A 57,671-nucleotide genomic window follows, 5' to 3' on the forward strand; every position below is an offset into this window, starting at 1 on the left:
CGGCGCCTTCGAAATCGCATTCCCAGGCCGCATCACGTCTACAATGGTCTTATAGGGGCAAAAGGATGGTTACACAGACATCCTGACAGGCTCCCGCGGCCCCATCACGGCCAGGATCCCGTCCTCCCACGACGCCCGCAGCATCGGCCCGACCCTGCCCCGCGGCAGCCGGAGCACACCGATCGGCAACCCGACATCCGCCGGCTGCAACCGTCGGCCGATCAGGCCGGGCCGAAGCGTCCGGGCCCGCGCTTCTGCGCCGGCGGGGGCGAGCCCGGCCACCTCACCGACCCGGGCCAGCGACGGCAGCGGATCGTCGGTGCGGCCGCGATGCGCCGCCCACCACAGCGCGCTTCCCACCAGCGGAGCGGCTATGCCGGTTACGAGTGCGGCGAAGAGCACGGCGACCAGCAGCCGGTCGAGACCCGGATACGCGACCTCCCAGCGGCCGTGCAGGACCGCGACGACGAAGTCCTGCCCGAACGGAGGCCCGGCCGGACGCCCGCTCAGCCGCGCGGCCAGGAAACCGGCCGCCCACGCCAGCCAGGTCAGCACGATCGCCGCCCAGAACGTGCCGAGGATGACGAACGGAGTGAGCGGCATGGTGCCCACGGACGAGTTCGGGGTGACCGGGCGTGGGCTGCTCATCGGCGTACCGCCGTGTCGGTGTCGTAGAGGTCCGGTTCGTCGCCGACGAGCCGCATCCCGACCGGTAGACCCGGGCCTTCGCCGGTTTTGATCAGATACTTGCCCCGGCCGGGGTGTACCCGTCCGGGAACTAGTGCTTCGGGCGCGGCCCAGGAGGAGACCAGCCCGCGTTCTGCTGCGGACAGGCGGACCACCGCGCTGATCCGGTCCAGCTCACGGCCCGGCAACGCCGCCAGGATCTTGATCGCGGACCGTTCGAAGAAACCGCGCGCCTTGGCCCGGTCCTCGTCGGTGGGGAGCGCGTCGAGGTCGTCGAGACTGTGGGTGATCATGAGGGTTCCCATGCCCAGCGGCCTCGATAACCGGGTGAGGGCGTCGGCGTGGTCGACGAGGCCGGGTGCGCCGCGCAGCGCCCGCCAGAGTTCGTCCATCACGCCGAAGAACTGCCGTCGGGGTGCGAGCCCGTGCGCGGCGAGCGCCGCGGAGGCGTCCACGACGGCGAACGCGTACGCCCAGGTGCACAGCATCGCGATCGCGACGAGCTGATCGCCGGCTGCGGAGGTCTGGGAGATGTCGACGCTGACGGCGGGCGCGTCGAGGTCGATCGGGGTGCTGGTCGGCCCGTCGAGAACGCCACGCAGCGACCCGTCACACAGCAGCGTCAGCGTCGCGACGAGGTCCGCGGCCTGCCGATCGTGGTCGGCGCCGAGCCTCACCTCGTCCGGGCCTTGGCGGAGCACGGCCAGGACGTCCGGGACGGTCGGCTGCCGGGTCAGACGCGCGTCGAGCAGGTCGACGGACCGACCGAGGAGCACCTCCTCCGTGTTCGTGATCCGACCGCCGCGGATGAGCGTGGCAAGGGCGAGCAGCAGCGCGAGCCGTCGGCCGCGGACTTCCAGGCGCAGCCGGTCCGCTTCCCGCTGCGGCAATCGGTCCAGGGCGGTGCCGAGCGGTCCGGCGTCGAGTGGGTTGATCCGGTCCAGGCCGCGGCCGACCCGGATGACCTGCCCGCCCAGCCGGTGCACGAGCGGGGTGTAGTCCGGTTTCGTGTCGCCGAGGATCAGCACCCGCGTGCCGAACCCAGCCATCCCGGTGATCAGCCGTTTCGCCAGGGCACTCTTCCCAGCGCCGGGCTGGCCGAGCAGGAACATGCCCGGGTTCGTCACCAGCCCGGCGCGCAGCCATTCCAGCGGGTCGAGGCATACGGTCTCGCCGAACAGCAGGTGCTGGCCGATCGGCACGCCCAGCTGCGGCGCACCGGACCCGGCCACGAACGGGTACAAGCCCGCCAGCTGGAGCGTTGTGCCCTGGAACTCGGCGCCCGCGTCCACATGCGCGGCCCGCCCGGCACCAGGAGCGCGCCAGCCCCACGACGGGGCGGTCATCGCGGCCACTGCGTCGCCAGTTGCGGCGGGCAGATCCCGCACGGCAACGTCACCGCGAACCCGGCCGCCTGCCCCGCCCACATCCTGCGCAGCCGGATCCGCGCCGACTCCGCCCGCGCCTCCACCTCCGCGATCGCGTCGGCGAGCTGATCCCGGTCGGTGACGGTGACGGTCGCGAACATCGACAGCAGACCGACACCCGCCCCGGCGGCCTCCTCCTGGGCAGTGCGCAACGCCCGCGCCCGGTCGGCGCGCTCGCGGGCGTTCTCGTCCCGGCGGGACACCGCCCGCATCGCGTCCCGGAACACGGCCGCGTTAACCTCCTGCTCCACCAACCGAGCCGCGTCACCAGCCGGGACCGGCCGATAGATCAAAGACACCCGCAGCGGGTACGGGCCGGGAGCGAGCAACCGGGCCAAGACCTCCGCATGGACCTCGGTCCGTGGTGCCTCGTGCCAGGCCCAGGAGACCGACCAGCCGCTGTCGTGGCGGTAGCAGCCGTACTCCTCGTCGGCAGCGACCGGCCCGGCCGTACCCCAATCCAGATCTTCGGGTTTGTCGGTGAGGTCGTCGAGCAGGGCCGACGGGTCGTAAGCGGCCCGGACGGTGGCCGCGAGACGGTGCGCGTCGGCGCGGCCAAGGACTGTCAGCCCACACGCGGCGAGGGAGTCCTCCAAGCCGGTCAGGAGACGGTCGGTGTCAGCGAGCGCGTCGTCGGTGGTTTGTGGACGTGGGCGGGTGCGGGCCGGGTCGACGGTGACCGACACGTGCGTCTCTACGTCGGCGTCCCGGTCGGCCGCGTCATCGACGAGCTGTTGCAGCAGCAGGCGCGCGGACGGGGGAGCGTCGGGTGCGGTCCGCCCGCCAATGTAGCCGGCCAGGCGGCGGCCAGAGCTCGGGCCGGTGCGCACAGTCACGACGATCCAGCGCACCGACGGCTGGTAGCCGAGGCCGGACAGCCAGCTGCCCCAGTTCGCCACCCACGTCTCGGCCTGCTCCGCATCGGCGAGCCAAGTCGAGGACGCGGCGACCCGCAGCGTCGCCGTCAACGTCCCCGACCGACGATGCCGGACCACCCCGAACATGCCGCCGCCCGCGGCGGGAGCGGCGAGGAGATCGGTGGGGGCGAGCACACCGGGCAGCTGCCAGGCATGTGGGTGAGCGGCCATCACACCGGACCGGTAAGCGGTGAAACCGCGCGTGATCGCCCACGCCCAGCGGATCCGGCGCGCGAGGCCGGCGCCGAGCAGTACACCGTCCCAGCGCAGCACCGTCACCGCAATCAGCAGCCCGGCCGGGACCAGCACGGCCAGCAGCAGCGTGCCGCTGACCGCGCCGGCCGCGGCGACGGTGGTGATGGCGGCGACGACGGTGAGTGACTGTGCGGGGCCGAGGCCGAGCAGGCCCATGCCCCGGCTGCGCCGCCAGCCGCCGTACCGCCGGCGCTCCTGTCCGATCGGCATGTCACTCGCCCTCGGTGCTGGCGGCGGTGGTATCGGCTGCGGCACCGGCGGCACTCGCCACGCCCCGGGCGGCCGTCCCGGCGGCGACCGTAGTCCCGATCACGACCGGGGCGGCGGGACCGGCCGCTGCGGTTGTCCCGGCTGCGGTTCCGGCGGACTGTCCCGTCCCGGCCGTGGTTCCCGATCGTGTCCCGGCGGTCGTTCCCGCCGATGTCCCGGTGCCCCCCGGTGGCGTCCCGGTGTTTCCCGATCCTGGCCCGCCGCCGGTGAACGTCGGCGGACGCACGGGTCCCGGCCCGTTCCCCGGCGGAGGAGGATTCCCGTCGGGGCGCGGGGGCCCGTTGTCGTACCGGGAATGGCTGCTGCCAGGGCCGCCGGACAGATCGCGCAGCGACGCGGCCGCGTGCAGGCCGGCCGCGCCCGCCGACAGCGCGCTGGCGAAACCGCCACCGCCGGATTGCGTGGAGCCGACCGTCCAGGTAAACAGCCGCAGCAGCGCAGGCAGCGCGATCAACGCAACGATCATCAGAGCGACGCCCATCAGCAGGACACGGGGATCGTCGGCGGTGTCGTCGCCTTGCAGCCAGATCGCGGAGGCGTACACCAGGGCGGCGGCCGGTTTGTAGAAGATCAACGCGAGCTGCCAGGCGAGGACCTTGCGCAGCCAGCCGCTCGTCGCCCCGGTGAAACTCCCGGCCGCGGCGAGCGGCATCGCGGGCGCGAGCAGCAGCACGCACACGTCCCGGAACGGCATCAGGACCGCCTGGATCAGCGCGCACACCGTCGCGATCCCGGCGACCACGATCACCAGCAGCACCGGCAGACCGCTGGTGCCGGACTGCGGGACGACCAGGATCGACAGCCGGCGCGCGAAACTCTGATCGCCGACGCTGCCCAGGGCGGACAGCAGCACGAACGACGTGAACCGGTCCGCGCCGTGCAGCAGCAGATTCGTCCCGAACAGGCCCGCCGCCGACCACAACGCGGTGTTCCACAACCCTCGCAACACGTTCACCAACGGGGCCGGCTTCCGGGTCAGGATCAGCAGCAGGCTGTTCCACAACACCCCGCCCACCGCCACCATCGCGGTCAGCGGCAGCAGCAGACCACGCAGATTCGCGACCGCCTCGATCGGCGCGTCACCAGGACCGGTTGCACCATCCGGGAACAGCTTCAGCGAGGGCACCAGCACCCACCAGCTCGCCGACAGATCGATCAGGAATTGTTCGGCCGTCACGATCGACCGCGCGAACTGGCCGAACAGCCCATCCGTGGCGGCGGACATCAGGCAGCCGGTGTCCCACGGCGCGCACACGCTGCTCACCGTGCTCACCGCTCCGCCGGGAACCAGGTGAACGCGGCCGTGTCCGCTACCGTGCGGGCGTCGTCGCCCCACAGGCCGTCGGACGGGGCCACGATCCGCCAGTCACCGCCGATCCACCGGGTCCGTACCGTCAATTCGATCAGGACCGGCTGCCAGGTGCCGGGGCCCTCGATCAGCAGCCGGACCTCGGCGTCGATACCGGATAGCGTCACCTGGTAGCCGCGGGCGACCGCGTAGAGCGTGCCCGCCGGCTCGCCGTAGGGCAGACCGAGCCGAGAACGCGCCTGCTCGTACTCCTCGCCGAGATTCCGCGCCAGCGTGGCAGCATCAGCACCGACCACCTGATCTCGCACCGTCGGCTCGAATACCCGCGGCCCGGCCTGTGGTGATAGACGCAACGTTACGTGCGCCGCCGCGAGAACGGCGCCGAGCTTCGAGAACGCGAACCCGCGCGCCCGACCTGCAGAAACGTCCGCCGGGCCTCCCGACGCGGAGACAGGCAGGCGGGCACCCGCTACCGACACCCAGCGCAGATCACCCGTAGTCGGCGAGACAGCGGCGGACGCCGGGGGAGCGGCGGCCGATCCCGTCTCGCCGGGAATCGGGATCACCATCCCGGACTCCGCCGGCTGCGGCCCGCTGTCGTCCTGCTGATCGTGCATTCCCGCCAGGCCGGCCACCGCCGCGACGATCGACACCACGATCGCCGCGCCCGAAGCCGTCACCATCGCCGTACGGCGGCGGGCTTGTGTCCCGATCTCGTCCCGCATGGCCGGCTACCTGACCACTACGCCGACGATGGTCGCTCCGACCGCCGCCAGCGTCAGTCCGCCCAGCACCCACGGGATCCCCGCCGCGCCGTCCACGGCGGTCGCGGACCGGTTCCGTCGGCCCAGGATCATCATTCCGCCGCAGATGAACATGCCCAGCACACCCGCGACGACCAGGACCCACTTGCCCCACGCCAGGAACGTCTCCGCCACCGGCGCCAGACCTGGAATCGGTACCGGTGTCGGATCCGGCACCAACGGCGTCGGCACCGGAGCGGCCTCCAGCACGGCCATAGCCCAATCCATCAACATCAGCCACCTCCACGCTCCACCACCTGGCACAGACACGCAGGTGGGATGGCGGAAACCTCCATCGATGGAGTTAGCGGCTGCGTAGACACGTCGACCAGATCCAGGCCAACCGGGTCGAGTTACCGGTCAGCAGGTAGCCGCTGGAGGCCCGGACGTGTCGCCAGATGGATCGACAGGGTGTAGCTGTGCGGACCTCGGTACAGAACGGTCATGGCGTAACGCCGAGCGCGACAGCTGGGCTTCAGGAATCGGCGCGGCGCAGGCAGCCCGGGCGATCTGCGCAGATTTTCATCATGTGCACAGGACAGGTGCTTCATACGGATGGATGCCGTTCCGTCCGGGGCGGTGCGGCAGACTTCCCGGCATGCTGGCCGCGGACACGCACCTGTGCATCGACTACGGCACCGCCACCACCACCGCGCTGCTGTCCACCCCGGACGGCCGATCGCTCCCGATCGTCGTCGACGGCGCCACGACCCTCACCAGCGGAGTGTGGTTCGACAACACCACCAGCCGCCTGCTCACCGGTAGCCCCGCTCTGGAGGCCGCCCGGAAACACCCAGAAGGGTGGCTGGCCGAACCGCTCCGGCACATCGGCGACGAGACGATCGAGCTGGCGGGCGTCGCCCTCGACCCGATCGAGATGGTCGCCGCCGTCCTCGGCGGGATCGCGACTCACGCTTCCTCGCTCGCCGGAATGCCGATCGGCAGGCTCACGCTGGTCGTGCCGTGCTGGTGGGGACCCCGCCGCCGTCAGCAACTACGACTCGCGGCTACCAAGACCGGTCTCCCCGCGCCCCGGCTCGTCGCCGATGTTATCGCGGTCGCCACCCACTGGATGGCGTGGTCGGCCTCGCCGGTCAGTACCGGAGCCTGCGCGCTGATCATCAACGCGGGAGCGAGCGGAATCGCCGTCGCCGCCGTTCGGCGTGCTCGACGACGGCGTACAGCTCCTTGCTCACCACACCGTGTCCGGCTCGTCTGCCGCAGAAATCGACGTGGCCCTGGCCGAACACCTCATCACCTCGACCCCGGGTGCTGGCCGGCACCTGTGGGAACAGCTGACCACGCCTCACCACGCTGCCGACCGGCACCAACTGCTCGAAGCGGTCCGGATTGGCAAGGAGAGCCTCGGTCAGCAGCTGGCACGGGCTGCGATCGCGCTACCCGCCCCACATCCGCCGACGGTTCTTGACCGCGACATCTTGGACACCGTGCTGACTGGGGTCCGTCGGAGACTGTCGGAAGCCGTGACCCAAGTCCTCGCCGCCGCGGATATGCACCGAGAAGACCTCACAGCAGTGCTCATCACCGGAGGCCAAGCGTCACTTCCGGGAATCGTCGACACCGTTCGGAACACTGCGGGTCATACGCCGATCAGGGTGTCCCGCCCGGACGCCGCAGCGGACGGCGCTCTACGCATCGCCGGCACGCCCGCCGCTCCACTGGCGGCTACCGCAGGTGCGCAGGTGCCACCGCTGCGGATCTGTTCTGGCTGGCCTGCACTGGTCCCGCCCGGGTTGCTGGCCGTGGCCGCCATGGTCATGCTCGCGCAGACCCTCGACAACAGCGGGGTGAGTGAGTTCCCGGGCGGCGGGGTCGCATACTTCCTGCGGCTGCCGCAACTGGGCATCAGCGGCTTCCTCATCGCGCTCGCCTGCTGGAGCACCGGCATAGCGGTTACCGGCCTGCAGTACGCCGCACCGCGCACACCCAGCGAGCAGGCACTCTATGCCCGGAACTCCCGACGGGCACTGTTCACCGCCGCAGCATCAGGCCTGGCCTTGGCGACCGGCTTCGGCATGTACGTCAGCGCCTACATGAACCTCTACACGGACACGTTCGCCTGGTGGCCGATTCTCTTCGCCCTCCCCATCGTCATCCTCACCACCACGGCAGGCCTGGCCATTACTCGCGTCCCGCCCGGCGGCATACCCCTGTGGATCCGCGGTTACCGCACACCCGCCATCCCATCGCTCATCGCCGCCACCGGCATCCTCATCACCGGAGCAGCCACCCGCGGCGTACCAGACGTCTACGCGCTCAGCCCGCTCGCCAGCGCTTCCGCACGCCTCGGCATGCTGATCCTCGGCGCAGGCATCGGCCTCACCATCGTCCATGGCCACGTCAGCCGGGTCATCGCCGCCACCGTATTCGGCCTCAGTTTCGCCGTCCTCTTCACGTGGCGAACCCTCAATCACTACCACTGGATCTTCGCCGCTGCCCCGCCTGGTGGGTCCTGACCGCAATGTTCCACGCGATCCGCAGCCTCTCACCCGCCCTCAACGAACGTGCGCAGCGATTTTTCCGGTGAAAGGCCGAGCAACTTGGTGCTGGTGCTGGCCTACTGCTCCTACGTACGCAGGCGGACCCGCTCACCAGACCCCGGACCCGAGCTCATCCGCTCGGCGCACATTCCGCCGCTGCTGCGCCACCGCCTTCCGCGCTAGCACCCGCCCCGCGACCCGAGCGTCCCGAACGCGCGGACACGGAGCGGACGGCACCACCGCCCGCGGTCGAGGACACGCCGGAGCCGGCGCAGGCCGCGGCGGAGTCCGATGAGACTGATCTGTTCGACCTGGTGCTTCCGGTCACCGCCACGCTCGCGACGTCCGGGCTGCTCGCGGCGCTGCTGCTCATCCAGCTGCGCCGGCAGCGCCAGCACCGCCGTCTGCCTGCGGCGCCACAACCACAGACCGAGACGACGGTACGCGCGGCAGCCCGGCCCGCCGACGTCGAGCGCCTCGACCACGCCCTCCGCGCCCTCACCCACCTGCTCCGCGACACTCCCACAGAAGACCTGCCGGACATCATCGCCGTCTGGATTAGCTCGGACGCCTTGCATCTGATCCTCACTACTCCCGCCGGCGCAGCACCATCACCATTCATCACGGACCCGGCCGGCACCCGATGGCTGCTCGCCGCCGAAGCCGTACTGCCGGCCGTCGACGGCGACGAAGTCGCGCCGCTGCAGACGCTGGTCACCGTCGCCTCACACCCGCAAGGCCACCACCTGCTCATCGACCTCGAACGCGTCGGCACCCTGTCGCTCACCGGCGACCCGCGGCAGGCCGCGGACATGCTGCGCTACCTCGCCACCGAACTCGCCACCAGCACCTGGTCTGACGACACCGACATCATCGTGACCGGTCTGGACTCGGCAGACGTCGAACACCTCATTGCTCTCGGCGGTCACCGCCTCCGCACGGCATCCGCGACCCAGGCGCATACGCTCATGCAGCACCGGACTGCCACCTCCTCGGCAGACCGACTCGCCGCACGGATCTCGCACGCCCACGACGCACAGCCAGCTCCGCTCGTCATCCTCGCCGCTGGCCCTGACACTGCGACCGCTGTGGGACTCCCTGGACACGCGCTCCACGATGCGGAAGCCATCGCCGCTACCTCCCGCGCCGACATTCGATTCATGCTTCGGGTCGACGCTGACGGCACCGTCGACCTGGACTGGCTCGACCCGACCGGGCTCTACGCCACCGGCCTACCTGCCGACCAACTCGCCAACCTCGCGCGACTGTTCCGCAGCGCACAATCCCGCCAGCCGACTGTATCCGCGCCCGTTGACGAGCCGGTACCGGCCGCGACGGAGGAATGGGCCGACGGCACCGATGCCCACGGGCACCTTCTGCCCGCCCCGGGCGTCGTCGCTCCCGCCGCAGAACCGGCCGACACCACACGGCCGAAGCCCGCACCCACGGCAGCGACCGGCACTCGCCGGCGCCGGGCACCAGAAGACGATGCCGCACTCGACGCGGATCTTGCGGATTGGCACAACCCAGCGACCACCCGCCTGCGAATCGCGATTCTCGGCCCAGTCGATGTCCAAGCGGTCGGCCCGCCACCCGACGAACGACTCCGGTTCCACCGCGAGATCGTCGTCTACCTCGCATCCCGCGGACGACACGGCGCCACCGGCGAACAACTCGACGCCGCCCTCTGGCCCGAGACTATCGTCAGCCCACGAAGCCGCCGCGTCGCCATGAGCCGCACCCGCCGCTGGCTGGGCGAAGCACCCGACGGCCAGCCCTGGCTCCCACCGAACAACAGCATCGACCGCACCTAACCACCTCCACGACGGCTACCTATTCGACTTGAACCTCTTACGACGCCTGCGGACCCGTGCCGAAACGAACGGGCCGGATGGCGCTGAGGACCTCCGTCGCGCGCTCGAACTCGTTCGCGGCCAGCCACTCGCGGGCGCCGACCTCACCCACTCCACCCGCTACCGCACCCCGTACGCCTGGCTGCCGGACAGCGCCATCCAGCCCCACCACCTCGTCTCCGCGATCGTCGACACCACCCACCAGCACGTCGCCCTCTGCCTCGAAACCGGCGACCTCGCCAGCGCCCGCTGGGCCGTCGACATCGCCTGGCAAGCAGACCAGCAACGCGCCGAAGGCCACCCCTGGCTCGACGCCATCCGCATCGCATACCAAGCGGGACACTACGTGGAGGTCCGCACCCTGCTCGACGACCTCGTCCAAGCCCGAGACGCCGAAGTACCGGAAGACCTCAGCGCCGCGACGTACCGCGAGATCATCACCCTGATGCCGGACATCGTCGGATCGCGCTGATTCGGCGTCGCGCACGACGAAAACCCGGTCTCAAAACGACACCATCGGAGTATGGCGATCTAGTGACATGAGCGAGGATGATCGCCGCGTGCACGCGACGATCGCGCTTGTCGATGACCAGGTCCAGGAGCTGTCCTCGCTTTACGCCTGGCTCCAGTCGGACGATGAATTCCGGGGCCGGGTCACGGCGATTGCCAAAGACCTGCGGCCAGGCGAGATGGGTGGGGCGACTGATGCGCTGGTGGTCGCGCTGGGCGCCGGTGGGGCGATCAGTGTCCTTGTCTCCGCGGTCAGCGGCTGGCTTACGGCCCGGCGTACCAGGCTCAGCATCGAGATCACCGATGCTGGTCGCAGTCGACGGGTGGAAATCGACGCGGCCAATGCCGGAGTGGCGGCGCGGCTGTTGCGGGAGGCATTCGAGGTGACGGGCGGTCAGCCATGACCACGCGCCTGCCGGATCGGCGTCGGTCCAGCGTCCTGCTGGTGGGAGCGGCCCGGTTCGCTAGCGATGCGATCACCGATCTGCCGTCCGTGGCGAACAACGTCATGGTGCTGGCCGAGGCCTTGACCGATTCCTCTACTGGGATCGTGGACTCCAGCCGCTGTCGTCGGCTGATCGACCCGCGCACGCAGGACGAGGTCGGTGTCGCGCTCGACGACGCAGTCAACGATGCCGCAGACACCTTGATCGTCTACTACGCCGGGCACGGTCTGCTCACCCCGCGCGGCGTACTTCACCTCGCGGTCGCCAACACCGATCCGGCCCGTGTGACGTATTCGGCCGTGCCGATTGACTGGATCCGTCTTGCTCTGGCGGACAGTCCGGCGAAGAACCGGATCCTGATCCTCGACTGCTGCTTCTCCGGGCACGCGGCGGCCGCGATGACCTCCGTTCCCTCCGCGGTGACCGCCGCGATCGACATCAGCGGCACCTACACCGTCACCTCCGCGCCAGCGACCTCGACGTCGATCGCGCCGCCCGGTGAGCGCTTCACGGCGTTCTCCGGCGAACTCCTCAGGGTGCTGCGCAATGGCATTCCGGGCGCCGGTGACCTGCTCTCGATGCGTGACATCTATACGGCGCTCGTCCGAGGGCTGCACTCCCGCGGCATGCCGAAGCCGCAACACCTCGGCACCGGGCTCTCCGACCACATCGCGCTCGGCCTGAACCCGGCCGGCAGACCTTCAGCCCGCCGTGAGCCGCCTCCGCCGCCGTCGGCCGTGCGCGCAGAGCAGAGCGACGTGGACCTGCAGGCACTTGAGAAGCGGTTTCATGACGCCCTTGTTGCCGGCTACCGGGCCATGAAGCGCGAGCTGAACTACAACGCGACCATCTACATCCGCATGATCTCCACGTCGGGCGGGCTCGGTGCCGCACGCCAGCTCATCCATGCGACCTCGGTGTCCAGTGGGTTTACCACGCTCTGGGAGAAGGGCCGCCTCGACCTGACCGTCGAGGCCTTCGTGCTGCGGGAGCCGTGGTCGGCCCTCTTCACCGACGAGGAACTGCGGATCGCCCGCGACCGGCTCGCCGAGTACGGCTACCACCCGGATTGACTGGAGACCGGCGACATGCGGTCGCCGGGCTGCCGAGGACGGCCGACTCACCTGTCATGGCGCCGCCGCGCAGCCCACCGACGCGCTGATCTCACACCAGCGCGGCATCGCTCCAACGGCAGATGGGCGACCAGAGCCTTCACCGTGCCCTTCGCGACTGGGGCAGGAGATCCTCGGCAAGCCTGATTTCCGCTGATCAGAGGACGCTTCTCTACTGCGCGCCAACCCTTAGTCAGCCATACGGAGGCCGAGGTTAGAGTTCGATCACGCGACCGCTCTGCAGGAACTCCTGAACGACCAGGACAGGGCTCTTCAGGTCCTTGAACGGGCTGGTCTTGGCGATCGAAAAAGTCGTCAGAAGATTCGCGGTGCTCGTCGAAGGTTTTGTCAAGCGCGGTGAGGAGGAATTTCCGCTGGACCTGGATTATTTCTAGTTGGCTCTCCTTGCGTGCACGGATCACGTTGTCACTCGCCTGCAGATCTCATCGGCATTCCATCTGGCAGCGGGGCGTGCGTCCCAACCCGCGATGTCGTATGCTGTGTCTCGGTCGATCAGCTCCTGCTCGTTGAGAGATCCCAGTACCATGATGGCCGTCTTGTAAATAGGCCAGGCCAGTTCGGCCAGCCAGCCCTCGTTACCGAGTTCGTATCCGATCAAGGGCGCAGCGATTCCTCGTCCGGACAGCGCCGCTACCAAGTTATCCAGCACGGGGTCGCTGAGGTCGGCGTAGCGCAGCACGTCCTGCCAGCCCGGGTCGGTCGGCTGAGAGTTTTGGACGGCCGGGATGCTTGCGAGCATCTCGATGATCTCGTCGGCGTCTAGCCTGACATTGTTAAGGGGGCTCTGGGCGACGGCGAGTAACGCTGTGAAGGTCTGCCGGGCGGCCTTGTGCTCGCCGGTGTCAAGTTGTAGCTGCCCAATTTGCCGACGCAACCTTAACGCACGATTATCGGTGTCTCCGTGCGTCACCAAGTAGTCGGCGAACAGGCTTTCGAGGCGCTCCAGCGCGACGCGGCGCCGGTCGGTGAGGGCAGCGCATATCGCTGCCTTGTATCGGCAGTTGAACTCGACTTCAGACATCGTTGCCTCGCCGGGCAACATCTCGCCGAGCACTTGAAAGATTGGTTCGGCATCAGCATAATCAGCGGCTTCGAACAGCAGCCCGGCGAGTTCGTAGCGAGCGCTCATTGTTTCGGCATTGACGTTGTCCACAGACCGTCGCGCTGGCAACTCGGCCCGCGCTAGCACGTCAGCCGCCTCGGCAGGGTGGTTGTGCTGGATGAGCACACGAGTATCGGCGTTAGCGCGCCTGGGATTCTCCTGAGCCTCTCCCGGGTACGCGGCCGCCGGCTGCTCCCGCTCAGTTGTCTTCGCGAATACGCGGTGCAGGACACCGGCGTACATCCGGGCAGGGCTGGACATCGAGGGCAGGTCGAGGGCTCCGGGGAGTGGCCCGAGATCAACGGAGAGGGGCAGGAGCTGCCGATAGGCCTCTTCGGCGCTTGCCGGCCGGTCCTCCGGCTTTTTCTCCAAGAGACTTAGCACCAACTGATCCAGCTCGGCGGGCACCTCGGGGCGTTGGCTTCGTGGCGCGGGCGGGGGTGCGTTGACTTGCTGGATCATCAGCGCGAATGGGGTCGCGCCGCTAAACAGGGGCGTGCCAGTGAGCATTTCGTAGAGGGTGCAGCCGAGTGCGTAAAGGTCGATCGCGGGCCCGCATTCGTTGGATTGCATCTGTTCGGGTGTCATGCAGGCGGGTGTGCCGAGGAGGACGCCCATCTGGGTGATGCGGGAAATATCGGCGGCCGATGGCGCGACCGCGAAGCCGAAGTCGAGTACTTTGACCGACCCGTAGGGCTCGAGCATGACGTTGCGTGGTTGTAAGTCGCGGTGGACCAGGCCCGCGCCGTGCGCGGCCGCGAGTACGGAGCAGATCTGGGCACCGATTGCCGCAACCCAGCCGATCGGCAGCGTGCCGAGGTGCTGCGCAGCGACCAGGTCGGCGATGGTGAGGCCGTGGATACGCTGCATGACCATGTACGGGGTCTCGCCGTCGTAGCCCACGTCGTAGATCGCGGGCACGCCTGGATGCTCGAGACAGGCGATGATCGTGGACTCGCGTTCGAAGCGGCGCCGGATGTGCTCCTCGTCGTCATCCCCAGATGGGACTCGGAGAAATTTGACCACCACTTCTCGGTTGAGCCGGTTGTCGTGACCGAGCCACACCTCTCCCATGCCCTCTTGAGAGAGCGGGCGTTTCCGCAGTTCGTAGCGCCTGTCAACCAGGCGGAGACCGGACATGTGCCCTCCTTGCACCCGCATGAGCATATTGGGGCTGTTAACAGTGCTTCGCATCGCATCGTCCACTTCGTTGTGCATCGCACGGCATAGCGACCGCTGCTGCCAGTGTGGGCCTGCTCTCGCGCCCTCTTATAACGCGACGACATGTGCCAGGCAGAAGTTCTCCTGCCTTTGAACTAGCGACCGACAAAACACTCGCGGGAGTGCAGAAGCTGCCGGTTCTGCCCCTGACCGTTTACTGTGTGTGCCCTGGGAGGTGCGCAGATGAACTACCTGGAGTGGAACAGCAGGCTGTTCGAGGATGTGATCGACCGTGGCGACCCGAATCGGGGCCTCTACCTGTACGTCGACAGGGACCTGCTCGCCAAGTTGTCCGGCCTCAGCCCGGAACAGGCCGTCGAGGATTTTTGCCGGGCCTTCCAGGTTGGGATCGGCGACTTTCCTTTCCGTCGTGGCGCGGAATCCGCAACGACGTGGCGGCGTCGAGGCTTCCCTGGGAACCCCCCGTTTGTGTCCGACCTCGCCATGACGGTGCTCGCGGTCACCGAAGACCCGATTGGCAAGGGCGTCTACGCCCGTCAGAACGCCTTGCTCGGACTGCCTCCCCTCAAGATCGGGCCGAACGGCTACGACATTCACGTCCCCGAGATGTGGCGAGCTTGGAACCGTTGGCTTGACGGGCCCGGCTCCGTCCATGGCCGCCCAACCGCGGAGTCTCACTCGAAATGGTCACTGCAGGGGTGGTCGCGTAGCCAAGCGCTGATTCGCTCTCACGACCGGCTCCAGATCGAAGGCTATCTCGCTTCTCATGGTGCGTCGTTCGAGGCCTTCTGTACCTGGCTGGTCCTGCACCACCCCCGTTTCCTAGACCGCTTCCGGGAGGAGCCAGCACTAGCAATCCTGCGGGCTGTCTTCGAGGAGGAAGCCGTCCGTCTGATGAAGGTCGGGCCACGTTCGCGGTCGCGGCCGTGTGCGAGCCACAGGCAGGGCCTGCTGAGTTTCGACGAGTTCACCGGCACGTTCGCCGGCGTGGTAATGGTCGACAGCGGTTGGGTCGGGCGTGAGGTCGATTGTGGTAGCGGCAGACGAGTCCTCATCGAAGATCATGAATCATTGGTCGAGGTGCGGACCGCCATCGCCGAGTTGGTGCTGCTTGCCGAAGGAGTCCAGCACCAGCTTGCGGACGACCTCGTACTGCGCTTCGGCGGTGAAAGTCTGTATGTGATGCGTGAAGATGCCCGCGCGGATGCGATGCTGCAGGTCCGTAGCGTTATCCATCCCATCACCGCCGATCTCCTTGTCCGCCCGGACCAGGTCTTGCGTATCACCGGGGTCCTGAAGGCGGCGGGCATCTCCGCCAAGCAGTCACCGGCCGGGTTCGGTAACTGGGTATGGTTCCGCACCGTCGCGTTGTCCCCGGACCAGCCAGCCGTGCTTGAGCAGCTCAACCTGGGCCGCGCGGTCGGCGGCGAGCGCACTAGCTTTTTCCACGGTGGGCAGCAGGTGCGAAACGGCCTCTATCTCGTCGGAGGCGAGCCGGATATCTACTTTTCTGGCGACGAGCCGGTTACTGAGGTCGCCATTGCCGGCGAGCGGTATCCGGTATCGGTGGACGATCAGCGACTCGCCCTGTCCGAACTCGCGCTTCCCCCGGGTCGGTACCAGATTGAATCGCCCTGCGGCGCGCTGCTGGTACGAACCGAGGATTTTGTGCAGCACCTCCCCGTGTGCAGCGACATCTTTCGGCCTGTCATGAGACTGCCCCACGGCTATGCCGTCAAGTCAGCCGAGCGGCGTAGCTCAGCTGGGACTAGCCTGGCCGGTGCCTCCCTCGAGGGCATTGATACGCGCGAGCCACTCGTGATTAGCAAGCGGCCGGGTACCGAGCTGCTTCTAATCACTGAATCCGGCGAGGTTAGCGAGGTCAATCCGGCTTTGCCTCACTGGCTCGCCGACACCGGGCTGCGGCCCAATGCTGTAGATGTCCTGGCCGCCATTCGCGGCACGACATCACCGATCGCCTGCGTCCTGGTCCGCAGCCGGACTACTGAGCGCGTCCAGGCCATCGCGGTGCCGGCTGACGCGCCCCGGTTCGATGGGAAGGTGAAGTGTCATCTGCGGCCGGACTTGGTCGGGTCCCTAGTTACCGGTTTCCGCAGCTGGTCATGGGTGGGCCAGCGGCATCCTCGTATCAACAAGATCATGAGCGAGGTGATGTCGTCACCGACCCGGGTCGCGCCTGCGCCACCCCGTTTTAACCCCGCACCGGAGATTGCCCGAACCACCGTCGCCGGGCGCCTGATCGCGGAGAACCCGTACGATGACGTGCTGACCTGGCTCTCTGAGCGGGAGCACGGCTCGGCCCCGGTGGGCGCGTTTGCCGAGACCTGGGCCTGGCTGTGCCGCCGATACCAGCTCCCGAACCTCGCGTACTACTGGCGCCGGACGCTCAAAACCCTGGAAGACCTCGGCCATATTGAGCGGCATTACGACACGGCCACGATCGGTGTCGCTCCCGCCGTCCTGGTCGCGCTCCCGGCCTCCTCCGGTCTCTATCTGTTCGCCGGTGCGCGCCCGCAGCGGCTGCTGGAACGACTCGATAACCCGGACGATGACGACCCGGTCGTTTCCGAGGCTGCCTCGAATTGGCAGCTCCACCGGCGCACGCCGGTGGATGCTCAGGGCCGTCCGAGCGGTCCGCAGGCTCTCTACCTGGAGTGGGACCCCGCGTTTCGGGACATTGTCCGGGGCGGCCTGCGAGCACTCGGTGTGACGATGCACGGGCTGGTCGCAGACGCACTCCTTACCATGCAGCCGGCGATTTCCGATCTTGACTCCGTCGGCACCCGCCTGACCATGTCGCCCGGCACTGAGATCCACCAGCGCTCTCCTACCGTGCTCGGTCACGAGTGGAGGAGGGCTTCCGATGACACACGTCCCGGCTTCTATTCATACAAACTTCGTATCGGCCGGATGTTCGCGTTCCGTGCCGAGACGGGGACGCCACTCGTCAAGGTTGAGTTCTCGGTGGGGGAGTGGCTTTTGCGCGCGATCGAAGGCAGGACCGACCTGCTGTACGCGGACGAGAGCATGCGGCGTCGCCTTGCCGTTCCGGAGAACGCGCCGCTCCCCCGCACGCTGGCGAGGGCGCTGGTGATGCGTACCGGACTACCTCCTCGGACCAGCTCGATCGGACCCAGCCCCACGAACTATCAGATCTACGAGAACGTCGACAGCACAACTACCGGCATCGTGGCTCAGCTGCTCAATCAGAAGCCGGTCACGAGGTCCATCACGATGGCACAACAGGGGTGACGCATCACATGAATTCATCGGCCCTGACTCTTGACGGGCTTCAGGATTACCTGGAACAGGCGTTCCTGAGGTACTACGAGACAGCCTACGAGCTGCGTGATACCGCATTGGAAGGTGAGCGTAGGCGCCTGCTCACTCAGCGAGGAACGGTCTTTGCTGACCCTTATGTCGAGCTGATGCCGTCATATCCCGCCGCCGACGAGACGATGGGCGAGATCCTCTTCGACCTCGGCTTGCCAGAAGCGGCCTCACTGCTACAGCCCGGCCTGCTGCCGCGCGGGGTCCACCGGCCGTACGACCACCAAGAGAAGGCGCTGCGGGAGTCGTTGCAGCGCGGGCGGAACGTCATCGTCGGTACTGGCACCGGCTCCGGGAAGACAGAGTCGTTCCTGCTGCCGGTGATTGCTCGGCTCGTAAAGGAGTCGAAGAGCTGGGTGACGCCCGCGGACGTTCGGGCCGACACCCCCTGGTGGCGCTCCAGCGGCGAATTCAAGCCGCAGCGTGAGAACGAGCAGGGCCGGATGCCCGGAATCCGGGCGTTATTGCTCTACCCGATGAATGCGTTGGTTGAAGACCAGTTGGTCCGTCTGCGCACGGCCCTGGACTCGCCAGTGGCACGTGCCTGGCTCGAGAAGTATCGACCAGGTCATCGCTTCTACTTCGGTCGATACACCGGCCGTACTTCGCTTCCCGGCACGCGGGAGAGCGCTACCGCGGACAAGGTTAAGCGGCTCGCGAAGCTGATGAGAGCGGCGGAGCAGCGGCAGCAACGCCTGGTGGAAGGCATCGCCGAAGGTACTATCGAGGACAAATGGCGGTACTTCCTGCCGGCGCTCGACGGCGCCGAGATGCGGTCGCGCTGGGACATGCAGCACGCCGTACCCGATATCCTGATCACGAACTACAGCATGCTCTCGATCGCGCTGTCGCGTTCCGACGAGGCACCCATGATCGAGGCGACTCGTCATTGGCTCGCGGCGTCACCGGCGAACAAGTTCACGCTAGTCGTCGATGAGTTGCACATGTATCGCGGCACGTCCGGTACCGAGGTCGCGTATCTGCTACGCCGACTTATGGGGGTGCTTGGCTTGGATGAGCGCCCGGACCAGCTCAAGATCATCGGAACGTCGGCCAGCATCCAGGACGACTCAGAGGGGCGAGCCTTTCTCGGCGAGTTTTTCGGTCGCGCCGACAGTTCCTCCTTCACTTTTATTAAGGCCAAGCTTGAGGAACACCAGGGCGCCGACGACCTGCGCGCGCTGACCGCACCGCTATTGGCCAAGACGCTCACCGCCGACGAGTTGCCCACCGACGGAACGCTGCCGCGAGCGCTGCAGCGAGCAATGACCGAGAACGACGAACTTCGGCCACGCGCGCTATCCAAGGTTGCGAGCAGGCTGTTCCCCGACATCGATGCTCAGCAGGCCCGCACTGCCTTCGACGTGTTAACGGCATTGCTCGAGACCCAGCAGTCGCCAGCGGTTCGGTTCCGTGGGCACCTATTTGCCCGTACCTTGCAAGGGCTCTGGGCCTGCTCCGACCCGGCATGCCCGAAGGTTGCGGCGGGGGAGAAATCCCCGCAGCGCAGAATCGGCAAGCTGTATGCCGCTCAGCGTTTCACCTGTGAATGCGGCGCCCGAGTGCTGGAGCTACTGTACTGTGAATCCTGCGGCGAGAGCATGCTGGGCGGCTACGTCGCTAAGGCCTCCGGTAGGGACTTCCTTGTTTCCTCAATCGCTGCGCTGGACCGACTGCCAGACCGGGCTCCGACCGGTCGGGACGCCCAGGACTACAGAGTTTACTGGCCGACCGATCGTAAGCCCGTGGTCGACAAGAAATGGCAACGCACCGGCACCCGAACCAGCAAGGACGCTAAGGCCCCGCGTTACGCCATGGAGTTTGTAAAGGCACAGTACTCGCCCGGCACAGGTCTGATCGAACGCAAGTTGACCCAGCCGTCGACCGGATATATCTACGTTCTTAGTGCCGCAGGCGCGGAAGATCGGATGCCGGCCTTCCCCACCAAGTGCCCGTCGTGCGGCGACGATCGGGAAAGGACAACCAGGAGCGACCGTGTCGAGGACCAGCGCCGGTCCGGATCGTCGATCCGTACCCAAGGTGTCGGTTTCAATCGAGCCAATCAGGTTCTCACCGGCGCGCTTAAACGTTGGCTGAAGTCGCGGCTGGTCACCTTCTCCGACAGTAGGCAGGGCGCGGCTCGCGTTTCGGCCGACCTGGAACTGGCCCATTACCTCGACCTTGTTCGCGCGCTTTTGGTCAAGTCGGTGCAGGGCAAGTCTGCCGATGGTCGGCTTCTGCAGAAGCTGCTCGACGGGGAGAAGTCTCCCGAGACGACCGCGGCACTCGAGCGTTTGCAAGCCGTCAATAAGGATGCCGCCGCGGCGATCTTGAAGAAGCTGGTCGGCCTCGGCCTAGACGCCGGTGATGAGCAGGCTCTTGCTGGCGCGCTGGAGGCGCTCAGCGGTCGGCCTAGCCTCGTCGATATGGTTAGCGATCTGCAGCCACGTCTGCTCGAGCTCGGTGTCAACCCAGGAGGGCCTGCACCGTCGTTGAACAAGGTGTTGTCCACCGAACAGTCGTGGACTCGTCTGTTCAACTGGGACGGCCCCTCGGTACGAGAGCGTGGCACGACCCTCGACGCCGACGAGCAGGAACTGCTTACCGAAATTCAGCGCGCTCTCGGCGCTCAGGTGGTCAAGACGGTCTTTGCCGGAGGCGATCGCGACTTCGAGGCCCTGGGCCTGGGGCACGTCGTGCCGGCCGCGCCGATGACGCTCGGCTCGTTGGAAGCTTCGGTCGCTCATGAGTTCGCCAGCTCCGCGTTACGGATGCTGGGTCGGAGGCGGCGTACCCCGTGGACAAGCAAGTACGCCGAGCGTGACTGGCCTAAGCACCTGGTCAACTACGCGGAGAAGGTGGTCGAGCTGAACCCTTGCGGACTAGACGGGGAAGGCTTGGTGGAGACATTCGCTCGCAGGCTAAATGCGGGCGAGCAGTCCGGATATCGTATCGACCCGGCCGAGATGCGCCTGGCTTTGACCAGTGAACCGGCGATCTGGCGATGCGGAACCTGCCGGACCAAGCACCTGCACCGCAGTGCCGGCATCTGCATCACCTGCCTTGCCCGTCTGCCCGAGCAACCGGAGGTCACGCAGGGCGGCCGGGAGGATTACTACGCCTGGCTGATCAGGGAGGACGGGGGCTTCCGCCTGCATTGCGAGGAGCTGACCGGGCAGACCGACCCGCTGGAGTCGCAGGCGCGGCAGGCACGGTTCCAAGATGTCTTTTTGGCCGGCACCGAGGTCCCCAAGGTCGACGGGATCGACATCCTGTCGGTCACCACAACAATGGAAGCCGGTGTCGACATTGGGGCCCTCAAAGGCGTCGTGATGGCGAACATGCCGCCCCAGCGGTTCAACTACCAGCAGCGGGTCGGCCGGGCGGGCCGGCGTGGCGAGCACCTCGCCGTCGCACTCACCGTCTGCCGGGGTGCCCGCAGCCACGACGAGCACTACTTCGCCCACCCGGGCTCGATCACTGGGGACGAACCTCCGCAGCCCTTCCTGGATATGCGTTCTGAGCCGATCCTCAAGCGGGCGTTCACCGCCGAGGTCTTGACCCGGGTCTTTCGCACTGTATCGAAGCAGGTCACATTCGACAGCGGCCGCAGCGTCCATGGCCAGTTCGGCACAGTCTCCGACTGGCTCGACCTTCCAGATCTCAGTAGCGCCGTGCGCGATGTTCTCGTCACCAACCGTGAAACATGGCGCTCCATCGCCGTCGGCCTACTGGTGGCGACTCAACTGAAGCCAGAGAAAGCGGACAGCCTCGCGGACTGGGCCACTCACACGCTGGCCGAGGAGATCACCGACGCAGCTCACAAGGCACGAGTCCAAGCGCTGTCGCAGACATTGGCGCAAGCCGGTCTACTCCCGATGTTCGGCTTCCCCACCCAGGTCCGGATGCTCTACACCGAGCGGCCGCGAGGTGCCGGAGAGCCCAAGACCCTGGACAGGGATGCCGGGATCGCCCTGTCAGAGTTCGCGCCTGGTGCGGAGGTAGTCAAGGACAAGTCAATCCACATTGCCGTCGGGGTGGCCAGCTACGTACAGTCCGCCAACGGCTTCTGGAGCCTGAGCCCCGAGGATCCGTTAGGCCCGCAGCCGCAGGCGCACGCCGGAGTTTGTCAGCAGTGTCTCGGCATCACCACGGCGGACACGCCGGTCTGCCCCTACTGTTCAGCCGGCGCTCCGAGCTTCGCACAGGTTGCGATCGCCGAGCCGATCGGCTATCGCACCTCCTATCTTCCCCGTGACTACGAGCAGATGGGCGAGATGACCGCCCGGGCGGCCCAGCCGCGGCTGGTCATGGGCGAGTATGACGAGAAGGGGTATGCCAACGCCTGGATCCGCTCGGCGACCGGGAAGATTATGTCGGTCAACACCAACGACAACGAGCTCTATCGGTTCACTGCGGCGACCGCCACCGGCCAAGGCAAGACGTGGCAAGCTGACGGGCTCATCGAGGCCAGCATGCTTACTGAGCGAGAGCGACAGAAGCGGGCGCGATTGACCAGCTATACCGCAGAGGGCTCGGCGCGAGAACCGGTCGCGCTCGCCGCACAGCGACACACGGATGTGCTCGTCGTAGGCCTCGCCAGCACGCCATCCGGCCTGACGATCGATCCACAGGAGCCGGCCGGCCGAGGCACCTGGGCTTCGCTCGGCTACCTACTGCGCGACGCCGCCGTGAAGTGGTTGGATATCGGCCCGGCCGAGATTCAGGTTGGTGTGCATCCACGCCAGCATGAGGGCCGACTGACCGCGGAGCTGTTCATTGCCGACAGCCTTGAGAACGGTGCTGGCTACGCAACCCGGCTTGCCGACAAGGTCGATGACCTCTTCTCGGAGGCGGAGTCGTTCGCGAACGAACTTACTGCGCACAACAACGGCGTGCCATGCGACTCCAGCTGCCATAGCTGCCTGCGTGACTACGGCAACCGGGCATGGCATCCACTACTCGACTGGCGCCTCGCCGTGGACCTGCTGGACCTGCTGCAGGGCCGACCGCTTGAGGTGAGTCGGCAGCGCGAGCGAGACCTGCGGGCAGCACGGCGGTTCGCGGTGGACTTCAAGTTCTCGTTGGTGGAGGACGAGGTTCCAATGATCGTCGCTCCGCGAGGCAGACTGGCGATCCTGCACCCGTTCGAAGATCGCTCCGGCAGCTCGGCTAACGCCCGGGTTATGGCTTTGCGTGATCAGGATAGTGAGGTCAAGCTCGTCAGCTCATTCGAGTTGATTCGCCGTCCGGGTGCCCTGATGGCGGAGCTGATGGGTCGATAGGGATCGTTGGGTGCGTCACGAATGGCGCACCCAACTGTGCCCGTTTGGCCGTTATCAAGCGATTGCCGAATTGTCCGGATCCTCGTACTCCCACAACCAGCGCATTTCGCCAGGAATCGCCCGGCATCGACATTTGCGTCCTCGTCTCAGTGCGCTTTGCATGCGACTTTTGCTGATGTGATCTGAAAGGTCCGGACTTCGTCACCAAGTCGGGAGGCGGTGGAGTCCGGGAGGAGCGGTAATTGGTAAAGAAGCCGGTATGGCCATCGTCGCCCAGCGGTGGCGTCACTGAACGATGCGGCGTTAAACCCCGGCAACGACTCACCGCTCTCGCGATCGCCGTACGGGTCAGGGCGGCAGTTCTTGCATAACCGCGTTTGGTGTCTATGGTTGGTTGGATGACACTTCGCGCGGCCTCGGGCCTTTGCCAGTGCCGGGGTGTGCCTTCTTGATTCCGAGCTGCGAGCGGTACTGCTCGGGTACTGGGACTGGAGGAATCGGCGGAGGAATCGCGCCCCTGATTCGCTCGCGAAGCAACTTAGGCCGTGCTTCGTCAACCTCATGCGCGTTATTAAGAACAGCCAGCAGGGTTCGCCCGACCACTTCGGCGAGCAGCGGAGGAGTGGCATTTCCAGCCTGCTTGATTTGTTGCCGGTAGGGACCGGCGAGCTTCCATTCGTCTGGGAAACTCTGCAGCCGAAGGCACTCGCGAGCGGTGAGTGGCCGATTGTCCCAATGGAACGGGCCGGTCGACGGTCCGGGGCTTGCCGCGAGCGTCCAGGCCGGCAGGTCCTTGGCCAGCTTGAGCAAAAATGACCAGTATCGTGTTCGATAGCCAAATAGCTCCTCGCCGCCACCCCGGGCGGTCAAATACTGGTAGTTTTTGCCCTCAGGGATTGACGGCAACAGTGCGGCATAGCTGCCTTGATTAGGTGGTAGGTCGATTACCTCCCTCAGGTCTCCGATTGCATCCCAGGCTCGAATGGGCGCGTGTGCATGGGTTGGGGCCGGCGGATCGATCGGCTTGCCGTCGCGAGTCGCAATGCCGATCACGCGGTTCCGGCGTTGCGGTACGCCGTAGTCAGCCGAGTCGATGATCTGCGCATGCAGCTCGTACGCCGTGCCGTGCTTCGCGTTGATCTCGGCGAGACGATCGCAGATGAATGGTAAGGCCGAGATCTCGCCACGGAGGAAGCCAGCTACATTCTCGATGAGTAGCGCTCTGGGCTGGAACGCGTCAACCAGATCGAGCATCGCGACCACAGTCTGCGCGCGATCATCCTCCATGCCTCGACGGCCGGTATTGGCCCATTGAGCTGCCACGGAGAACGGCTGGCATGGGGGTCCGCCGGCGATCAAATCTAGCTCGCCGACTTTCAGGTCTAGGCTTTTTGGCTTGATCGTGTCGGCCGCGATGGTGACGTCACGACATTCTAACTGTCGCCATTTGGGACGATTAGCTTTCAGCGTATCGGCGCAGAAGGGGTCGATCTCCAGGCATGCCTTCGTCTCGAAGCCGGCAGCTTCCAGACCAAGATCTAGGCCCCCTGCCCCGGAGAAGAGCGAGAGAACCGTGCCTTGGTGACCTTGCACCGTCAACCATCCTTCGGAGGAGATATCTGTGGGGATGCCGATCGCCCGCGCACTGGTGGCCAGGGCGCGAGCATCAACATCGTTCGGTCGGAGCATTGCAGTCTAGAGGTTGCGGGGGCCGCTGCTGCGGTGTGGTGGGCGGGTCCACCGCGTGTCTGTGGTTGTGGGGATCGCGTCTGCGACGCAGAGCCGGTACCGAAGGTCTTCTTTCTTGCGAGCTACTTCGGCGCGTTTGTGGACCCGACGTGATTGCAGTATTACCAAGTGCGTGGAGGGGGCTGAAGAATAGGCACGTGGCCTACCGCCGGTGAACCACCGCCAGCTCGTCTCGTGCACGCGTCGCGGCCACGTAGACCAGGGAACGGGCGCGTAGCTCCGCGTCGCGGCGTTCGCTGTCGTCCAGGCGCTGTAGGCGTTCCTTCTCCGCTGCGGACTGAAAGCCGACGTCGGCGAGCACGACCTTGGCGAACTCCATGCCCTTGGCGCGATGCATGGTCATCACCAGGACGCGGCCGTCGGCCGGGCGGTCACGGTCGACCGCGCGGGCGGGGACGCTTCGCTCGGTCAGGGCGTTGACCACCCGTTCCCGCTGAAGCTTGTCGTGCACGAGCACCGCGATCGTCTCGGGTCGGGCGCCCGCAGCGAGCCATGCCTTGATGCGGGCGGCGATGATGTCGAGCTCGGCGATCAGGGAGCCGGCATTGTCCACGGCCGGTTCCGGGCCGGAGCGGGCGGATCGATAGCCGGTCGCCTCGGCCTGTTCCTCGAGGTCGACGAAGTCGCCGCCCTCGAGGATCGCCATCGCGTAGCGCAGGTTCTGCGCGGTGGTGCGGTAGTTGAGGGTGAGCCGCTGGGAGCGGCCGACGATACGGATGCCGTACCGGCCCAGGACGATCCGGTTGCCGTAGATGCGCTGGTGCGAGTCCTCGGCGATGAACAGGTCGTCGGGGCGCTCACCGGCCAGCGCGCGGATCATCTGCCAGTGCACGGGGGAGAGATCCTGCCCCTCGTCGACTAGAACGTGGTCGGCCTTGCCACCGACCGCGGCGAGGTGTGCGGCGGCGACCGCGGCCGCCTCGGCGAAGTCGAGCGTGCCGTCGATCCGGCTCTGCGCACGGTAGGCCGCGATCAACACCCACACCGCATCGCGTTTGGGCCGGTCGAGCGCGACACCGCGCCCTGGCCGTCGTACCCGCCGATATTGCTCTTCGTTCTTGACCTGGTTCGTGAGCACGACGAGCGCGTACTCCGTGCTGAGGAACGTCTCGTTGGCGATCTCCGCAGGCAGCGGCGTACCGGACGATTCGACGATCTCACGCCAGCGCCCGCTCGGCGTCCGTCCGGTGGGCGCGGACCGGGCGTCGCCCAACACGGCCTGGACCGCATCTGTGATCGCGCTACCCGCGGAGCGGATCACGGCGGCGGCGAGGGCATCCACACCGGCGACGTGCACACCGGGCCCACCCAGCGCAGCAACCTGTGGCACGGCGGGATCGAGCTGGGCGAGCCCGTCCTTCAGCGAGTCGGCGAGATTAGTGGTGAACGTGGTGAGCACGATCCGGGCAGCCGGGTTTCGTCGTGCCAGCGCGCGGGCTCGATGGATGAGCACGACGGTCTTGCCGGTACCGGCACCGCCGGAGAGCCGAAACGGACCGGTGTAGGAGCGCGACACATACCGGCGCTGCTCCGGGTGGAGGAAGACTCGCCAGGAACCGAAGTCGTCCTCCTCGATGACCCGGCGCAGTTCCTCCTGTCCCTCGATGAAGGCGAACTGCGACTGCGCGCCCGGCTTCTTCAGCGACGTGAGGAGGTCGGCGTCCTCGTCGCCTGTCGGTTCCGGCGTTTCGAGCTGGAGCCGGTCGGCGATCGTGTCGATCGAGTCCTGACCGGTCAGGTCGACCAGAAGCAGGCCGAGCCAGCCCTCATGACGTTGCGCCAGCTCCAGCACCGCGTCCTCATCCGCGGCAGTGAGCGCCTGCTCCGCCACGTCCGCGGGAATGCCGAGCCGGTCCACCAGGTCGCCGAGCGTCCGGCCGAGCCGCGGCAGAATCGGCTCAACAGCTAGAGGCCTCGGGGGTACGGGTGGGCGCGGCGGTTCGGTCTCCTCGATCTGCGGCAGGCCGTTGATCGGATTGACCTTCAGACGCACGCGGTGCGCGACGGTGAGAGCGTCGTCGTGCGGCCACACGCCGTGGACCACGTAGTGGCTGCCGCCCTCACCATCGAGGCGGAACATCACCGCGCGCCAGAACTGATCCACCCGGCCGGTGCGCACTCGGGAGTCGGCCGCGTTCGCGATCGGCTCGACGTGCAAGCCCGGCGTGGTGTCGTCCTCCGACAGCTTCTGCAAGAACGTCATCGCCTTGGCCTTGACCGAGCCGTCGATCTTGAATGGCCACTTGGTCATGATGATGGTCGGCATCAGTGCTCCAGAAGTTCGGTCGGGCCGGTCAACGCCGCGATGATGGTCACCAGCTCAGCCTCCACCACGACCCAGCCCGCGGCGGTCAGGTCGTGGCGGTCTTCGTTGGGCATGTCGTAGAACGACGCCGCTACGTGCTGTTCCGGCCAGGACAGATCCATCGGGATGCCTCCCGGGCCTTCGGCGCCGACGACCGGCGCCTTGATGCCGCCGTGTTCGGCCAGCAGACGGATCAGGGTTCGTTCCAGGCCGGGCGCCGCTGCTTCGTAAGGCGCGTGCCAGCTCTGGTCAATACCCTCTGGCAGGGTGTCCGGTTCCGCCTTCGGGGCCGACGTGGTCGTGGCGGCCTGCTGTGCGACCCGGCTGGTGGTGGTAATGTCGGTTTCCCAGTCGCGCAGGGCGAGCGCGTTGGACATCTGTAGCCATAGTCTCCAGGCATCGGAGTGCGCCGAGTCGAGCGCCTCCGCGCGGTCGTCGAGGACGAGCGCCACCGCGATGTCTGCACCGACCTGTTCGACGGCGACCGCGAGAGAGCCGAACTGTTTGACTACCACGGATCGGGTCCCGGCCGGAATCTCCTCGTCGAGCAGTGCCGCTCGTCCAGCACTGGCCAGACTGACACCTTCGGCGATTCTGAGTGGCTTCTGCCCGGCCAGCATGAACATCGGCACGGCTCTGGCGACGATGCCGATATCGGTCGGCTTCGGCTCCGTCACCCAGTTCAGCAGCCAGGTGACCGGTCCGGTACGAAGCCCTTCGTACGCTGCCGGGGTGGTGAGGAACTTCGGCTGTTTGAGCAGTTTCGCCACCGCAGTCGCCGAGAACCACTCCGGAGGGGCGACCGTTCCCCGCTCCGCTTCTGTTATGTCTTGCGCGGTGATCGCCAGGACGATGCGGCCCGTGCCGCGCAGGATCTCTCGCTTCTCCGCGTCATCCGCGAGCCGGTTGCGCGAGGGGACCGCGTGGAAGGTGCGCCCGTCGGTGAAGATCGCGACTGCCGGTACCGAGGTGTCGTTCGATTCGAGGACGAAGTCGGGCCTGGAGTTCTCCAGGTTGACCTGGGGTGTCAGCGTCCACTGGCGGGACGCGCCGGGCAGCGTGAACCGTAGCGCGTTCCCCCAGGCCTTCGGCACCTCGATGATGGCGGCGCCGGTCGCTTTCAACCGTTCCAGGAGAACCTTGCGGAACCGCTGCTCGAGGTGGGACTCCGGATCATCCTGAGGCGCGGTTTCGGTGATCCGCCAGGGCACGCCGTCCGCACTGGTGGCGTCGTCGGCGACGCCGATCAGGGTGCCGAGATGCCGCACGGCGGCTGCCCGTGAGGTGCGCCGCACGGCCGCGGGCGCGGCGAACGGCAGCAGGCAACGGTGGCAGGCGAGCCGTTCCTCGAACTGGCATTCGCAGCCGTGCACCCGCTCCCAGGCGAGGCCGAGAAGCTCACGCAACTGTTCCGGAGCGGCCAGATCAGCCAGATATCCGGTACCGCCCGGCACCACGTCGTGCAGTAGCAGCGCATCGTGGTTGTCGGTACCGTCGCTGAGCGTCGGGTCGATGACGTGCTCGACCCGGATGTGGTCGGGGTGTCCGCCGACCTGCTCCCGCAGGCCGAGCAGAAGCGCCGCCGCAATGCTGGGCACGGCGAAGTCGTCGCCCAGGGTCACCGCATACGGCAGGCGGATCAGCAGGCCCTGAGTCCGCAGCGTGCGCGACAACGCGACGGTCGCCGTGTTCTCCGTGATCGCGGTCCGGTAGGGGCACCATGCGCGGTGCTCATGCGGCTTGTTCCAGCCGGTGTCGGTGTCGAGCTTGCCGCAGCCGGAGCAGACCCGGAACAGCGAGCCGGTACGTTCGTCGGCCGAGATGATCCGGGAGGCGCCGTGCCCGGGGACACCTACGTTGATCCAGCGCAGATCCAGCATGCGCAGGTAGGTGCAGCCGATCCCGGTGTCCTCGGCGAACCAGCGCCGTTGCATGTTGCCCAGGTCGATGTCGGCCGCGGTGATCACCTGGAACGGGATGTGCTCCCGCTGATCCCGCCGGTCGGAGATCATCGCCTCGTCCCGCCGGACCTCGGCCGAGACGTGCGACAGCTCGACAACGTCGAGGCGCTGCCCAGTGTCCGCGATGCCGGTGCTGCCGCATCGCGGGCACGCCGTTACCTGCCGCTCCTGGCCGGAGGCCGCGGTGTCGACCGCAAAACCGCAGGCCGGGCAGAACGTCCATGGCCGGATGGACTCGCCGTCGATGCCGAGGTCGATCGCGTCGATGGCGATCTCCCAGCCCCGGGCGTAGAACGTGGCGCCGGGCGCGAACTCACGGATCGCCTGCGCCGAACCACGCTGGAACTGGGCGTGGTCGTTCCGGAAGTCGTTGGAGTCCGGATCGGTCCAGCTAATCCCCACGTCCAGCGTGACGGTGTCATCGAGCAGCGTGTAGTTCGGCAGCAGCCCGTACTCCTCGAGCACGCCGATCCAGTATTCGCCGCGCAGGTGGGACAGCTGGCCTCTGGTGAGAGACCGTGTGGCCTTCGCCGACCGGAGTGCGCGCCGGTCGTCCTCGGTGGCGGCCGGCGATTGCTCCTTCGCCTCCAGCTCCGGGATGACCCGTGCGATCTCCTTCTCTCGCTGCTTGAGCGTCTCCACCGTCACCTGCCAGCGACGGCTCGCCGTGTGCACGTGCGCGGCGAACATGCTCGTGCCCGCTCCGGCGACCGGTCGCACCCACTCCATCAGGTCGTCCACGACCTGTTGCGGAAGCGGGGCCAGGGCGTCGGTGAAACGCACGACGGCCTGGTCTCCGCCCGCCTCGGCCGCGGCGATCAGATCGCCGAGGAAGGAATCAGCATCGCTCGACCCCATCGCGCCGGCCGCGCTCCGCGGGCGCTTCCGGCGCGGGTCGCGGGCCATGCCGTCTACCAGACAGGCGGTGTACTGGCGGCGAAGGATCTCCTCCGCCTGCAGGTATGTGGCCGGCGGCCGCACCTCACCGTTGATCACCGACAGCGGCTCGCCGAGCTTGGGCAGCTGATCGCCGCGGCCGGTCAGGTAGGCCAGGTTGAGCGCGTTGCCGGTCAGACGTCCGGCCCGGCCGACACGCTGCAGGTACGAAGCGACGGTACGCGGCAGCGAGGACAACAGCACCGTGGACAGGTCACCGATGTCGATACCCATCTCCAGCGTGGGCGTGGCGACCAGCACGTTCGGCGCCTGCGGCTCGGTCGCCGCGCTCTTGAAGCCCTCCTCGTACCGGACACGGGTCTCGTCGTCGAGCAGGCTGGTGTGCTCCCGAGCCACGATTCGGCGCATGTCCGGCGACGCGTACAGACGTCGATAAAAGTTGTCCGGCAGCGGCTCGCGGGTGAGCCGGCCACGGCAGCGGACCAGCATGCACGGCGCACCGTCGAGCTGCGCCACGGCGGCGACGCTGCCGGGCGTCAGCGAGCGGCAGGTGTCACAGGCCAGCAGATGCCGGCCAGCGGCGAGCTCATCCACCTCGGTGGGGGCGACGACGATGCCTGATGCCGGGATCGAATAGACGGTGGCGCCGGACTGGCTGGTCGTCGCGATAAGGACGCCGTCCCGGACCAGACGGTCGAGCAGCAGCCGGGACAGCTTGCCGCCGTCGGCCGGGCTGACCGGCAGCACGCGAGACGTCCACCGGGCATACCAGGACTGCGCGGACGTGACCGCGTCGAGGTTGTCGCCGGCCGCGTCGGTCGCGCCGCCGACGCGCGGATATGCGGGCGCGGGCCGATCCCGGGGGAACGCGGGCATGCCCTCCCCCCGGGGGCGGCCGCCCCAGATCGACCAGCGCCGGCCGTCCTCCTGGCGATAGGTGACGAACCACGGATGGTCGATGGCGCCCTGCACGCGCATCCGGTCGAGCACGCCGCGGACCCACTGGACGAGCGTCTCGTCGCCCGGCTCGCCGGCGTCCGCGCCGAGCTCATTCTGCAGCGTGAAGCCCTGCAGCGCGGCACGGGCGGCCGCAGCCATCCGGGCCGGCGCACCGGCCTCAACCTCGACGGTTGCGGCGCCGGTCAGTTCCAGCGTGCGGCCGGTGCGGGAGTTGAGCCCGAACTCCAGCGCCACGTCGAGCGCCAGCCGCCGCCGGACCCGGCGCATCACGGGAGCCGGGACGCCGCGCAGCGTCTGCGACGTCCAGAACGGGGTGAAGGAGTCGCGGTCGGCGCAGTCGGGGGCCAGCAGCCGATACCGCTGGAACGGGTCCCGGCCGGTCTGCCGGATCGCCTCCTCCACCAGCATGTCCAGGCTGATCGACCCGGCCGCGACCGCGGCATGCAGCGCCGCGCGCAGCGTCAGCGTGTGCGAGCGGGCCTCGACGAAACCCGCCCGGTGCGCCGCGTCCTGCACCGAGTCGGTGAAGACCAGAGCCTTCTTCTCGTGTACGTCCACCGCCGCTGAACCAAACAAAGTGGACAGTGACACCGAGACGAGGGTGGCGATGGCGCTGCCCAGGAACCGGATGCCGTCGGCCTGGCCGCACGACGGGCAGTTGTCGTCGCGGGCATCGTCGTCGGCGTTCTTGCCGGAGCTGGTCAGCACCGGCAGGATCCAGCCGTCGCGCAGCTCCGGGTCGTCGTCGGCCGGCACTTCGTACCGCAGCTCCCGGCTTCGCACCGAGAACCAGGCCAGGCCCTCGGTGAGACCGTCGCCGGTGTAGGCGGCGCCCGCCTCGGCCGGCGCGTAGAGAAGCGCTCGGAACCGGCCCTCACGCGTCGCGTGGTTACGCCGGATCGACTCGTCGTCGACGGCCAGGCTGGCGCCGACCGGCGCGAGCGCGATGCCCCAGCCGGAACGGCCGCAGTGTCGGCAGAAGACGGCCGGGAACGACGGGCGCACGTCCTCGGCGTCACCACCGGAGACCGGCGGGCCGTCGTCGCCCCAGCGGAACGCGGCGGAGGTGTCCGCGGCCCGGTCGATTCGGGTCAGCTCCCGTACCCAGAGGTGCACCTCGACGGAGAGCGCGTCCCTGCCGACGACGGCACGGACGTGCCCGAGTGTTGCTATCACGGCGGAGATGACCGCGGTCCAGTCCTCGTCCACGTTACCGGCGGCCAGGCTGGACGTGCGGCGGCCGGCCTGACCACCGATCCGGCGGACCAGGTCGTCCAGGCTTACCGCGTCGCCGGTCTCGTCGGCGAGCTCCTGGACGAGCTGGCTCGCCTTTGTCAGCGCCAGCAGCAGCTCAGGTTCGGCGGCGGCGAGCCGGTCCTCCGGACCGATCCAGAGCTTTCCGAGGACGGTACGGGCGAGGACCTCGCCGTCCGGGTCGGCGCCGAGCGCTTCGACCGCGTCGCGGATCTCAGCGACGGGGAAGTCGGCCGGCTCCGTGAAACCCGCCGCGGCGACTGTTTCCGCGGCGTCGCCCACCCACTCCGGCAGCGACTGGCGGGACTCGACGACCACGGCCTCCGGCGGGAAGGCCTCGCCGAAGACCGTCTGGGCGAAGCCCAGCATCGCATCGGGGTCACCCTTGTCGCCGAGAGTGGCCGAGGTGGCAATTGGGGTGATCAGGCCGAGCGGACGGGACCGGTCGGAGTCGGTCAGGCCGGGGGCGTCGTCGTGCCAGTGGCTCTTCAGAGCCAGGCCGAGGCGGCGAAGCAGCATGGCGACGTCGGTGCCCTGGGCGCCGTCGTAGGTGTGGAACTCGTCCAGCACCAGGTAGCGGAGGCTGGTCGCAGATTGCTGCCAGAGTGCCTGGTCCTCGTGGCGCAGCAGCAGCTGGTCGAGCATCTTGTAGTTGGTGAGCAGGATGTCGGGGGCACTGTCCCGGATGATCCCGCGGTCGGTGATCAGACCGTCCGCGGAGACCATGGTCCGCGGCTTGCCCTTCTGGCCGGTGTAGAGGGCGGCGGTGATGGAGGACAGCTCGGGGTGCGAGGTGAGCATGCCGGCGAGGCGCTTGGCCTGGTCGTTGGCGAGCGCGTTCATTGGGTAGAGGATCAGCGCCTTGGTGCCGGTGACACCCTCCAGGTGAGATCGGCGTACGTGATCGAGGATGGGGTAAAGGAACGCCTCGGTCTTCCCGGAGCCAGTGCCGGTGGTGACCAGAGTCGGTTCCGGACGCCGTCCTCCGAGCGAGGAGAGGCGGGCGAAGGCGCCGGCCTGGTGGCCGTAGGGGTTGTGGCCCTCGTACCAGCCGAGGTGCTGCCGCCAGCCATCATCGGCCGGCCGGAACGGCAGGCGCAGGCGTGCGTAGGGCCCTTTGAACATGCCGTTCACCGGGTCGGACAAGAATCGGTCCAACCCGTCCCGCGCGTCCCCGTCGGTCAGCGCGAACGTGGTCGTGAGGTAGTCGACCAGGCTGTGCCGGACGTTTTCTGCCTGAACGGTGGGCAGGAGCTCACTCACGAACGCTCCCGAAGCCGCTGCTCGAAGTGCTCGTACGCCTGAGTCATGTCCGCTTCCCGGTCCAACGTTTTGAACGGTAGTTCGTAGGTGTATGTGTTGCCCGCCTGGTTGGTGGCAGTGCGCTCGTCTGGGCTGATCCGGTCTCGCTTCGCCCGCCAGGCGGTGAGAACGGAGTTTGGAACCAGTCGACCGTTCGCGTCATAGAAGTAGGCGGTGCGGTCGTATCCGCGAAGTACAGCGAATTGTGTGCGATAGATTGCGCAGAGTTCGTCGGCGGTGAGGCCCAATATAAGTGCAACTAGGGCGTCAATTTCTACTAGCGCCTGTCGTCGATCAGCCGCAATCCGGAGAGGGGTATCCGAAGACCACTCCGGGCTAACCTGGCCTAGTGGAGTGCGGCGCCTATGGAAGAATCCTCCGGCCCATGTGTCTCTGCGGAAATCGGGGCGGTAGCACACCTGCCAGACGTCGGCATATGCTTCCGTAACTGAATTCAATCGGAGAGTCCGGTGGATAAGTTCGGCGAGCAGTGGTGAATCCGCGTAGGCGAGGCGCTTTACTGTAGATGGCGAAATTGTTGATTTCGGCGCGCATCGGACCGCATAGTCGTGAATTAGTGAGGAGAAGAAGCCGAGGGCCCCGACTAGACGTTCCGGTTGTCCCGGAATTGCGGCCGACCTTACAGTGTGTACGTGGGTCGGTCCTGGCGGAATAAGTGCGGGAATGAAAGTGCGCTCGCCTTGATTTGCTGCCATATCGCGCCACGCGATCCGGTAGTGTTTGCGAGCGGGATCTGGCTGATCTTCGTTGCCCCAGTCGGTGTAGGCGGCGTCGTAGGCGTGTGGATCACCGCTGGGTTTGTAGGCAGTCGCGGGGACTGTATCGGCTGCTATTTTTTCGAAGTCCGTCGCGGACCAATCGCGGTGATGTAAGAGTGAGGGATTTGGCGTCTTGTAGAGCGGAGTGGAGACGAAAAGGTGTGGCCCTTGGAGGATTGCATAATTCCAGGAATCTGGAGTTCCCCATGCGGAGTCGAAGTAGCCCTTTTGGCGGTCCGTAGTCTCATTCCATCCTTGGGAAAAGCGGAGTTTCAGCTGTTCAATGCGGCTTGCTTGGGTAAGTTTAGACAGTACAGCGGCGGTGGATTTGTTGACTGCATACACCATTCGAGTTTGACGAATCGGCACATCGTCGGTTTCCATTGTGGCGTGCCAGGCACTCAGGGTATCGTCTGAAACCTCAGTAATTCGAGATAGATGTGGCCCTACGTCCCAATCGTCGGAGTCATCCTTGAGGCCAGGTTCTTTTCCAGAACCGTCATGCAAAAGTGAGCGTTCGGCGGTGCTTGGATGGTAGAGCCAGGTTGCTTGAGTAAATTTAGGTGCAGTTTGTCGAGATCCGTGAACCGTGACACCGAAATGTTTCTCATTCTGAATTTCAAACATTCCGAGTTCATTGACAAAATGCCAGTGGCGGCGAAGTCGTAGGTAGAGTTCGGAGCGAAGTGGTCCAGCGTTCTCGTCGGTGAAGTGAGAGTTGAGATGGATCATGCCGATTGTGCCGCGCGTCGAGGTGTGTCGCCACATCACCTGCATGAAGCATCGATAGAGGTCGGGCCGGAGCCCTGTGAGGTAGGGGAACTGTGGCGCCGAGCTGACGAAGGATCCGATTGACGACGTTTCGACAATGCCGTCGATGACGGCAGCCTTCAGACCAGGAAGCTCAAGCGTCTCTTTCCGCTTCGCTGCCACTTGGACCTGTGTGGGCTTGCGGGCGAGTTGCCACCAAGGGTCCCCCTCGGCCAGCAGCGCGGCAACGTTGACATCGGGTCGAACCCACGGCGGGTTTCCGGCTTGGAGATCGAAGCCACCACGAGCGAAGACCGCGGCGAAGTCGAGATTCCAGTGAAAGAAGCCTTGGCGTTCGGCGATGCGCTCACACACGACCAGCCACGGGTGGGCGCGTAATACGTCGGGGACCGGTCTCGCGTCGGCGAATCCTAATTCAACGCGTTCCGCGTCGTTGAGCCCGTGCCAGTCGATCGCGGCGTTCAGCGTCCCGGCGGGTTTGCGTTTGCGCAAGTCGGGGTTGCGGCCAAGAAGCGCCTGGAGCCCTTCGATCCACTGCGTCGTAGTGGGCGGCGGGACAACCTCGCCGTCTACGATATTGGTGGAGCCGGTGAGCGGCCAGAACCACAGCGCTGTCCAGGCGTCCATCACCCGTCGTAGCCGGTGGTAGGCGCCTTCGGGGTCGGCGAGTGCCGCCTCGATCTCCTCACGCCGCACGGTGCCGCCGATGGCTAGATCACTGGCCCCCCAGATCGGGATGGTGCGCCGGATCGATCGCTCCGCGATGTCGAGACGCCGCCAGGCGATCTGCCACAGTGTCTCTACGCGGTGCGCTAGTTCGGCGTACCCGTCGAGTTGGGTCTTTGTGGGCTTTGTCTTGGTCTTGCCGCGCCAGGTTCTGAGGGATTTTGCTGCGTCGGACGCGAGGGCCGCAGCCTCCTTGGCGTCTGCGGCGGAACCCCAGCCGTCTGTAGGGAGTAGGAAATGGTGGATGCCGTCGGTGGCGACGCGGCCAGCGTCCATGTCCTCCACTAGCGAGGTCAGCGGCACCTCAGCGGGCACCGCGCCGAGCCACGACTTGTCGGCGACCTGCTTACGGGAGTAGACGGCGCGGCGGGCGCCGATTAAGGAATTTCCGCGTCGCAGGTGCAGGCCGAACCATGGGGCGGACAAGCCCTGGACCATCGTGTCGAGCCAGAGGGAGATCTCGGCGAGTTCGACGGCTGTGGCGTTGAGGTCGACGCCGTAGACGTTGTGGAGCGCCAAGTAGGCCTTGACCTCCTGGAGGCGGTGCGGGTACTCGTCCGGGTCGATGCGCTTGCCGGTCTCGTCCTGGCGGCGCTTCAGATATTGCTCGGCGAGCTGCCGGACCGCTTCGATGGCGAATGCACCCGAGCCCAGCGCCGGTTCACAGATCGTCATTTCGAGGATGTCGGAGGCGCGGGTGTCCTCGGTGAGGAGTTCCTCCAGTGCCTGCCCGACAGTGAACTTGGTGAGCACCTCAGGGGTGTAGTACGAGGCGGACTGCTGGCGTTCACGGCCGGCGAGCCGGAAGACGAACGAGCCCTGGGAATGCAGCACCGGCCGCATCTCGCCGGACGCCGGGTCGAGGTGCTTGACGAAGTCGGTGCTCGCGATGCCGTCGGCACGGGTGACCGGCACTACCCACGAGCCCTTGCTTCCATCGCCGCCCTTGGCAACCTCGTAGAGGTCGGTCTCGGCGAAGAAGCCGGTGTACGACATCAGCCCCTCGTAGACCGCGCCGAGCTGGTTGATGCCCAGCTCCGCGTACGAGATGAAGCCTCTGTCCCTGCCTCGTTTTTCCTTGCTCAGCAGCAGGTGGGTGAGCACTTTCTGGAGTTCCGCGTTGCCGAGGCCGACCTCGTCGATATGTGCGGTCGCCTCGGGACGGAAGAGGTCGGCGCGGAGCGGGTTGAATGTCAGGCCGGGTGTGGCCAGCGACTCCTCGTCGGGCTCCTCGAGCACGTGGCCCTTGTCGACCAGCCGGAACAGCACGCCGAGCGACTCGTAGAGGTGGGTGCCGGTTTGGGCGCGGGGGGTGGCGAGTTCGACCTGGACGAGTTCGCGAAGGCGATCGAGGCTGTAGCCCTGGTCGTATTCGGGTGCGCCGATCGGCAGCACGCCGAGTTCGGGGGACGCCTCGGCATACAGGAGGAAGAGGATCCGGTAGAGGAAGCGCAGTGACTGTTTGGCCAGCGGCTGCGCCTCGGTGGCCGGCAGCGGGTCGAGGCCCTTGGCACGGCGGCGCTTCACGACCTCGTTCGCGATGATCTCGATGGAGAGGCGGACGCCGTCGCGGAGGTCCTTCGAGACGCCGACCGTGTGCTTGATCGATTCTTCGAGGACGCCGTTCCACCACAGGTTGCCGTCCGCGTCCGGCGCGATGGACTGAGCGCTCAGACAGGTCAGGAAGCGGTCGACCTCGCCGCCCCGCCGGGTGTCGTTGCGTTCGCAGATGAGCTGCAGGTTGACGGCGAGGTAGCGGCCCTCGGCCCAGCGCTCCTGTTCGGCGAGGACGGCCCAGCGGCCGGCCAGGATCAGGACCAGGGTGGGCGCGTCATCCTCACGGAACAGCGCGGACACCAGGCGCGCGGCGGAGGTCAGCTCGTCGCCGTCCTCGTCGAGGCGCACCGGCTCGGCCAGCGTGGGACCGTCCTTGGCGAGTACGTCCTCGACCGTGCCGGCCGGCTGTGCCAGGACGACCGCGAGCGGCGCCCCGTCGGTGATTCCCGGGGCGGAGACGCGCAGGACCGGACCCTGCTCCTGGACGTCCAGGCCGTGCCCGCGTAGCTCGAGGAAGCCGATGATCCGCTCGTAGATCGAGGTGAGCGCGTCCGCGGTGGCATGCGTATCGGTCACCCCGAGATCGGCTTCGACGTCGGCCAGCTCGGTGAGCTTGGCCAGGTCGGCCTCCAGCTCCTGCCGTGCCTCGGTGAACCGGCTGCGCGGCGTGGGCCGTTTCGCGGCTGTCTCAGTGTCCCACTCCTTGCGGCGTTCCAGCACTTTCGCCTGAAAGGACTCTTTGGTGGCGTCGGTGGTGAAGTAGTGCTCGGAGATCCAGGCCTCGCCGACCAGGATCGCGTCCGACGTGCTCATGCCTGAGCTCCCGTTGACGGCACGATGACCAGCAGCGGGCGTACCAGCTGCCGGTCCGGATTCATGTCGGCGACCAGCTTCTGCTCCTGCTCGATGCTGACTCGCCGCTGCTTGAGGTCTTTGCGCTGGATGAGCGCGTCGGCGTCGTGCTTCCACTGGTCGAGGCGCCGAGACCACTCCTCGACCCGATGGGCGACGTCTTTCTCTGCGGCCGCAAACAGATCACGCATTTGTACGCGGGCGTTGTCGACCGCCGGCCGAATGAACCGGCTGAGGTCTCCGGCACCCGGCACCGGACCGGGGTTCGACCAGACCGTGTCCCAGCCGAGAGAGGCCAACGCCTCGGCGGCCGACGAATGCGGCGTGACCAGCGCGAATGATGGATTGTCGGGCGCCGGGAACTCGGCGGTCAGCCACGCCGCCGAGACGACCTGCCCGCGCTTGTTCGTCAGCGTGCCGATCAGCAGCACGGTGGGCGCGTCCACGCCGCCGCGGACCGCGAACACCTCGTTGCGGCCCAGCCCGGCCAGCGCCCGGTCGGAGGCCCAGTCGAGCACCGGATGTAGCGGGCTCAGGTAGTGCGCGTCCGGCCAGCTCGACCCGTTCTCGTCGCGCAGTGCCTCGGTCATCCGGTCCATGCCGCGGGCGACGGTGGTGGCCAGCACCAGCTTCTCGGTCACGCGGCGGTCGGCGAGGTAGGTCTGCGGCAGCACGTCGAGGCGCTGGACCAGGTCCGGCGGAGGAGTCAGCTCGGCGGTGCCGAACGCGGGGTCCCTGCGCCAGGAGACACCGCTGTTGCCGAGCGGTGCGGCCGGATCGACGAACGCGGTGTGCAGGGCCTCGTCGAGGTAAGAGATGTCGTCCGGGTACAGCCCGGAACCCGGCGTGATCGTGGCCGGCGGTGACTCTTGCTCTTCGTCCTCTTCGAGGAATCCGAGGAACATGTCATCGCTGTCCAGCACCTCGTCCGGCGTGCGGACCACGTCGTCGAGCTTCTTCCGCCCGGAGAGGACCGCGCGGATCGCCTCCTCCTCGCCCTTGACGTCGTACTCGCCCATGAGCGAGGCGACGTCACCAAGCGCGCGGTGCGCTTCGTTCTCCTTGTCGACCAGCTTCGCGAGGATGCGGATGTCACCACCGAACCGGCCACCGGACGGCTCCAGCAGCAGCGTGGTGATGCCCGGCGGGTGATGCTGGCCGTATCGGTCGATGCGGCCGTTGCGCTGCTCGATCCGGATGAGACTCCACGGGATGTCGAAGTGGATCAGCTCGTGGCACTGCGAGTGGAGGTTGACGCCCTCCGAGGCCACGTCGCCGGTGACCAGGATCCGTACCGGCGTGTGTGCTTGTTTGAAGGCGTCGACGACACGCTGCTGGTCGTCGTCGGGGAGTCCGCCGTGCATGATCTCGACCGCCTCGCTGGGCATGCCGAGGTCGTTGGGCAGGTGCTCGTGCAGCCAGGAGAGGGTGGCGACGCGTTCCGCGAAGATGACTGCGCGTGTCGGGGAGCCCTTGCCGACGCCGAGCTCTCGTAGCCGGGTGAGTAGCTGGTCGTACTTGGCCGAGCCCTCGGTCTGTGCCGCGGAGTTGAGCTGGGCGAGGCGCTCCAGGGCGGCTCGCTCGGTTTTTGCCGGTGCGTCAGTGCCGAGCCGCTTTACCCGCTGTCCGACCGTTTCGGCGAGCGCGGCCGGTGAGGACAGGAACGCCTTGGCGAGGGTCCACGGAAACAGCGATGCGTTCTGCCCGGAGTACGGGGTGCGCTCGTCCGCCGGCCACAGCCAGACGTGCTCCAGCTCCTCGGCGACCGCGTTTTCCGCCGGTCCGGCGGGGATCAGGATGTTCTCCGGATCGCGGCGTTCGGCCCAGTCGGCGCCGACCTCGCCCGCCACCTCGGGACTGTGCCGGTGCCGGCGGACGCGGAGGCGTTTGATCTCCGCCTCCATGAGCTCGCCGTTCGGCGGGATCGCGGACGGGTCGAGCAGCCGGATCAGTTCTGCGAAGGATTCCGCCCGGCCATTGTGCGGCGTCGCCGATGCCAGAATGAGCGTCTCGGTGTTGCGTGACAGAGTCCGGGCGAGTTTGTTGTTCTGCGTCGACGCGTTCGACAGGTTGTGCGCCTCGTCGATAACCACCGCATCCCAGCGCTGTTTACGCAGGCTGGCTGCGTACCGTTCCGACTTGAGCGTGTCGATGGAGATGATCGCACGCCGGAAATAGGTGAAGGGGTTTCTGTTGGCCGGCAATTTCTGCCGCACCCGCTGAATGCCGGCCGAGTCGAGCCGGACGAAGGGCAATGCGAAACGCGACCACAATTCCTGTTGCATCTGCTCGAGCACGTGGCGAGGGGTGACAACCAGGATGCGGTCGCCGCGTCCGCGCCGGACGAGCTCGGAGAGGATCATCCCGATCTCGAGGGTCTTGCCCAGCCCGACCGCGTCGGCCAGCAGGATCCGCGGCCGCAGGTTGGCCGGATCGAGTGCCTTGCGCACGGCAGCCTGCTGATAGCGCAGCGGCTTGGCCAGAGCCTGCGTGGCGACGGAGAGAGACTGATCGCCGAGCGGGACCGCGGTCTTGCGGAACGTCGACTCGAGCCAGAGCCGCGCCCGGCGGTACTTCGGACTGTCGTCGGCCACCACGAGTGCCTCGGCCGGGTCCAGCGGCGCGATCCGGTCGAGCGAGCCATAGAAGACAGACGTGGTGTCCCGTACCAGCTCGCTGAGGCCCCTAGCCCGGATGAGCAGCCCGTCCGCGGTGTCCTCGGCGGTCTGAACGAGCCATTCCTCGTCACGGACGACCACGACCGATCCCGGCGCTATTTCCAGCGGTTCCCCGGAACGATTCTCGCCCATGGTCGCTTCATCTCCCTCAGTCGTTGTGGCAGCGATGATCGTATCCAGATCAACACAGTCGGATGTAACCGCACGTACGGCTTTTTCGCCGTCGTTCGGTTGTCGCGCCGATCAGCCGAATGAGGGATTCGCCGCTGGCAGAGACCTCATATTTGAGAGGTCGTGTCCAATACCTCGACGCGGGTGACCCGCTCGATGCGTCCTCTCACGGCGATCCCGGTAATGCGCACCTGTTGCTGACGCCCGTGTGCACTGACGACGCTCTGATAGAGGTCGTCCGGCAGTAGCACCCGTACCGGACGCTCTGATGATCCGTAGATCGTCGAGAGCGGGCCGCGGACCGTTGCCTGACCGCCCTCGCCCGGCTCCCGCCGCAGCTTGCTGACCGTACCCTCGATGGTCATCTCGCCGTCCGGGACTGCGAGTTTGAGTTGCTCCGCAGCGGTCCGCAGCACCTCGATCCGGGCTGAGCTGAACCGGAAGGAGCGTGCCGGTACGCCGGCCGGCAGGCGCCGCGCCCAGCTGAACCGCATGTCGTAGGGAACGTTGTCGCGGCCCAGCTTGGCAAGCGCGTCACACACGTTCGAGGAAACTCCTTCGCCGGTACGGCGGAGGAAAAGCCCGATGTCGTAGTCGCGCAACGCTTCACCGGAAGCGGCATAGCAGGCGCGGACCGCGCTGTGCATCCGCAGCGTCACCTGCCGGGCCAACGGGATCTCGCCGTCTGGTGTGCTCTCGGGCAAGGCCAGTTGCGCTGCGATGGCCCAGCTTCCGGCTCGGGGCGTCCCAAGCCGAACAGACTTCGCGAAATCGAGCACCGCGTCGGGCCGGCGCCCTTGCGCGAGCATCGGTTCGGGGCTCAGCAGGGAGAAGGTGGACGAAACGACGAGTTCTTTCACGCCAGCCAGCGCGTCGGTCGCATTGAACAGCGGGATAGTGCCGGACGGACCACCGGGTAGCAGACGGAAGGAGAGGGTGTCCGCACCACCAGACCCCAGCTCATCGAGCAGTAACCGGATCGGTCGTTCTTCGACGGTGGCGACCGTGGCGAGGAGATCGGACACCCGGCTCGCGTAATCCCGGAGGGCTCGGTCCCCAGGAACAAGAACCTGGAACTCGCCGTCGTCTTCGTTGCGGGTCCACAGAGTCGCTCGTTCGAGCTGCTGCGCCAACGACCAGCCGGTGGCCGCCAGGTACTGGGCAAAGGCCTCGGGGTCGAGTGCCTCGGCCGTGCGCAACTCATCTGCGCTTACAGGGGTCATGATGCGGGCACCCGCTGAATCGGCATCGGCTGCAGGAGCGCGCGGAGCGCCTTGACGGTCAGCAAGTTCTGCTTCGGAACCCGTACCGTGATCGTCTTCTGGGAGCCGTCATCGATCACCGGCAGGCTACGGAGAGACGCCCAGTAGCCGCAATGGCTGAGCCGCGTGGCGGTCTCGTCCACGTGCGTGTACTGGTCGACGTCATCCGGCACGACGATGAGGAACAGGTAGCGGGGCACCGAGAATCCCTCGCCCGCCAGGTTGTTGTAATTGCCGACGTCCATCGGGTACTGCCAGTAAAGATCGTTACCCTTCGGCGCCGACCAGGACTTGACCTGCGCTTCGATCTTCGGAAACCGCGCCGTGCCCCGGACCCCGGGAAGATCGATCGAGAAGTCCACACCAGTGTGATCGACATCCTGCTGGCCGGCGATCAGGCCGGCGGCACTGACCAGCACCCGGACGAAGCTCTCTCCGAAATAGCCCTGATGGTTGAACTTGTTGTACGCCATCCACCTTGTCCCGAGCCGACAACCGAAGCATTCCGTGGGCGTAAACATACTTCTTGTCACCTTCGGGGTGAACCCCTGGCGGTCCCCTGGTCGGCCGGAGGCACCTTTTGGTGAAGACCGGCTGCGCGATATGCGCGAATTGACCCTTCTTGGTGGAGTGGGCGTTCCTCTGCTGGAGGCGCGGATCCTGGGAGGTCGACGTTGGTGCTCGGCGTAAGGATCGTTCAACGGCGACCCCGCGTTACAACCCGCTCAAATAGGTGCCTCCCTCGTTGAGGACTGCCTGGAGAAACATGCGTGCTTGAGTCACCGCCTGAGCGGCGTTCGCCACGTTGGCTGATGCGGCATACAGGTGTGGGCGCTCTGCCGAAGCTTGTTCCAGGCGACCGGCGGCTCTACTTAGGGCGTCGATGTGGTCGGCCAAGTCGCCATCCGATCGAGCCGCCGTAGCGAGACACTTCTGAACGGCCTCCCGGAGTGCGTCGATGCTTTGAATCTGCCAGTCGGGGTCATTGTCATCGAAGTAGTCGGATGAAGACCACTCCGGAGGAACTCCGCGTGGTGACATGAAGCTCACGCTAGGTGTGTCTGGCGTTGCCGGTCTATGACGTCATCGGGGCGGCAGTACCCTGCCATCAAATGGCCGACTGGCAAACTGGCCTGCCGTCGACAAGGATCGACGAGCGCTTGCCCACAGGCCAGGAGGATGACAGGTTCGATGCTGGTTCGGATCGCTGTGGCGGATCCCCTGCCCGTCTTCCGGCACGGTGTGGTGGAGATCCTGCGCGATGCCGGATTCGAGTCGGAGGCGCCGGATGACATCTTTGCGTGGGTACGCGATGAGCAGACCACGATCGTCATCCTCACCGTGCAAAACGAGGCCGACTGGCAAACCTTGGAGCGTCTGCAGAGAACGGCTTCCGACCTTGTGCTGGTGGTCCTGCTCGATGAGATGTCGTTGCATGACTCCGTGCGTGCTCTGCGGGCTGGAGCGACCAACGTCATGGCGCGGGACTGTACGCCGTCGGCCTTCCGTGAGCGCTTCCGCGCCGTAGTCCGCGGCGAGAGTGTAGTGCCGGTCGAGGTGCTGCGTGAGCTTGTCGCCCCTGCGCCCCAGTCAACTGCTCCGGCTGGCCCTTCACCGACGGAGCGGGACTGGTTGCGCAGCCTCGCGTTGGGCACCACGGTCGGGCGCTTGGCTGCCGATGCTGGCTATTCCGAGCGCATGATGTTCCGCCTCCTCCGTGACCTATACACGCGAATCGGCGCGAAGAACCGGACGGACGCACTCATCACCGCGCAGAACCACGGCTGGCTGTGACTATCCAAGCAGATCCTTGATCTGGGGTAGCGCGCCGTTCGACGAGCCAGCGGTGAGAACGGCGAACAACTCGCGCCGCCGGGCCCGTGCGCCACCCGTGTTCAGGATCTGCCGCGCGGCGAGATAGCAGTCGAAGGCCGCCTGCTCGCCCAACTCCGGCCGGAGCAGGGTGAGCCCGGCTAACGCGAGACCCTCTACGTCGAGAGGCGGGTAACACCCGGGCGACTCAGTTTTTAGCCGATGGGCCAATTCAGCGGCCGCAGTGAAGGCCTGTCTCGTGTCCACCTCCGGCTCTCTCGCGCGCAGACTTGCTACCCCCAGCACGGCCAGAGCCTGGGCGGCGGAGAGGCCCGAGGCGTACCGCGTGGCAAGACGTGCCGCTCGCAACGCTGAGTCGTAGGCACCCTGTCCGAGTTCGAGGACCGCCAACGTCGTGTGTGAGCTACTCCAGAGGTCCGGGTCGTTGACCCTGACCGCCACCTCCTGGGCGCGTGTGGCCGCCTCCTTCGCCTTGTCTCGGTCGCCCCGGAGCAACCACACCCAGGCGGCGAGATCGTCGCATTGAGCCACCATGGCCCTTGCATCCAGCTTCTCGGCCCGGCTTCGCGCCCGCCTCAGCCGGACGAGGTCCGAATCGTCGCCGCGCTCGAAGCTGATTAGCGCCTGTAGGTGAAGGAGTTGAGGTTCGAGATTTTGATCGATGCTCGTGACGGCCTCGATATGTCCCTCGGCCTGGGTGAATGCGGCCATCTCAGCCAGGCATAAGGCCAACCCCAGGTGGGTCGCGTCTATGCCCTTGTGGCCTGGCGGTGAGCTGTCGAGCAAGGTCTGATAGCAAGCAGATGCCTTGGACACCTGGCCGGCACGAAAACAGTAGGCGGCCAGTTGGACCAGGAATGCCAGATGGGCAGCGCTGACAGGTTGCCCCGCAGGTCTGTTGCTCATCCGAATCCCGCTCTCGATCACCTCAATTGCCACGGCCAGTTGGCCCTGCTGGGCCAACGCAGCCCCAGCCAGATTGACGTATGTCACGCGCTCTCTATAGCCGAACAAGTGGCCAGAGGCTCTGGCCAGCCATGGTGTCAACGCTGCCGTCTGTCCCCAACGCCGCAGATAACGGTCGTCTAGCAAGCTCATGAGCTGGACTGCCCGTCCAGGCTCACCCGCGTTGAGATAGAGGTCGACGGCATGAAATCCGTCGTCGAGGTCAGCGAGGCGAGCGGCACTGCCGCGGCCGGCAGCGTCTTCTAGGAACTGCGCCGCACGGCTCCGGGACGTGACGATTTCGCTTGTGTTGGTGATCGTCTCGGCTATACGGTCGGCCTCGCCGGCAGGCAGATAGTAATGATCGTCGAAACGACGGATGATCCTGCACCGGACGAGCTCATCGAGCGCCTCTCTTATCTGGTCAGCGCTGTGGCCGGCGAGATGCCCGATCACTGCGGGCCTGGCGGGCCGGTCGAGGACCGCCAACAGACGCAGAGCCCGATTCTGATGTTCGTCCAAGCTTGACAGCAGAAGCCTCGTTAGGGCTTTGGCATCTGGTGCGGCGTCGAGCGAATCATCTTGACGGTGAGGGTTCACGGCTTGAATGCCCAGTACCAACTCGGCGGTTCGTGGGTGTCCGCGGGCAGCCTTGTCCACGGCCCCCACGCGAGGGGCGGGGGCACCGGGAGCAGCGAGCTTGGCGATTAGGTCTGCGAAGTCCCGCGCAGGCAACCTTTGATCTACGCTCTCAAGCAACGTGTCTTCCAGCGGCAACGACACCTCGCTCACCCACAGAACTTTGACACGGTGTTGTCGTCGTTTCTTCAGCTCGCAGAAGAGCAGTTCAAGTGCCTCGTCGCGCCATGCGCCAGACTCGGATACAAATAGATCCTGGGCATCGTCGACCACCAGCCATACCCGTCCGCTCCCGAGTTCGCCGAGCACGTCGTTCAGCCGCATCCGAAGATCTGAGTCGCCGTTTTCCAGCCTCTCTATCAACCGCTGGCGATCATCTTCGTCTGCGACGGCGGCGGCGAGCTTGTCGACGACGGAGTAGGCGTTTACACCGGGATAGCCGCGTACGGCGAGATAGCCGACCGCGATGTTGTCCGGCCGGGTCCGCAGTAGCTCTGCCGCTATTGCGGTCTTACCTATGCCACGCGGGCCTACAAGTTCGACGAACATTCCGTCCGATCGCGACATCTTGCTCCGAAGCTGTTGGAGCAGGGTTCGGCGGTCAAACAGGGTACCGGCCACAAACTCGGGGAGGCCGGGCACATCGGTAACTGGCTTGGTCTCTTCGGGCGGTACCTGCGCGATGGTCTGGTGTATGACATCGCCATAGTGCGTGACGGTGGCCGGCCCGCCACTGACCACCTGGCTGAAGCTGCCGGAGCCGCCGCTGATGACCTGGTTTTGGTTTCCGGACCCGCCGCTGACCGTCTGGCCGACGGCCCACGTGCTGCTGTCATCCTCGGTTGACTTGTCGCTGCCGGAGCCGAGACGCAGCAAGAAAAACGCCACCACGATGCCAGCGAGAGTCAGGATGACGACCGACCGCCAGGGGTGCTCCTGGATCAGCCGAAAGGCCTGCGGCCACGGCTCGTCCCCGGTCGCGCCGTTGATCGCAATGGCGATGAGAGAGGTGAGGATACCTGCGAGTGCTGCCAGAAGTGCCACTACGAGCGCCCGGGAACGATCTTTTGACCGCACAGCCACCTCCTGCCGACCAGTGATCCCGCTCACCATGACATGTTGCTGCCATTGATCGCCATGACGGTGTGCGCAACCCTGCCCATGGCTGTCATGCCTGCCCCTTGGGGCAGGCATGACAGGTCGGTGGTGAAGAGCGCCCTTGGGTCCAATTGGCTGAGCTGAATTCGTCTGATTGACGCCAGAGCGGTGACCGCCCCACCGCGGAATCGAGTAGTGCCGGTCCGTCCTTCATTGAGTCGGCGAGGTGGTGAACGCGGGCAGCACGATGCGGGCCACCGATTTCCGCCATTCCAGCACGCGAGCAAGGGGATCGGGTGTGACGAAGTTGCCGGTCTCGGCACCGCCAGAGGTGCCGAGCCGCCCGATCGCTGATGGTGCCGGGATACTGCTGCGATACTGACCGCCGGGGTTTACTGGCTGGAACCCGCCAGCTCGATCCATGTGGACCACGCTCCGAGTGCCGGCGTGTGTGTTACGAGTTCGAGTCTATCCACCATCCCGATATCGCATGACCTAACTAGACATCACGCCCAGAGGGGTGTGAATTGCCAAAGTAGCGATGTGGGCAGGAGAGTGACCTCAGAGCTGAAGGCTGACCGGAAAATAGCCCTCCGCTCGCCCTGGAAATGAATGTTTTTCACGCCCGTGCGGTGTCGCTCGAAGGTGTCAGGTTGACTCAGTAATGACTGGCAGCGAAATCTGCTGTCATCAGAACGGGGTGTCAACGTCTTTCTTGTTCATGGAGGCTAGGACCTCGTCGGTCAGCGATCCTCGTCCAATTATGTTGTGCCAGGGGACTGCCACCCAAGCGTTGCCGGAAAGGTCTTGGCCCAGTTCTCTTGCCATCGTCCGCTGCGCGGTCCAGGCGCCGCACAACAGCGCGAGGTCCATGTTCTTGAGTGGCTCTCTGGCCTCGCGAGCGCGGCGTATCGGGTCGTCACGCCCCGCGCAGACAGTGAGGATAGTGGCGCGGTTGACGACAGTTCCTTGCAACATCGAGAAGAGGTGAACGAGGCGTTTTGTTTGGCCTTCGCGACTGAATACAAGCTTGAGTTGCTCTTCATTGAGCAGAGTCAAAGGTGCCGGGGGTAGTGAAGCCTCCAGATACAAAGGGAGGGCGAAGCGCGTGCGCGGATCCTTTGCGATCCCTCGCTTCTGGTCGCCGTTGCCGTCGCCGTTGTGCAGCCATTTTCGGTGGGTACGCATCAGCCATGTTTGGTGCTTTCGATTATGGGTGTCGATCCGTACGAGTAGGCAGATCTCGCATTGACCTTCAACTGGGATCGTCCAGTTCTCTCCCACTGTTCCCTTGATATCTAAGGTGATGTCGCCGACCTTCGTGTCGGGGCTTTTGAGGCGGGGGAGATTGAACTCCTCGATGATGTGGAACTGGAGTTTCGTGCCTACAGAGCGTCTTTCGTCCGGGTCGACCCGCTTGTCTTTTAGGGTAAATCGCCCGGAGCGCCCCCCGTCCAAAACGTATTGGATCGCGGAGTCGATCGCGTTTCCGAACCGGGCGACGAGATCGGGTTGGGTCAACCACCAATGCGCCAGCTCTTGCAGCTGCACGTCGGCCTCCGGGCGAAGAACCAGATGGGGTGCCGGCGGCGTCCGGGCAGCGGTGTTACGTGCACGGGAGCCAGATCCCCTGCGCCTCTGCCCGGCCTGACATTCGAGAGGCAAGCCGTCCGGGCCTGTTACGTACGGATCGCTGGAGCTCACATGGATCACCCTCGTGTGCGGAGAATTGTTGGGTGGGGGCAGTGGTCGGCTCAAAAGTATGATCAACCGGCTGGCCGCCGGCAAAATACGAGGCAATCCACGCTTGCAATTGCCGTACGGCCTGGGCCGGTACGGTCTGGCTGGCCGAAACACGGCTGGACAGACCGTATCGTCATCCGGTGTGGGTCGCTTAGCTTTTGGCGCCCGCGCTGAGAACATTGCGGACATCCTCGGGTGAGGTATAGAAGCCCTGCAATCGTTCGGTTTTGCCGCCATGGTCAAACAGTAGGTCGCCCTGATCCCGGAGTGCCTCGGCGCCACCTCTGCCCAGGATTGTTGTGCTGTCGATTGCTGACTGAACCTTCAGCGCAACGCGGGCAGTGAGGTTGGCCTTGATATCGCCGGTGATAACCTGGACGCTAGGTCGCTGGGTTGCGAGCACTAGATAGATGCCGAAGGCGCGGGTGAGCTGGCCAAATCGCTGGATTAGCTGCATGAATGCCTGTCGTGCAGTGCGGTCCAGGCTGGCTGCTAGATCTGCAAACTCATCGACGAGGATAACCATCTGCGGAAGTTGTTCGAGTGTGCCGCCCTTTTCGTAGAATTCCAGGGCGCTCGTGGCGCCAGATGTCTTTAGAGTTTCGCGGCGCCAGGCCACCTCGCGGGCCAAGGTATCGCCGAGCATCTTGATGGCGTCGCCCGGGTCGGTCACGATGCGGTTGTCGACCAGATGCGGTAGCTGCTCGAAGGGCTCGAAGTCGACTCCCTTGGGGTCGACCAGCAAGATTTGCAGCTGATCCGGCGTGCGGATCGCTGCCAGGCAGCAGAGCAGGCCGCGTAGCAGGACGCTCTTGCCCGATCCGGTTGCACCCGCCACTAGCAGGTGGGGTAGCCGGGCTAGGTCCTCGACTCGTACGTCACCGCTGGGAGCCATGCCGAGCAAGAAGGAGAGCGCGCCGGGGTTGGACTGGCGTGCCAGCTCGGGCAGGTAGTCGGCGAGTGGGACAACGACCCGTTCGGTCCGGGGTACGTCGAGCGTTACGTAGTAGGGCTCCTGGTCCACCAGAAGGCCGTCGGCGATACCAATTTCCCGGCCGAGGTCGAGGGCTTTGCTGCGTACTCCGGCGAGGGTCTGCTTGCCGAGCAGCCGGGTACGGAAGCGGATGACTGACGGGCCGATCTGGGCGAGCTCAGTTTGGATTGGGGCTAGGTGCAGTCCGTACTTGGTGGCGGCGTCGTCGAGTTCGGCAGCCTTGGTGGCGACTTCAGCGCTCTTTCTGGCAGTAGTGGCGGCGCTCGGTACGGGTGCGGTCCGCCCGGCTGGCTTCTCCTTCACTGGGTTGGTTGGGCCGCCCGAGTCCTGCGGCGTTTGGGGCGCGGTTGAGGGCGTGCTGGATGGTGCAGGTGCCTGCGCCGGATCGGGCCGGGTCGCTGGCGCCACGTCAGCTTTGGCTGGCACCGGGTCTGCCGGGAAGGAGACCGGTTGCCAGGCTGAGGGCCTTGTGAGGTTCGCGTGGCGGGCGAGCTGCTGGAGAGTGGGCCCGCCGAGCCGGATGTATCCCATGGCGGGGCCTTCCCCGGGCAGGCTCTGTCGGCGGGCTGGGACGGGAGACTCAAGTTCGAGGCTGATGACATCGCCGGCCAGCTCGCTGTCGCCGCATTGGTAGGTGAAGTCAAGGCGGAACCGGCCGGCCGCGATGGCGCTGGCGGTGGCTTCCGCATCGCTGAGGCTGAGGCCTTCGAGTCCGAAGCTGTGGTTGCGGGCGACGCTGGCACGGACGAATTCTGCGAGGTCTCGCGACCGGAATCGGTGCGCTGGTGTGCGGACGTTGAAGACGCCGTCGAGCCAGTCCCTGGTCACTGTCAGCTCACGGCGCGCGATGTTCAGGTCGGGCTGGCCAGCGCTGGCGTATTTGACCTCGAGTAGCCGGCCCCTCAGATGGATGTTGCCGTCAGTGTGCCGCAGGACGCGGAGGTAGAGCAGATCGTCGCAGGCCCTCGACGAGGGGCGGCGCTGGCCGCTCGCGGGTAGCAGGGCGAACAGTTCTGCGAGCGGGAGCAGAACACCGCCGAGGTCTCCGTCATCGGTGCGGGCAGGGGCGAACGCCTCGTCCAAGTCGCGGATGGCCGCGATGGCAGCCAGGATTCCCAGGCGTTCGCGGACGCCGTTGACCGGTTGCGACAGCAGGTCGAGGTTCCATCGGCCGCTGACGGCGTTGCCGAGGTTGATCAGGCCTTGCAGGCCGTCTTCATGCAATGTGGCGGCCGGGATGAAAGCCCGGGCGAGTGCCGTGCGATAGGGGTCGACACGCTCCGTCACAGTGATGCTGTCCATGCCTGATCGCCAGTAGCCGCTGCGGTCGTCGAAGTCGACGATTGTCAAGGGCCTTTTGTTTGCAGGCGAGAAGGTCTCGGGGCCAAGTAGCCGGTCAGCGTGTGTGGTCCAAACGCTGCTGCTGTAGATCGGGGCCAGGCTATGGGTGCTGATTGTCGTGGTGGTGGTCTGGGTGTGGCCTTCGTGAAGGTACTTGTTGGGCTGACCACCGACAAGTTCGAGGGTCCGGTTCAGCAGCGAGGTGAGGACGTCCGGGCTGGGCGAGACGAAGAGCCCGGAGGCGAAGGTCATGGTGTTAGCGCCGATCCGGCTGAGCCGTCCGGGGGCCGTTGCCAGGCCGTCGACCCAATCCGTGGGGCAGCGGTCAGTTAGCTGGACGTCGCGGGGTTCGCGCGCCGCCGGCGCTCGGAAGACGAAGGATAGGTGGGCGAAGTCTTTTTCCTCATCGGAGGCGACGGTGCGTAGCGTGATCCGGCTACGGACCAGGCGATCGATGTCCGCATCGTTGTGCGGCGCGACCAGCCGGGTGAGTGCCTCGGGGGGTTGTCCGTCATCGCAGTACACGGTGATATCGAGCTGGGGCCGGCAGGCTTCGGCCTCGGGGCGGTTCTCTTGCGCGTAGAACCGGCGCAGGGCCTTTGCGGCACTACCGCCGTCGCCGGGCTCGTACAGGGCAATCGCGAGCCGTTGGCGAGGGTCTGCATATTGGGGGAACACTCGGAGGAACTTCTCGAGCCGCCGGGTGATCGTCTGGTCGCCGCTGCTGCCCAACGCGACTGACGACCCGAGTTGCCGATACCCGCGCCAGAGCAGTGGGGACCGCGGGTCGGTTTCCCACCAGGCATTTCCGGCGTGCACCAGTGGCAGAAGGTAGGTTGGACGGACCGCAGCGATGTCGCGGGAGGGCAGCTGCGTTCCCTGCTGCACCCAATTGGCAGCGATGCCGGCCGCTTGCAGGGCCCAGGCGACAGTCACCGGGTTGGTCGGCGCCAGCCAACAGCGTCCCGTTGCCGGATCGCTCACCAAGTCGCAGAGCAACAGCCGGTCATATTCCGCCTCATAGCTGCCCGGCACCGGGATAGAGTGCAGCAAATCCAGGTAGGCGCGGACGTAACCTTGCGCCTCGGGTACGGCCAGACCGCACAGGAGCGCGTGCACCGAGCCTGCCCGTGTAAGGGCAGCGAAGAAACTGGCACGGGCGGTCAGGAACCCCGCTAGAAGGTCGGCATCTAGCGAGTCGAGAGAGAGCCGCTGCAGCGTGGGGTCGGCGCGCAGCCCGGGGTTCTCGGTATCCCGCGACACCGAGAACGCCATGGTGGCGGGCTGTGCCAGGACGTCCCGCTCGAGCTGGAGCCCGTCCAGATCGCCAAGCTGCTGACTGACCAGCGGATAGCGGACGCCACCGCCGCTGAAGGCGGGCTGCTCCCCGCCGCTGAAGGACAGCGTGGATTCCGGCAGAAGCATGCCGTCTGCCGCCCGCGCCGAGGCGAGGGTAAGCAGTGCGTGCAAGCCTGACTCCTGCGCCTTTAGCTCAGTGGGCGGGATATCGCCGTCATCCGGGTCCGCGTCGTCCGGGTCGTCGTCGGGACTGGTGTCATCCGGGTCGGCATCGTCGGGATCTTGAGGGCCATCGCCACCGGGTGAATCGTCAGGATCGCCATCATCGGGTGTCTGTGTCACGTCTTGGACGAGCAGCGGGATGGGCTGGACGCCTGCGCCAAACGCCGCTTGGGCAATAACGACCTGGCTCGGATCGCTATCGTCGATATCGCACGCCGCGTTACCGATGACGGTATTGGATCCGCCGACAGCGAGGATTTGCGCCGGCTGCGTCGCAATGAAGGCACCAGCCTCAGTGTCGAGCAGCAGGCTTGCATCGGCCGGGAACCAGGTAGCTGTGCTCCGGATGATCGCCAGCTCCAGCGATTCGCCCCGCCGCAGCTCGACTCGCCCGAACAACCAGGGCGAGGCCGCGCCCCGCGGGACAGGGACAGAGATGAGCATGGCGGCCTCGTCGACATGGCATCGCTGCCGTAAGCCCGTTCCCCAGCGAACATACGGTGCGAGGCTTGCGGAATTGCCCCGGAATCGCAGGCCAATGGTTTCGTCGTTAGGGGCGAGTTGTCCTGCGGCGGTGTCTCCCGAGGACAAATACGAGGTCAGGCCGACCAATGATGGTGGCCGCACCAGGGCTGCCCGAGCCCGGTCCTTGCGGGCTGGAAGATCATCGAGCGTGAACGCCTGCCAATCCAGCCCGCTGACACCCCGGGCAGCCAGCACCTTCTGAATGCCGAATGTGAGCTCGCCGCCACGGCGGTTCAGCTCCAGGCCCATGTCCTTGTCCGGCAGGGTCCAGGCCTGCAGATCGGTGCGCCATTGACGAGATTGCTCGAGCCTGGCCGGGCTGGGGTACGGGTCCTGCACGTAAAGCTGCAGGGCCGGCAGCGCACGCCCGGCCTCAGGCAGGTCTGCCCATTCGGATGCCGCGAAGCTGGCGAAGTCGTTGAGCAGGGTGGCTGACCGCGCTGTCCAGGGCACCTTCTGCAGGTCGGCTGCGACATCGCGCACCAGCGTCGCTGCGGCACCGGTCGCCGCCGCGGCGACCCGCCGCAGGAGGCTGTTCCAGCTCAGCGGGCCGAGTTCGCCGGCGTCCTCCGCTGCAGAGATGACCGTTTCGAAGGGCCGTTCGTCGAGCACCAGCAGGACGCGCCGTTCGCCGTTTCCGGCGTGAGCGGTGAAGTCGGTGCGCAGGGTTCCAGCGTATCCCTGGACGCCGCGGTTCCCGCCCATCGTGCTGTTGTCGACCAGGTACGGCACGAGCAGTGTGTTGCCGGTGCGCACCGCGCCGATTAGTCGGCCCTCGCCGGCGCCGACGCGTACCTCCTCGTCAATCCACCGCTCAAGCGCGCCGAATACCTGCGCAGGGGCCACGCCCAGGTGGGTACGGAGGTAAAGCCTGCGGTGGCCGGACGACTGGCCGGAGATCTCCATGACGGCGGCAGCGATGACATCGGCTGCCGTGCTCGGCTGAGTTGCGATCACGATGTTTCTCCTCCGGCAATGTCGGTCTCGGTGTGATGGACGTAAGCGCTCTCGCTAGCGTCGGAGTAGCGCTGCAGCATCCCAAGGCGTTCGAGCGCCTGCTGTAGGAGCTGCTCCTCGGCGGAGCTTTGCGGCGCGAGCCCATAGGCCGCCAGCCCTTTGATGAACCGGCTGAATGGCACAAGCTCGCCGTGGCATACGAGCCGTACGAGCAGGTACAGCATGTCCTCGTCGAGCTCGAAGAAGGTCGCCGCGGGGCCGTTGCTCGCGATCATGCGCCCGTTGCGGACTTCTTTGACGAGCTGGTTCACTACGTCTCTGCTTTCGCGGCGCATCGTCGACCGGCGTCCCTCCAGGAGTGCTGCCCGCAGGAGATAGAGCCCGGGCAGCTGCGGCTGATCGAGGGAGTGCAGCTCGGGCACCGCAGCGTCACGCAGCTGGTAGAGATGGCAGATGGCGAGCAGGCGGGCTACCCCGTCGATCTGAGCCCGCAGCCGACTGTTATCGATGAGCGCGGCGTACAGTGCAGTAAGATCCATCGATGGGATCTCCACCCCGCCGGCCGCGCGAGTGGCGTCGATGATGAAGTTTACGCACGTGATGGTGACAGGTAGCGGCAGCAAGTAGCGGCTGGTCATCTCCCGGTAACTGGAGACACACGGATCGCTCAGCTTGACCGGGCGGTAGGAGCCAGACCCAGTCCGAAACTGCATGCGGCCTGCCGCATCGCAGCGAAGGAGGTCGCCGGCGCATCCGGCGGCGCACGCTGAGCTCTCGCTATCAGCCGTCTCGCCGCCCGGGAAGAGGCTGATGCAGCGGTCGAGTTGTGCGCTCAGGACCATGCCGGACCGGTAGAGCCGCACCGAAAGGTGCAGCGCCAGTAACACTGTGAGCTGGTTAATGAGATCACGGCGGGGAAGGTCCAGCCCGAGCACCTGGTCTAGATCATTCCGGAACCGGGCGAGCGAAGGCTGGCAGAGCGCACCGCCTTCTTCGGCGATCCGGCGGAGTACCTTGCCCGACTTGCTGAGCAGCGTGCCCACGTCCGGGCCGGGCGTGTCCGGGGCTAGTCTCGCCGCGATCTCGAGGACCTCGCGGTCCAGCCGGGTGAGGTCCGTGTCCTTAACGAAGACCTTGAGAAAACGGTCCAGCAGGGCCTCGTCCGTGCCGCCGGCGGGGTCGCTGAGCAGGAACGGCAGAACCGTGCCGCGGAACATCTTGTATCCGAATGCGGTCTTGCCGCCTTCAGCTTTTTCTTGCTGAAACGCAATTGGAAGCCGCGAATGCAGCGGCATAAGGTAGCGGCGCACCTGCCCGCCGGCCCGCGGGCGGCCGGCCGCGGTCGTCCAGAACTTCGCCGTCATCGCAGCGGCCAGCGCCTGTCGCTGTTCCCCGCTCTCGCCGGGAAGGTCTTGCTCCAGCGCGGCGCGCAGTGTGCCATCGAGGGGCTTCACGCCCTGGTAGTCGGCGGCGTCTTTCACGATTCCGTAGAGCAGCGTTTCCCGCGGCTCCCCGTGCGGGGTGTTTGGCCACACAGTGGGCGCCTCATGCCGCATCCAGTCGCTGCGCTTGCCAGGCACGTTAATGCACGGCTGCCCGTCGACCAGGATCTCATCGCCGACGAGCGTCACGCCGGCCTGGGCGCCTGGCAGCTGCCTGGCAAGAGCCTCGAGTGCTGTACTTGCGCTACTCACGTCACGCCACCTTCACGATTTTGAATTGTTCGTTGCCACGGCGTTTCACGACCGTGATCCGGAACGTGCCGCGGGTTTCGTCTGTGATCAGCAGGGGCAGTGTGTCGTCCTCGGCAGACGTCCTCCCGAGCCGCTCGGCGGCGTACCTCAGTGAGTGAAACCGCTCGATGTCGACGGTCGACGGCAGCGTTCCCGACTCCGCTTTCTGCAGGAGCAAGAACAGAGGCAGGTCGAATTCGATGAAGGTTCTGCCGATCTGCAGCCGTCCGGAGAGCGGGCGGAGACCAACGATGTCGGATCCGGCCGGATTTGCGACGAGAGGCCGGGGCGGCAAGATATTCAGATGCTCGTCTAAATCGACGCGCACGAGAACCCTGGCGTCGCGGGTTTCGGCGAGGCTCTCGGTGGGGAGGTAGCTGCTGCCTTCGGCGCTGCTGCCGAAGGAATAGACCAGCCCGGCTGCGACCACATCGAGGACGCGGTCGATGTCATCGCCCGGTTCACTGATCAGGGCATTGGTTAAGTATGCGGGTACCGGCGACAACGGTGGGAGGGCACCAGCAAGCCAGTGGCATCGTACGAGTGCCCGGGCCCGGGGCAGGTCTGGGCTCAGTAGCGCCGCGGCGGCAGTCTCGACGGCGAGACGCTGACCAGCTTTTGCTCCCAGTAGCTGTGTCACGGCCCGCGCGTCGTCGTCTGGGAAGACGCCGGCTGACGCCATGACCTCATGCACCTTCTCGGCTGGCCGGAACGATGGATCAAGCCCGGCAAGCTCGGTTGCCAGATCGCCAGACGGACTCAGGAACGCCCCGTTCGGCAGGAGCCCGGCCCACACTGCTGTGTAGTCCTGCGCCGCGGCCGCCGCCGCTACGCTCTCGCATGGGTCACTGGCGCTGTCGATGCTGCCCAGCGCAAGCTCCGCCAGGCAGTCCCACAGCTGCCGCGGGGCGATGTCTCTGCCGCGCAGATAGGCGATCTGCTCCAACGCCTGATCGATGGTGCGCCCGACAGCAGGGTCGGCAAGCAGCTCAGCATTGGTGCGCGGGGCACACCATTGCTGTACCTGGCAGGTCCCGCAGCGTCTGGTGTCTGACATGACGGTCCCGGGATGGCTCGGGTCGAATGTCTGCAGCATCCGCATCAGTAGCTTGCCCTCACCGCCAGAAGTGGGGCGCTGATCGAGGTCAATAACAAGGACATGATCGTTTAGGTCATGAGCCCGGGCCTCGGGCACGTGAGGTGCGGCCGGCACTCCGAGGACGCCGAGGACGTAGGCGACTAGGTCAGCGACCCCGGTCTCGCCGCGCTCCCGTAGCTTCATCTGGAATTCGAGGAGCAAGCCAGTATTTGCCGCGATGAGCAGTAGGTTCCCCTGGCCAGGGACACCATTCCGGAACCCGGTGAAGGCTTGTGTTAGCGTCCGGGTCTGATCCTCGCTCGGGCTGTCGGCGTGCGTAGCGTCTTCGATGACTTGGCTGAAGGTGCCGGGCGGCACTGCGGCTTGCAAGTTTCGGATCAGCGCGCTCTTGCCGCAGCCGGCGCTGCCACTTAGCACGACCAGTCGCAGGTTACTGTTCTGTTGAATGAAACGCGCGAGGTTTTCGTCAACTTCCGTGCTGACGTACATCGCCCGCTGGCGGTCGGAGATGGTGTTGGTGGCAATGACGCTGTCCTCGCCCGAGGTCCTCAGTGCAGCTAGCGCTGCCAGCGGGCTGGGAAGGTCTCGATCGAACGGATCTTTCGGCTCTATCATTTAATTCTCCTGCTCTTCTGGCTGCAAGTAAAATTCAAGATCACGTGCTGAGCCGAGACATCGCAGGGCGACCCATCCCGGAATGACGAGAAAATCCGCCACCGCCTCAAGAACGCCATCGGCATCGGGTGCCCACAAATCTCGCGGCATGGAAAGAACCGTCCTGAGCGCCTGACCCAGTTGCGCGGCCGGTGCGAGAAGCGCAGCCGCCAGTTCATTCGTGTCTTGCTCGCCCGCCTCAACCCTTGGCCACCGGCACGTGGTCTGAAGGATGACGTGCGCGGCATCATGCGCGATTTTGAACCTTGCAGCTGCAGCCCCAGCTCCCCATACGGCACTGCTCGCTGGGGCTGGCAAGGTACCACCAGCAACC

At 66.3% G+C, this 57,671-nt stretch carries 30 protein-coding genes (1 of these 30 running past the window's edge); 8 read left to right on the forward strand and 22 right to left on the reverse strand.

Annotated features, from left to right (window positions below):
* Positions 1–69: 69 nt before the first annotated feature.
* The 7 genes from ACIA8K_RS38415 to ACIA8K_RS38445 all read right to left on the reverse strand — a co-directional run bounded on the left by ACIA8K_RS38415 (position 70) and on the right by ACIA8K_RS38445 (position 6,427).
* Complete coding sequence (locus tag ACIA8K_RS38415) at positions 70–648, reverse strand: hypothetical protein (protein WP_396068417.1); 579 nt, start codon at positions 646–648, stop codon at positions 70–72.
* Positions 645–2,033, reverse strand: coding sequence for a hypothetical protein (locus ACIA8K_RS38420; RefSeq protein ID WP_396068418.1), 1,389 nt, complete (start codon positions 2,031–2,033; stop codon positions 645–647). The genes ACIA8K_RS38415 and ACIA8K_RS38420 overlap by 4 nt, the downstream gene beginning before the upstream one ends.
* Positions 2,030–3,496: an SCO6880 family protein gene (locus ACIA8K_RS38425; protein ID WP_396068419.1), complete on the reverse strand. Its 1,467-nt coding sequence runs from the start codon at positions 3,494–3,496 to the stop codon at positions 2,030–2,032. Before ACIA8K_RS38425 ends, ACIA8K_RS38420 begins: the two co-directional genes overlap by 4 nt.
* Position 3,497: 1 nt before the next feature.
* Positions 3,498–4,820 carry a hypothetical protein gene (locus ACIA8K_RS38430; RefSeq protein ID WP_396068420.1) on the reverse strand — a complete coding sequence of 441 codons (1,323 nt, stop codon included), beginning with the start codon at positions 4,818–4,820 and terminating at the stop codon, positions 3,498–3,500.
* A 5-nt stretch (positions 4,821–4,825) separates the two neighbouring features.
* Entirely contained in the window at positions 4,826–5,590 is a 765-nt protein-coding gene (locus ACIA8K_RS38435; protein WP_396068421.1) for a hypothetical protein, read from the reverse strand.
* A 6-nt stretch (positions 5,591–5,596) separates the two neighbouring features.
* Positions 5,597–5,884 carry a hypothetical protein gene (locus tag ACIA8K_RS38440; protein WP_396068422.1) on the reverse strand — a complete coding sequence of 96 codons (288 nt, stop codon included), beginning with the start codon at positions 5,882–5,884 and terminating at the stop codon, positions 5,597–5,599.
* A gap of 414 nt (positions 5,885–6,298) precedes the next feature.
* Positions 6,299–6,427 carry a hypothetical protein gene (locus ACIA8K_RS38445; protein ID WP_396068423.1) on the reverse strand — a complete coding sequence of 43 codons (129 nt, stop codon included), beginning with the start codon at positions 6,425–6,427 and terminating at the stop codon, positions 6,299–6,301.
* 404 nt (positions 6,428–6,831) lie between these two features.
* On the opposite strand from ACIA8K_RS38445, the gene ACIA8K_RS38450 reads away from it, so the two are divergent.
* From ACIA8K_RS38450 to ACIA8K_RS38470, 5 genes are all read left to right on the forward strand, one after another.
* The gene (locus ACIA8K_RS38450; protein ID WP_396068424.1) at positions 6,832–8,145 is read left to right on the forward strand and encodes an Hsp70 family protein; all 1,314 of its coding nucleotides are present in this window, start codon (positions 6,832–6,834) and stop codon (positions 8,143–8,145) included.
* A gap of 338 nt (positions 8,146–8,483) precedes the next feature.
* Positions 8,484–9,983 carry a hypothetical protein gene (locus ACIA8K_RS38455; RefSeq protein WP_396068425.1) on the forward strand — a complete coding sequence of 500 codons (1,500 nt, stop codon included), beginning with the start codon at positions 8,484–8,486 and terminating at the stop codon, positions 9,981–9,983.
* 28 nt (positions 9,984–10,011) lie between these two features.
* Positions 10,012–10,494, forward strand: a complete 483-nt coding sequence (locus ACIA8K_RS38460) for a hypothetical protein (protein WP_396068426.1) — start codon at positions 10,012–10,014, stop codon at positions 10,492–10,494.
* Between the two features lie 67 nt (positions 10,495–10,561).
* A complete protein-coding gene (locus tag ACIA8K_RS38465) occupies positions 10,562–10,936 on the forward strand; it encodes a hypothetical protein (RefSeq protein ID WP_396068427.1) in 375 nt (124 codons plus the stop codon).
* On the forward strand, positions 10,933–12,051 hold the full coding sequence (locus ACIA8K_RS38470) for a caspase domain-containing protein (RefSeq protein WP_396068428.1): 1,119 nt from the start codon (positions 10,933–10,935) through the stop codon (positions 12,049–12,051). The genes ACIA8K_RS38465 and ACIA8K_RS38470 overlap by 4 nt, the downstream gene beginning before the upstream one ends.
* A 457-nt stretch (positions 12,052–12,508) precedes the next feature.
* On the opposite strand, the gene ACIA8K_RS38475 is transcribed toward ACIA8K_RS38470, so the two are convergent.
* Positions 12,509–14,353, reverse strand: a complete 1,845-nt coding sequence (locus ACIA8K_RS38475) for a serine/threonine-protein kinase (protein ID WP_396068429.1) — start codon at positions 14,351–14,353, stop codon at positions 12,509–12,511.
* A gap of 264 nt (positions 14,354–14,617) precedes the next feature.
* Between ACIA8K_RS38475 and ACIA8K_RS38480 the strand changes: the two genes are divergently transcribed.
* Both ACIA8K_RS38480 and ACIA8K_RS38485 read left to right on the forward strand, forming a co-directional pair.
* Complete coding sequence (locus tag ACIA8K_RS38480) at positions 14,618–17,668, forward strand: hypothetical protein (protein ID WP_396068430.1); 3,051 nt, start codon at positions 14,618–14,620, stop codon at positions 17,666–17,668.
* A gap of 8 nt (positions 17,669–17,676) precedes the next feature.
* Positions 17,677–23,031 (forward strand): DEAD/DEAH box helicase, encoded by a 5,355-nt coding sequence (locus ACIA8K_RS38485; protein ID WP_396068431.1) that lies wholly within the window; start codon positions 17,677–17,679, stop codon positions 23,029–23,031.
* 384 nt (positions 23,032–23,415) lie between these two features.
* Here the strand turns inward: ACIA8K_RS38485 and ACIA8K_RS38490 are convergent, their stop codons facing one another.
* The 7 genes from ACIA8K_RS38490 to ACIA8K_RS38520 form a co-directional block, all read right to left on the reverse strand.
* Positions 23,416–24,720 (reverse strand): DNA cytosine methyltransferase, encoded by a 1,305-nt coding sequence (locus ACIA8K_RS38490; protein ID WP_396068432.1) that lies wholly within the window; start codon positions 24,718–24,720, stop codon positions 23,416–23,418.
* A 202-nt stretch (positions 24,721–24,922) separates the two neighbouring features.
* Complete coding sequence (locus tag ACIA8K_RS38495; protein WP_396068433.1) at positions 24,923–27,046, reverse strand: UvrD-helicase domain-containing protein; 2,124 nt, start codon at positions 27,044–27,046, stop codon at positions 24,923–24,925.
* On the reverse strand, positions 27,046–33,420 hold the full coding sequence (locus ACIA8K_RS38500; protein WP_396068434.1) for a DEAD/DEAH box helicase: 6,375 nt from the start codon (positions 33,418–33,420) through the stop codon (positions 27,046–27,048). The genes ACIA8K_RS38495 and ACIA8K_RS38500 overlap by 1 nt, the downstream gene beginning before the upstream one ends.
* Positions 33,417–38,105 (reverse strand): class I SAM-dependent DNA methyltransferase, encoded by a 4,689-nt coding sequence (locus ACIA8K_RS38505; protein ID WP_396068435.1) that lies wholly within the window; start codon positions 38,103–38,105, stop codon positions 33,417–33,419. Before ACIA8K_RS38505 ends, ACIA8K_RS38500 begins: the two co-directional genes overlap by 4 nt.
* The gene (locus ACIA8K_RS38510; RefSeq protein ID WP_396068436.1) at positions 38,102–40,954 is read right to left on the reverse strand and encodes a helicase-related protein; all 2,853 of its coding nucleotides are present in this window, start codon (positions 40,952–40,954) and stop codon (positions 38,102–38,104) included. The genes ACIA8K_RS38505 and ACIA8K_RS38510 overlap by 4 nt, the downstream gene beginning before the upstream one ends.
* Before the next feature lie 146 nt (positions 40,955–41,100).
* Entirely contained in the window at positions 41,101–42,216 is a 1,116-nt protein-coding gene (locus ACIA8K_RS38515; protein ID WP_396068437.1) for a hypothetical protein, read from the reverse strand.
* Positions 42,213–42,728 (reverse strand): DUF4365 domain-containing protein, encoded by a 516-nt coding sequence (locus ACIA8K_RS38520; protein ID WP_396068438.1) that lies wholly within the window; start codon positions 42,726–42,728, stop codon positions 42,213–42,215. The genes ACIA8K_RS38515 and ACIA8K_RS38520 overlap by 4 nt, the downstream gene beginning before the upstream one ends.
* A 718-nt stretch (positions 42,729–43,446) precedes the next feature.
* Here ACIA8K_RS38520 and ACIA8K_RS38525 point away from each other — a divergent pair.
* Positions 43,447–44,049, forward strand: coding sequence for a hypothetical protein (locus tag ACIA8K_RS38525; RefSeq protein WP_396068439.1), 603 nt, complete (start codon positions 43,447–43,449; stop codon positions 44,047–44,049).
* Here ACIA8K_RS38525 and ACIA8K_RS38530 read toward each other — a convergent pair whose 3' ends face one another.
* The 7 genes from ACIA8K_RS38530 to ACIA8K_RS38560 all read right to left on the reverse strand — a co-directional run.
* On the reverse strand, positions 44,050–46,782 hold the full coding sequence (locus ACIA8K_RS38530; protein ID WP_396068440.1) for an AAA family ATPase: 2,733 nt from the start codon (positions 46,780–46,782) through the stop codon (positions 44,050–44,052).
* Between the two features lie 198 nt (positions 46,783–46,980).
* Positions 46,981–47,193 (reverse strand): hypothetical protein, encoded by a 213-nt coding sequence (locus ACIA8K_RS38535; protein ID WP_396068441.1) that lies wholly within the window; start codon positions 47,191–47,193, stop codon positions 46,981–46,983.
* Between the two features lie 267 nt (positions 47,194–47,460).
* Positions 47,461–48,321 (reverse strand): NaeI family type II restriction endonuclease, encoded by an 861-nt coding sequence (locus tag ACIA8K_RS38540; RefSeq protein WP_396068442.1) that lies wholly within the window; start codon positions 48,319–48,321, stop codon positions 47,461–47,463.
* Between the two features lie 343 nt (positions 48,322–48,664).
* Complete coding sequence (locus ACIA8K_RS38545; RefSeq protein WP_396068443.1) at positions 48,665–53,851, reverse strand: FtsK/SpoIIIE domain-containing protein; 5,187 nt, start codon at positions 53,849–53,851, stop codon at positions 48,665–48,667.
* Positions 53,848–55,545: a DNA phosphorothioation-dependent restriction protein DptG gene (gene dptG / locus ACIA8K_RS38550; RefSeq protein ID WP_396068444.1), complete on the reverse strand. Its 1,698-nt coding sequence runs from the start codon at positions 55,543–55,545 to the stop codon at positions 53,848–53,850. The genes ACIA8K_RS38545 and dptG overlap by 4 nt, the downstream gene beginning before the upstream one ends.
* Before the next feature lies 1 nt (position 55,546).
* Positions 55,547–57,298, reverse strand: a complete 1,752-nt coding sequence (locus ACIA8K_RS38555) for a hypothetical protein (RefSeq protein ID WP_396068445.1) — start codon at positions 57,296–57,298, stop codon at positions 55,547–55,549.
* Positions 57,299–57,671 carry the 3' portion of a helix-turn-helix domain-containing protein gene (locus tag ACIA8K_RS38560; protein ID WP_396068446.1) on the reverse strand. Its footprint extends 425 nt past the window's final position, so the window shows 373 of its 798 coding nt (coding positions 426–798); its start codon lies off the right edge, out of view; its stop codon occupies positions 57,299–57,301. It abuts the gene before it with no gap.

The sequence above is a fragment of the Catenuloplanes sp. NPDC051500 genome (assembly GCF_044454585.1).
Taxonomy (GTDB): domain Bacteria; phylum Actinomycetota; class Actinomycetes; order Mycobacteriales; family Micromonosporaceae; genus Catenuloplanes.

What these genes read in the sequence shown, in the direction of transcription:
- ACIA8K_RS38415 (WP_396068417.1), bottom strand. Translation starts at nt 648, where the DNA reads ATGAGCAGCCCACGCCCGGTCACCCCGAACTCGTCCGTGGGCACCATG.
- ACIA8K_RS38420 (WP_396068418.1), bottom strand. Translation starts at nt 2,033, where the DNA reads ATGACCGCCCCGTCGTGGGGCTGGCGCGCTCCTGGTGCCGGGCGGGCC.
- ACIA8K_RS38425 (WP_396068419.1), bottom strand. Translation starts at nt 3,496, where the DNA reads ATGCCGATCGGACAGGAGCGCCGGCGGTACGGCGGCTGGCGGCGCAGC.
- ACIA8K_RS38435 (WP_396068421.1), bottom strand. Translation starts at nt 5,590, where the DNA reads ATGCGGGACGAGATCGGGACACAAGCCCGCCGCCGTACGGCGATGGTG.
- ACIA8K_RS38440 (WP_396068422.1), bottom strand. Translation starts at nt 5,884, where the DNA reads ATGGCCGTGCTGGAGGCCGCTCCGGTGCCGACGCCGTTGGTGCCGGAT.
- ACIA8K_RS38465 (WP_396068427.1), top strand. Translation starts at nt 10,562, where the DNA reads ATGAGCGAGGATGATCGCCGCGTGCACGCGACGATCGCGCTTGTCGAT.
- ACIA8K_RS38470 (WP_396068428.1), top strand. Translation starts at nt 10,933, where the DNA reads ATGACCACGCGCCTGCCGGATCGGCGTCGGTCCAGCGTCCTGCTGGTG.
- ACIA8K_RS38475 (WP_396068429.1), bottom strand. Translation starts at nt 14,353, where the DNA reads ATGTCCGGTCTCCGCCTGGTTGACAGGCGCTACGAACTGCGGAAACGC.
- ACIA8K_RS38480 (WP_396068430.1), top strand. Translation starts at nt 14,618, where the DNA reads ATGAACTACCTGGAGTGGAACAGCAGGCTGTTCGAGGATGTGATCGAC.
- ACIA8K_RS38485 (WP_396068431.1), top strand. Translation starts at nt 17,677, where the DNA reads ATGAATTCATCGGCCCTGACTCTTGACGGGCTTCAGGATTACCTGGAA.
- ACIA8K_RS38490 (WP_396068432.1), bottom strand. Translation starts at nt 24,720, where the DNA reads ATGCTCCGACCGAACGATGTTGATGCTCGCGCCCTGGCCACCAGTGCG.
- ACIA8K_RS38495 (WP_396068433.1), bottom strand. Translation starts at nt 27,046, where the DNA reads ATGCCGACCATCATCATGACCAAGTGGCCATTCAAGATCGACGGCTCG.
- ACIA8K_RS38505 (WP_396068435.1), bottom strand. Translation starts at nt 38,105, where the DNA reads ATGAGCACGTCGGACGCGATCCTGGTCGGCGAGGCCTGGATCTCCGAG.
- ACIA8K_RS38510 (WP_396068436.1), bottom strand. Translation starts at nt 40,954, where the DNA reads ATGGGCGAGAATCGTTCCGGGGAACCGCTGGAAATAGCGCCGGGATCG.
- ACIA8K_RS38515 (WP_396068437.1), bottom strand. Translation starts at nt 42,216, where the DNA reads ATGACCCCTGTAAGCGCAGATGAGTTGCGCACGGCCGAGGCACTCGAC.
- ACIA8K_RS38520 (WP_396068438.1), bottom strand. Translation starts at nt 42,728, where the DNA reads ATGGCGTACAACAAGTTCAACCATCAGGGCTATTTCGGAGAGAGCTTC.
- ACIA8K_RS38525 (WP_396068439.1), top strand. Translation starts at nt 43,447, where the DNA reads ATGCTGGTTCGGATCGCTGTGGCGGATCCCCTGCCCGTCTTCCGGCAC.
- ACIA8K_RS38535 (WP_396068441.1), bottom strand. Translation starts at nt 47,193, where the DNA reads ATGGATCGAGCTGGCGGGTTCCAGCCAGTAAACCCCGGCGGTCAGTAT.
- ACIA8K_RS38555 (WP_396068445.1), bottom strand. Translation starts at nt 57,298, where the DNA reads ATGATAGAGCCGAAAGATCCGTTCGATCGAGACCTTCCCAGCCCGCTG.